This is a genomic window from Pseudomonas salmasensis (assembly GCF_014268375.2).
Taxonomy (GTDB): Bacteria; Pseudomonadota; Gammaproteobacteria; order Pseudomonadales; family Pseudomonadaceae; genus Aquipseudomonas; species Aquipseudomonas salmasensis.
In genome coordinates, this window is record NZ_CP077083.1 from 3,728,132 (window position 1) to 3,785,802 (window position 57,671).

The window sequence follows — 57,671 nt, forward strand, 5'->3', positions numbered from 1 at the left end:
ATGGCTGCGTGAAACCATGCGCGAAAGCTGTCATGCCACCTGGCTGGAAGCGCAGCCCACCTGAAATCTGTAGGAGCGAGCTTGCTCGCGAAAAACGTCAACGATAACGCGTGCTTCCTGGATAAATGCGGCGCCTATGGGTTTTTCGCGAGCAAGCTCGCTCCTACAAGGGGACAAGCCCTTTCCATAATTTTGAGCCTTGAGCTGTTATGAATTGCGTCTGACGCACTTATAACCTGCCAACAAGTAACTTTTTGTCATGAGAGTGCCTGATTAAACTGCTCGGGTATTTCTCATTCCGAGTTACCTGTTCATGACGTCCCTCGCTGCCCCCGCTATCCAGGCCGCAGCCAAACCTACGGCCCTGAGCCCACCCGTGTTCGGCCCGCGCATTATCATCGGCTTGCTCGGCGTGTTGCTGGCGGTGCTGGTCTCTGGCCTCAACGAGATGGTCACCAAGGTCGCCCTCGCCGATATCCGCGGTGCGCTGTACATCGGCTTTGATGAAGGCACGTGGTTGGTCGCCGCCTACACCGCCACGTCCGTGGCGGCCATGGCCTTCGCGCCGTGGTGTTCGGTGACGTTTTCCCTGCGTCGCTTCACCCTGTGCGCTATCGGCCTGTTCACCGTGCTGGGCATCCTCTGCCCGTTTGCGCCGAACTACGAAAGCCTGTTGCTGCTGCGCACCGTGCAAGGCCTGGCCGGTGGCGCGCTGCCGCCGATGCTGATGACCGTGGCGCTGCGTTTCTTGCCAGCCAACGTCAAGTTGTACGGCTTGGCCGGTTACGCACTCACCGCCACCTTCGGCCCCAGCCTGGGCACGCCGCTGGCGGCGTTGTGGACTGAATACGTCGGCTGGCAGTGGGCGTTCTGGCAGATCGTCGCGCCATGCCTGCTGGCCATGGCGGCCGTGGCCTACGGCTTGCCACAAGACCCGTTGCGCCTGGAGCGCTTCAAGCAGTTCAACTGGCGTGGTTTGCTGTTGGGCTTCCCGGCGTTCTGCATGCTGGTGATCGGCCTGCTGCAAGGCAATCGCCTGGACTGGTTCGAGTCGGGTCTGATTACCTTCCTGCTGAGTGGCGGCACGCTGTTGCTGGTGCTGTTCATGCTCAACGAATGGTCGCAGCCGCTGCCCTTCTTCAATTTGCAGATGCTCGGCCTGCGCAACCTGGCGTTTGCTCTGATCGTGCTGGCCGGCGTGCTGATGGTGCTGACCTCGGTGATCATCATCCCGTCCAGCTTCCTCGCCCAGGTCCAGGGCTACCGGCCGCTGCAGACCGCACCGGTGATGCTGCTGATGGCGTTGCCGCAGTTGATCGCGCTGCCGCTGGTGGCGGCGCTGTGCAACCTGCGCTGGGTCGATTGCCGCTGGGTGCTGGGCATTGGCCTGAGTATGTTGGTGCTGTGCTGCCTCGGCAGTTCACACCTGACCTCGGCGTGGATTCGCGACGACTTTTATGGCTGGTACCTGCTGCAGATTTTCGGCCAGCCGATGGCCGTGTTGCCGCTGCTGATGCTGTCCACCGGCAGTATCCAGCCTATCGAAGGGCCGTTCGCCTCGGCCTGGTTCAACACCGTCAAGGGCCTGGCTGCTGTGATCGCCACTGCGGTGCTGGATACATTGACCACCCAGCGCGGGCATTTCCATTCAACCATGTTGGTGGACCGCCTGGGCAATTCGCCCCTTGCCGACGCTGATGCGCCGGGCCTCGCCCACCGCTTGCACGAGCAGACCGTGGTGCTGACCTCTTCGGATCTTTACGTCGTCATGGCCGGTGTCGCGGTGGCGTTGATCCTGCTGATTTTCTGGATGCCCACGCGGATCTATCCGCCTCGCGCTCCGGCCTGACCACAAGGACTTTCCATGAAACGCAAAGACAAAATTGCCGTCTCCGTTATCGCCGTATTTGCCGTCGGTGTGCTGGTTTACCTGGTTGCGCCGGGCGTACTGGGCAGCAAGCACCAGACCACCAACGACGCCTTCGTCGCGGCGGATTTCACCCTGGTCGCTCCCCGCGTTGCAGGCTTCATCAAGGAGGTGCTGGTAGAAGACAACCAGCGTGTCAAAGCCGGGCAACTGCTGGCGTTGATCGACGACCGCGATTTTCGCGCCGCCGCCCAGGCCGCCGATGCCGACACCCTGGTCGCCCAGGCCGAGCTGAAAAACGCCAGCGCGACCCTGGAGCGCCAAAGCTCGGTGATCGCCCAGGCCCAGGCCACCGTCGCAGCAGATCGCGCCGAAGTGGCGTTTGCCGAACACGAACTGAACCGCTACAACCACCTCGCCGGCGTCGGTGCGGGCACCGTGCAGAACGCCCAGCAAGCCAAGACGCGCATCGACCAGGCCACTGCGCGCCTGGCTAAATCCACCGCCGTGCTGGCCGCCGAACGCAAGCAGGTGGAGATCCTCACCGCCCAGCGTGACGCCGCCGGAGGTGGGCTAAAACGCGCCCAGGCGGCGCTGGAAATGGCCAGTTATCAGCTGTCTTACACGCGCATTGTCGCACCGGTAGATGGCATGGTCGGTGAGCGTGCGGTGCGGGTCGGCGCTTACGTGACACCGGGTAGCAAGATCCTTGCGGTGGTGCCGCTTTCTGAAGCCTATGTGGTGGCCAATTTCCAGGAGACCCAACTGTCGCATATGCACGCGGGGCAAGCGGTGCAAGTCAGCGTCGACAGCCTTGACGGCGAACTGCTCAAAGGCCACCTGGAAAGCCTGGCACCGGCCACTGGTGTGACCTTCGCCTCGGTCAAACCCGACAACGCCACCGGCAACTTCACCAAGGTGGTGCAGCGTATTCCAGTGAAGATCGTGCTTGAGCCGAACCAGCCACTGACCGAGCGCCTGCGCGTGGGCATGTCGGTAGAAGCCAGCGTCGATACCCGCCCCGTCGAGCAGCAGCGTGAGGTGGCCCAGCAATGAGACACCTCGCCTGGCTCACCCTGAGCCTTATCAGCCTGAGCGCCTGCACGGTCGGCCCGGATTTCCAACGGCCCGATGCCTCGCGCGTCGGCCAGTGGAGCGAACCCCAGGGCCGCCAGGCCGCCAGCCATGCCGTCAGCGATCCCTTGCAGGAGCGCTGGTGGGACGTGTTCCACGATGAGCAGCTCTCGGCCCTTACGCGTCGCGCCCTCAGCGATAACCTCGACCTGAAACTGGCCAGCAGCCGCCTGCAACAAAGCCGCGCCATCCGCCAGGTGACCACGGCTGAACGCTACCCCAACGTCGATGCCGGCGGCGCCTACCAGCGCAAGCGCAACAGCGGAAAAGGCTTGAACGACCCCTCCGGCGAGAACGGCCGCTCGGCCTTCAACCAATGGGACATGGGCTTCTCGGCCTCTTGGGAGTTGGACTTCTGGGGCCGGGTCAAGCGCGAGACCGAGGCCGCCGACGCCACGTTGGAAGTTGCCGAAAATGACCGCCGCGCCGTGTTGTTATCGGTGTTGGCCGAGACCGCCCAGGACTACATCCAACTGCGCGGCGTCCAAAACACCCGTGCCGTCACCGAGCAAAACCTCGACGTTGCGCGCCACAGCCTCAAGCTCTCGCAATTGCGGTTGGCCGACGGCGTGGCCACCGACCTGGATGTGGCCGAAGCCGCCGCCCAGGTCGCGGCTATCGAAGCGCGCCTGCCGGATCTACAGCAGCGCCAGGACCAGTTGATCAACGCCCTGAGCCTGCTGATGGGCGAGCCGCCTCAGGCCTTGCACGCGCAGTTGTCCAAAGACGCCCCTGTGCCGCAAACCCAACGCCAGGTCGCGATCGGCCTGCCATCGGAACTCGCCGAGCGCCGCCCCGACATCCGCCAGGCTGAAGCCCGCCTGCACGCCGCCACGGCCAGCATCGGCGTGGCCAAGGGCGACTTTTACCCACGCATCACCCTGTCCGGCAGCCTGGGCTCCCAAGCCATGCAACTCTCGGATTTCGGCTCCTGGGGTTCCCGTGCCTTTGCCTTCGGCCCACAGTTGAGCCTGCCGCTGTTCAACGGCGGACGCCTGCAAGGCATGGTGGATCTACGGGAAGCCCAGCAACAGGAAGCGGCCCTGGCCTACCAGCAAACCGTGCTGCGTGCCTGGCATGAAATCGACGACCAACTGACCCGCTACAACGCCAGCCAACTGCGCCGCGACAGCCTGGCTGAAGCCGTGCGCCAGAATCAAATTGCGCTCACCACCGCCCAACACCAGTACGTCGAAGGCGTGGCGGATTTCGTCAACGTACTCACCGTGCAGAGTGCGTTGTTGGCGACTCAGGAACAGTGGGTGGAGAGCTCCACCGGCGTGTCATTGGCCATGGTCGGGCTGTACAAAGCGCTGGGAGGAGGGTGGGAGTCGGTGTACCCGTTGCAGACCGCTGGGCGCTGAGCGAGAAAGAGTTTTTGTCAGTCGCCAAATAAGATGTAATGATAATTGCTCTCAATAACACTTCTGAGCTTTTCATGGGCATCGCGACTGACGGCCAGCAACAGCTTCACATCCTGTACCGCGACCATCACGGCTGGCTGCAAGGCTGGTTGCGCAAGCGCCTGGGCGACCGCGAACAGGCCGCCGATGTGGCGCAGGACACCTTCCTGCGCCTGCTGGTGGCCGGGCGCTTCCCGGGTGACAAGGAAAGCCGCAGCTACTTGGCGCAGATCGCCCGCAACCTGGTGATCGATCAATGGCGCCGCCTGCGCATCGAGCGTGCGTACCTGGAAAGCATCGCGCACCTGCCCGAGCCCGAGTCGCCGTCCCTGGAAACCCGCGCGCTGATCCTCGAAACCCTGATGCAGATCGACGCCATGCTCGATCGCATGCCCGACAATGTGCGCCGTGCGTTTTTGCTGTCGCAGTTCGAAGGCTTGAGCTATGCGCAAATCGCCGAGCGCCTGGGCGTCACCGTCAGCTCGGTGCAAAAGTACATGACCCGGGCCATCGTCGCCTGCTACCAGGTGGTGTACGAAGAATGAAACACGACGCGCCCATCGCCCCCGCGATTGTCGAGCAAGCCAGCGTGTGGTTGATGCTGCAATGGGGCGGCGAACTCAAGGGCGAGCAGCGCCAGGCGTTTGCCCGCTGGCAGGCCGCTGACCCGGAGCATCGTCGCGCCTGGCAGCGCTTGCAGCAGCTGCAACACACCCTGGGCGGCGTACCTGCCGACAGCGCTCGCGCAGTATTGCGCGACACCCCGGACACCCAGCGCCGTGCCGCGCTCAAACTGCTCGGCCTGTTGTTGGTGGCCGGTGGCAGCGGCTACCTGGTGCAACGCAGCGAACCCTGGCAAGCGGCCTTTGCAGAGCTGCATACCGCCACGGGCGAAATTCGCCATATGACCTTGAGCGACGGCACGCAACTGGACCTCAACAGTGACAGCGCTGTAGACCTGCGTTTCAGCGCTACCGAACGACGTATTCGGCTGATCCGAGGCGAGGTCTTGCTGACCAGCGGCCACGACGCCTCGCGCCCGCTGATCGTCGAAACGCCAGCCGGTGATGTGCAGGCGTTGGGCACGCGCTTTGCGGTGCGTGAACTGCCCGACGGCAGCCGCGTGGATCTGTACGAAGGTCGCCTGCGGGTCACGCCGTTGCAGGGCACGCCGGTGCATATGCAGGCAGGGGACAGCCTGTGGTTCAACGCACGCCAAAGCACCGCGTTGCCAGCGGTGAGTGCCAATGCCAGCAGTTGGACCGAGCACCGTCTGGTTGCCGAGCGCCAGCCGTTGGGTGAGTTCGTGGCGCAGCTGAGTCGCTACCGTCCGGGCCTGTTGCGCTGTGATCAGGCGGTGTCGAACCTGCTGTTGACCGGCGTGTTCCCGCTGAACGACACCGACGCGATCCTGGCCGCCTTGGAGCGTTCATTGCCCGTGCACGTGCAGGCGGTGACCCGTTATTGGGTAACGATCAAGGCGCGGGTCTGAAAATACTTTGTACAGGGCTTGTCGGTTTCTGCGGCCCGTTCGGGATACCTCTTGAAAGCCAATCAAGAAGCGTTCTCACGGGGAGTCCTGCCATGTCGCACCACCCAATCCAACCCTTGGCCCGCGCGCTGCGTCGTGGCCTGTTTGCCGGCCTGCTGGCAACGGCGCCGGTACTGCCGAGCATGGTTCAAGCCGAAGAAAGCACTGAAGCGCTGCGCAGCTATGACATTCCCGCGGGCAGCCTCGACCAGGCGTTGAACCGTTTCGCCAGTGCCTCAGGCATCTTGCTGTCGGTTGACGCTTCGCTCACCGACGGCAAGCGCAGCGCCGGCTTGAAAGGGCGTTACGGCGTAGGTTCGGGGTTGCAGCGCTTGTTGGCGGGCAGCGGTTTGGCGGCGGTGCAATCCCAGGGCGGTTGGTCGTTGCAGGCCCTTTCCGGCGACGCAGCCTTGCAGTTGGGCGCGACCCAGATCAGCGGCCGGCAAGAGCAGGAAAGCGCCTGGGGCCCGGTGGATGGCATTGTCGCCAAGCGCAGCGCCTCGGGCAGCAAGACCGACTCGGCGCTGGTGGAAATCCCCCAGACCATCAACGTGATCACCGCCGCCGAGATCAAGGCACGCGGCGCCCAGAGTGTCACCCAGGCGCTGCTCTATACCCCCGGCATGACGGCCGGCGGCTTCGCCGACCGGGTCAAGTTATTCGACGAGCCGACTTCACGCGGGTTCTCGCCTACGCCGTTGTACCTGGATGGCCTGCACCTGCCTTATGGCGGCGGCAGCACAGGCGGCGCGTTGCAGATCGAACCGTATTCCCTGGAGCGCATCGAAGTGCTCAAGGGCCCGGCGTCCGTGCTTTACGGCCAGAACCAGCCGGGCGGTATCGTCAATATGGTCAGCAAGCGCCCCAGCGAAACGCCGATACACCAAGTGGTGCTGGAAGCCGGCACCTACGAACACAAAAGCGCGGCCATCGACCTGAGCGGCCCGCTGGACGAGGAGGGGCAGTTTCTCTACCGCCTGACCGGCCTGGCAAATGACGCGCAAGACGAAATCAACTACGTCGAAAACAAGCGCCAGTTCATTGCCCCCAGCCTCACCTGGCGCCCCAACGACGACACCAGCCTGACCCTGTTCGCCCAGTACCAGAAAGATAAAGGCGTGCCTGAAGCCCAAGGCCTGCCGGCGTCCGGCACGCTGTGGGACAACCCCAACGGCAAGATCAAGCGCGATGTTTTTATCGGCGAGCCGGGCGTCAACCAGTACAACCGTGAGCAATACGTGCTTGGCTATGAGGTTTCCCATCGCCTCAACGACATCTGGACCCTCAAGCAAAACGCCCGTTACGCCGAGGTCGACGACCGCTACACCGCGCCATTGCACGGCTACCGCTTCGTCGCCAACCCCAACACCGGCGTGCAGGACCAGCGCTACCTGCAACGCTTCGGCGTGGACTGGTCGCAGACCAACAAAGTGTTCGGCGTGGACAGCATCGCCCAGGCCGAATTCGACACGGGCGCACTGTCCCACACCTTCATCGTTGGCCTGGACTACTACCATTCCAACTCGCAGTTCCACGGCCTGTACGACCGCAACCCGCCGATCATCGACCTGTTCAAACCGGTGTACGGCCAGCCCCTGAACTTCGGCCAGCCGTACCGCTGGGACCGCACCATCACCCAGACCGGCCTTTACCTGCAGGACCAGATCAAGCTGGATAAATGGGTGCTGGTACTCGGTGGCCGCTACGACTGGGCGAATGTGGTGAACAAGGAGCCGATACAGGACACCCGCTTTGCCAGCAAAGACCAGGCATTCACCGGCCGTGCGGGCCTGGTGTACCTGTTCGATAACGGCGTGTCGCCCTTCGTCAGCTATTCGGAATCCTTCCTACCGCTGGCCGGCACCGACGCGAACCGAAAACCCTTCGAACCGTCCACCGGCAAACAGTACGAAGTCGGCGTGAAGTTCCAGCCACCGGGCCAGAAGAGCTTCATCCAGGCCTCTGTGTACCAACTGGACCAGGAAAACGTGCTGACCACCAACCCGGTAGACACCACCTTCAGCACCCAAAGCGGCGCCCTGCGCTCGCGAGGTGTTGAACTGGAAGCCAAGGCCGTCTTGAGCGATGCCTGGGACGTGGTCGCCTCGGCTGCGCGCAATGACGTCAAATACACCAAGGACAACGATGGCCGCCAAGGTCGCCACCCGGCCGGCATCTCCCCACTCACCGCCTCGATGTGGGTCAACTACACCGTGCTCGGCGACACGCCCTTGGCAGGGTTGGGCGCGGGCCTGGGCGTGCGTTATGCCCGTCAAAGCCTGGGCGACGACTACGAAGGCGCTTTTAATGTGCCGTCCTACAGCGTCTACGATGCGAGCTTGAGCTACGACCTGGGCGCCTCGCCGCTCAAGCTCAAGGGCGTGAAGCTGGCGATGAACGTGCAGAATCTCAGCAACAAGACCTACGTCTCGCAGTGCACCAGTGATCTGGATTGCTACTACGGGGAAGGACGCACGGTAGTGTCGAGCCTGACGTACGATTGGTAATTAAGTACGTGTTATCTGCTGCGGCGCGCACCCTTCAAGGGTGCGCTCTGTTGCCGCTCTACACGAGGTCCGCTGCAAATCGTGTACACACATTGGAAAGCATGCGCACCTCGGCACCGCTGCAGCCTGCCGCTTCGAAAAAACCGGAGGCTTCTCGCACGACGGCATACATATCCGTGACGATGGACCTTGCTTCATCGACCCCCAACCCAAAGCGTTCAGGCGTACTCAGCAAATTACTGACAGACGATACTCGGCCTTCATTGCCGATGATCAGCGCCTGCAAGCCTAGTTGGGTAGGGTGGGGCAACACGTCAAATACTGGCGCAAGGGAATAGCCCGAGGCGCTGGTCAGCAGCAGCCCGGTTTGTTTCAGGTGGTCGTCGCTATTGCCGATGAGCACATTGAAAGCCATACGCTTGTAAAGCTCACGCATATCCAACGTTGCATCATCGCTGACCTTCTTCAAAACGTCGGCGATTCTGGAATATGAAACGGCACCGTCAGCCGCATCAACCCGCATTCTTGGCTTCTCCGTGCTTACCAAAGAGTTGCAGCTGACATAGTGCTCGCGGCCAGCGCCTTTATGTCGGTCAAAACGCTCGACCATCAACACCGGTTTGCCGGCGACCTCTACCAACTTGTGCCCGGCTGCGGGTAGACCTGCTGCATCCGCCATTTGAAGGCTGGCGAATTCCGCCCGTGGCTGGTCGAACACATCGTCGCTACGGCCGAGTTTAGCAATCCATTCCTTGCCTTCATGGGTCACGGTGACCTTCGGCCTGGCGCCGCCCATGGAACTGCCGAACTCAAATAGCCGTGCGATTTCCGCGGGCAGGTCGACGTCACCCTTCTCGACTCGATCAAGGCCCAGCATGATTTTCTCAAGGTCTTCAAATTGCGGGGGCTGGTGCAGGGTTGGCAGCTGACTTCGTGACGCACTGAACAGCAGGCAACCCACTCCTGCTCCCCGCGAGGCAAGTAGCCATTCAACTTCGTTTTGTGGATGCTGTTTGTGGGTCGCCAGCAGCACACGCCGGCCCCAATTGTCGGGCGTTGCATCGTCGAGCACACCAAACATGCGCGTCGAGGAATACTGGTTAGGGGTCAGTGGCAAACTCAGCGGGTCAATCGCAAATGCGTCGGGCCGCGCGAGCCAACTGTTGGCGTAGCGAAAAACGAATCCATTCCCACGCATGGCCACTTCGCCAACAGGGACCGGGTCACCGACGCAGCGAGCTGAAAAAACAAAGGCATTACCAATCGGCTTCCAGGACATCGGGTTCTCCTTCAGTACGAATTCGCTCAGGCTCACGGGCGAGGCTCATGGTAATCCCAACCTGGTCAAGCTCTGGTGACGCGATGCTCGCCATACCTTCTTCCAGGTCCATCGCGCTCAGCACGTTCATCAGCACGCCGAGGGATACGCCGGCCTCGCCCTTCCTGAGCCGCTGATACGTCTGCCGTGTAATGCCCGCCCGGCTGCATAGGGTGGAGATTTTCAACCGACGACGAATGCGGGCTATTTCGATACCGTTGCCGATACCTCTCATCAGTTCAGCGCTTCTCTCTGAGATGTACCCTTTGTGGGGGTAGGGCTTCGCTGTCTCTTGCATGATATATCACTCGTTAAAGCAGTAAAGGTAACTTATATCATCCAAAACTCTAGAGCTACCTGCAAAAAACCGGCTCGATCCCTAATGGCTTTTTGTAGGAGCGAGCTTGCTCGCGAAAAACTCACAGGCGCCGCGTTCAATCAGGAAACACGCGTTATCGTTGACGTTTTTCGCGAGCAAGCTCGCTCCTACAGGTGTTAGCAAACTTCAAAGATTCTGCAAAAACACCACATACCCCCGAAACCACTCATTGCCCCGCAGATAACCCGGCTCTTGCCACTCTCCGCCCTGAATCAAGCCAATCTTGAACGGTACGCCCAGCCGATTCATCCGCGGCAAATACGCGGCGTAATCGGGGATGCTGTGACGGCCCTGATAGGTCTGCACCACCACCTCATCCACCACGCCCTTGAGCTGGGCGATGGCGGCCGGGTCGGCGTTGCTGCTCCAGTCCATCAGGCCGGTGATGCTCAGGCGCAGGTCGGCGGGCAGGCGTTGGCGCAGGTCGCGCAGGAAGTCGGCGTATTCATGCAGGTATTGGGTGCGGGCGTCGAAGTCGATCTGGATACCGATCACCGGGTTGCCGGCGTCACGCCAGCGTTGCACCTGGCCCAGCACCTGGGTGTAGACCCGTTCCGGCCAGCGCAGGGTGTGGGCGCGGTACACCACCCAGACGTGGCCTTGAGTAATGCGCGGCACGCTCATGCCCTGGGCGATCAGTTGTACGCCGCGCTGGGGCGCGCGGCGGGTGGCGTTGATCTGGCCCTGCAGGATGTACAGGGTTTGAGCCTGCTTGATCACCGGCTGAGGCGTGACGCCGCTCCACAGCCAGAAGGCGTCGTAGTCGCCCGCGTTAACGGCGCCAAAAGCCGGGCTTGCCAGCAACAGCAAGCCTAGCCACAGCGGCTTCACCAGTAGTACTGCAGCGATTTGCCCCACTGGGTATCGGCAAAACCGCTCTTGAGTTGGCGGAACCAGGCTTTGCGCACTGCCGGCGCAACGTCTTCGCCACCGCAGCTGTTGTAGCCGGCCGGCGCGTAGCAGTTGATGGCGCGGAACAGCGCATAAGCCTTGTCGGTTTTCGGCGCCTTGGCGTTGGCGATCACCTGTTTGTAGCCGTCCAGGCGCGAGAAGGTTTCCCCCTTGAAGTCCGAGGCAGTACTGCCCAGGCTGCCGGCGGCGCGGGGTTGTTCCAGGGGCATGCCGTCCAGGCCGTTGCGCAGGATGAACTCACCGAAGCAGTTCAAGGCGTGCGGGTTTTTGGCCTCGTCCTGCAAGGTCGCGGCGGTTTGCGCGATGCTTGGGCAGGCGTAGCCTGATTCGGCCTTGTCGCCGTTCCACTGGAACAGCTTCAAAGTCTGGCCGCTGGTATAGGTGTAGCCCAGGCTGGTGCCGAGTTTGTCGTCAGAGAGCGAGGCCTGCTTGAGGTCATCGGCGAAGGTGGCGTATTGGCCGCGCAGCAGGTCTTTGTAGAGCAGCACAAATTGCGCACTCTGGCGCTCAATCGGGTCGCTGGCGTTGGCGATCTGCTGGCGCAGCAGGTCGGGGCCGGCGACGTTGCGCAGCAGGATGTAGCGCACTTGCTTGGCGCTGATCGGCGAGTCGGCGGCGAACACCTTGGCCAATTGGCCGCTGCGCTCGTAATTCATGGCCAGGGCCAGTTCCAGTTGGTCGCGTTGCAGCGGTTGCTTGGCCAATGGCAGCAGTTGCAGCCACAGGGCTTCGGCGGCCTTCCAGTCTTGCTTGGCTTCCAGGGCCAGGGCGCGCAGGGTCTGTTGGCTGAAGGCGAAGTAATCCAGGCTCGACGGCACATCCGCCGGCAGGTGCTTCAAGGCCGCGTCGGGTTGGTGTTCGACGTACAGGGCGTAGCTGGCTTGCAGGAAGTCAAACAGCGCTGGCTCATTGGCGAAGGTACCCTTTTGCTTATCCAGGTCTTCGCGGCTCAACAGCGGCGGGGTGTGGGCGCGCATCGCCATCAGGTCGCTGACCACTTGCAGCATCGGGCTGTTCGCCGCTTTGTTGCCGACCATCAGCAACTTGAGGTCGGCCTCTTCCACCAGTTCGTCCACGCTCACATTGCGCTGGGCCTCAGTGGCCTCGGTGAACTGCCAAGTGAAGTCTTCGGCAAGCTTGGCGTCGTCGTTCGCCAGCCAGTGCACACGGCGCAACAGGCCACGGGCCGACGCAACGTAATCGCCCTGTGGATAATGTTTCAGGTAACTGAGAAAACCTTCTTCGGCATCGCTCAAGGCCGACTTATCCACATGCTCGCGTTGCGGCATGCCGTATTCGTCGAAGGCTTCGGCCTGGGCCTGATTCAGCGACGTACGCGCAGTCATGTACAGCGCCGTTTCCTTCAGCCATGGCACATCGCTGGTGGAGGCAGCGGCGAACCCGCGCTCGGCGTAATCGAAACGCCCGCTGTAGAAATCGCCGGCGGCCTGCAAATAGGTACGAAACAACTGAGCATTGGCCGACGGGGTCAGCTGCGCGTCCACCACCTGGCGGCTCCAGTCACAGGTGGTCAGCAACTGCAGGCGTGCTTTGACCAACACATCGCGCTCGGCGGGCGGCATCTGGGCGTTGATCACCTGGCTGATAAACGCCGTGGCGCTGTCATCGTCATTGCTGCGGCAACGGCTGCCTTCGCCATTCAGGAAGGCCTGGCCTGCGGTCTTGTACTCCTCGCGCTTGATACCCAGGGGCTGGAGCAAAGTGTCGAGTTCGGCTGTGCGTGAATCGTCAGCCTTGTTATCCGGCTCCTCAGCCGTGGCCGGAACCGGCACCAGGCGATACACCGGAAACGGCACCGGGCCGAAGCCTTGGGCCAAATCGTCTTCGCCCAAGGCATTGGGGGCCAGGGGCGCGGCTTTTTTGTCGGCCAGCAACAGGCGCAGGTTCACCCGGCTGTCGTTGCCAGGGCTGAGAAACGGCTGGTTGCTGCACGGCTCGTAGCTGTCACGCGATACCCGCCAATCGGGGTAGCACGAGTCGTCAGAACTGGCCTGGGCCGGTAGGGAAAAACCGGCCAGCAGTGCCAGGGCCAGAGGTGACAGCAAACCGATACGCATAACGTTTCCTTGATCCTGAGTCCTTGGAGAAGGGGCAATAATAGCCTGATCCGACGCATGCTTCGGTGAAGGCCTACACAAATTGCTGATTTGTCCGATTCCAGCGGCGAGGCCAGGGCTTTTGGCCTAGAGTGGCGGTGTTTGCGCATGCGCAGTATTGTCCTGCAAGAGGGCAGTAGTAGCGGAGTCGATATGCGTCGGTCTGTGGTAGAGCAAAACGGAAAAGTCGAGGCATTGCCCGTCTTCCATCCCTTGAGCTGGGAGGGTGCCGGTTGGCTCAGCCGCCTGTGGTGGGTGCCGATCCTGGCGCTGGCCATGGCCCTGCGGTTTTACCACCTCACCTCGGCGGCGATCTGGGGCGACGAAGGCTCCAGCCTGTTGCTCAGCGAATACGCCCTGGCCGACCTGTGGTTTCACGCGGCCCATGATGTGCACCCGCCGCTGTATTTCTTCCTGCTGCGCGGTTGGATCGAGGTGTTCGGCGACAGCATCGGCTCGATTCGCAGCCTGAGTGCGATCCCCGGCGTGGCCGTCGTGGGCCTGGGCATCTGGCTGACACGGCAACTGTCCACCCGACGCGCGGCCGTGCTGGCGGGGATCCTGTTGGCGCTGCTGCCGACCGCAGTGCGCTACAGCCAGGAAGTGCGCATGTATTCGCTGCTGGGCGTGTGGCTGCTGGGCGCCACGCTGGCGCTGGTGTACTGGGCGAGGCAGCCCGAACGCACGCGCTATGGGGCTGTGTATGTGCTGTTGATGAGCGCCGGGTTCTATACCCACTACTTCACCGCGCTGTGCGTGCTGGTGCATTGGGCGTACCTGGGGTTGCAGGCGCCAGGTCAGCGCTTGATCACGCGACCTGCCTGGTGGGTCGCCAACGTGGCGATAGTGTTGCTGTATCTACCCTGGCTGCCCAACCTGCTGGACCTGGTGCAGCACGTCGAACAGCTCAAAGTCGGCGGCGACATTGGTTGGGAAGAACCGGTCAATCTGCTGTCACTGCCGTCGATGGTCTGGCAGTTCCTGCTGCAGGATGACGGTCTCGGCCTGTGGCCGCCGCTGTTCTGGCTGTTACCCCTGCTGCTGGCCGTGGTGGTTGTATCGACAGCCTGGCGCAATAACGCGGCGCGCCTGCCAGCACTGTTTTGTCTGCTACCGCTGCTGCTGGTCTATGGCGTGTCCTTTATCTCGCCCGTGTTTATCGAGCGCTACCTCACGGTGTATGCGTTAGGCCTGCCGATAGTCCTGGCGCTTGCCATCGACCGTTTGCCGTCCCGTTTGTCCTGGCTGGGCGTGGCGCTGTTCGCGCTGTTTGTGGGCGTAGAACTACTGGGGTTGAAGAACAATTTTGAGGTGGATGAACACGACCAGTTCAACGTGCCGGTGGAGTTCGTCAATCGCAACTACCAGGAAGGCGACCGCATCGTCCTCAGCGACATGATGTGGTACCTCAGCTACGTGTATTACGACCAGACCGCCGCCCAACTGCAGCTCTTCACGCCGCCCAAACCCGACGGCACCGCGACCCGCCCGAATGCTTATGGCTTCGGCACACTGGTGGACCAGGACGGTGGCCGCATCTACCTGGACCGCCTCTCAGCACTGCCAGCTCAAACGCGGCGGGTATGGTTGATCAGCAGCAACGAAGCCCCAGATGAATTCGCGCCACTGCCCAACGGCTGGCGCGAACTCAGTCGCCAGGACGGCGGTGGCGCCAGGGCGCGGTTGTTCGTGCTATGCAACGCACCGGCGCCGCAACCCGATGGCTGCCGCTAGACTCACTTCAACCTACTGATGAGGAGCCTTTTATGGAATCGCCACTGCACAGCTTGCCGGCTTTGTTCAAACAGCTTGGCCTGCCGGACGACCCGGTCAGTATTGAGCAATTTGTCGCCTCTCATTCGCCGCTCAAGCCGGAGTTGAAACTGGCGGAGGCGTTTTTTTGGAGCGACGCCCAGAAGGCATTTTTGCGTGAAGAGATTCTGGAGGATGCGGATTGGGCGGTGGTGGTGGATGAGTTGAATCTGATGTTGCGGGGTGGGCGAGGGGTGTAAAAAACTGAGCAGAAAGGCCAAAACTTGAAAAAAATTGATGAGGCTTGAAAAAATCTAGGCTTTAATCGCGCAAGTGAACTTTTTCTGAGGTTGCGCGATGTCTTTGGTCGGCTATGCCCATCTTCACCAACTCCTCGGGTTGAAAGCCATTGCGCCTGCTCGTTCAGCGATGGTCAAGCCCGTCACTCGCATCTCGTTGATTGGCGATTGCCTTGCTGTTCCCCAAACGGTTGCGCCCGCAGCCGATTCGGTGCTCGACCATATTCTTTTTGCCCTCAAGCACGAAGGCATAAATCTCGCCATTCTCGCTCAGGCACTTGACGCGGTCAGCGCAGATCAATTGCTGCAAGAGCTGGATAAAGCCCCTAACGGCGTATTCATCCGCAAGGCCTGCTATTTATGGGAGGGCCTGACGCTGCAACGGCTCGATTACAGCAAGCCTATCAATAGCCGAGTTTCCCCCCTGTTTGATCCGCAGCGCTACGTAACGGGGCCGTCTACACGCAATTCCCGTTGGCGTATCGACTTCAACGGTTTGGGCTCATTGGCCTATTGCGCGACAGTCGAGCGTACGTCTGAAATTGACGCCTTACTGAGTCTAGACATACTGGGCCGCGCCAAATCCTTCATGGCCACCCTCCCACCCGAAATGATGGACCGCGCCATCCAATGGGCGTACCTGCACGAAACCCGCGATTCATTTGCCATTGAAAAAGAACAACCCAGCGAAGAAAAATCCCGTCGCTTCGTTCAACTTCTGCGCCAGGCTCACGAAGGCCGTTTGCTCACCGAGGACTACTTGGTCGAGCTGCAAAACAGCACGGTCTCCAACCCCTTCGACAAAGCCGTCGCGTTTCGCCACGAACAGAACCATCTGCACAACGGGCTGCGCGGCGCAGCCGGTGTGAGCTACGTACCGCCAGCCCCCGCGCTTTGCCAGGAATTGATGGAAGAGCTGATGGCCTTCGCCAACCAGCCCGTGCGAGACGTCGATCCTTTAGTGGCGGCCGCGGTCACCGCTTTTGGTTTCGTCTTCCTGCACCCGTTCATGGACGGTAATGGGCGCCTGTCTCGCTTCCTGATTCACCAGACGCTCTGCCACTACGGCGCACTGGAAAATGGCTTGCTGCTACCGGTCTCCGTCGCCATGAAGCACGAGGAACAGGCCTATCTGGAGGCACTCAAGACCTTCTCCCAACCGACTCGGGAATTCTGGAACGTCACCTGGCTGGACGCCGACCACATGGCGTTCGACTTCGTCGGCCACCCCTCGATCTATCGCTACTGGGATGCGACCCGCTGCGTCGAATTCACCCTGCAAATGGCCCGCCGCGCACTGGAAGTGGAACTGCGCGAAGAGACCGAATTCCTCGACCGCTACGACCGTGTGATCAAAGCGGTGAACCAACGCTACGACGTGCGCGGCAGCGATCTGTCGAAGCTGGTGATGATGTGCCTGGATAACGGTGGGAAGCTTTCCAAGCATCGGCGTAAGCAGTTTCAGTACAGCGTGGCGGAGGAGGTGTTTGGGTTTATTGAGGACGAGAGCCTGAGGTTGATGGGCGAGTAAGAGGTCATCCAGTCACGCCAGATGAGGCGTATGAAAAAAAGGAGGGTGCAAAATGAGCCGTCGCAGAATTTGGCTGTTTTGGGGAGCGATGGATGCGATTTATCTCATTTGGTATGCGTCCAATAGTTTTTTTAACAATAGAATTCCGTATCTAAGTGATGTGATAAGCGCTTCAAATGTTTTGCGAGCGCACAGTGACGTGCAAATAGTTATGTTTGTGGGTGCGTTGGTTTTACAGGCCTCAATTTTTGCATCCTGCGCCATGTTTTTTCTTCAGAAAAAATCAGTCGTGTGGCTTGTCTTTTTTCAAATCCCCTTACGACTTGTGCTCGTTATCCCCTCCGTTTCGCTCCTGTTGATTGGCGCTCGAGTTTTGCCGCAGTACAACGTGCTGGCAATGGCTGGATTGATCGGTGCGTCGGAGATTTTAAAAGTCTGGAGCGTGTGGCGATGGAGCAAAAAATGCTGACGCTGACCTAATGTGGGAGCGGGCTTGCCCGCGAAGGCGGCGTGTCAGTCACTGAATACTCAACTAAACCACCGCTTTCGCAGGCAAGCCCACATTTTGTTTGTCGTATGGCGAATATCGCGATTTGCTGATGCCCACCCTCAAACCGGCTTTACCCAGCGCGCATCCCACCACTCATCCGCGAAATTGTTTCAAAACTTGACGGCAAACCCTTCCTCCACCATATTGATAGTTAGCAAACTAACTGTATGCGAACTATCCAGTGCCTCAATCCCTTGAACAACTCCAGATGAGCCTCAGCAGCAGCATGGTGGTGGGCGCCCGTAATTGGCGCAAAATCTGCCAGACCACGCTGGTGAGCTATGGCATCTCCGAAGCCTGCGCCGTGCCGTTGTTGATGATCGGTCGCTTGGGCGACGGTGTGCATCAAGTCAAAGTCGCCCAGGCTTCCGGCATGGAGAGCCCGTCACTGGTGCGCCTGCTCGACCGGCTGTGCGGCGATGGCTACGTCTGCCGCACCGAAGACATCCACGACCGCCGCGCCAAGGCCTTGAGCCTCACCGAACGTGGCCGTGAGTTGGTGCAGGCGGTGGAGGCGCAACTGGTGCGTCTGCGCAAGGATGTGTTGGCGGATATCGCTCCCGACGATCTGCAAGCCGCACTGCGCGTACTGCGCGCCTTCGAAGCGGCCGAGGCTGTGTCGTCTTGAACGGATTTTTTACCGGCTTCCCGCCTGCCCGCGACTGGTTCTACGGGGTGCGTACCTTCGCCGCGTCGATGATCGCGCTGTATATCGCCATGCTCATGCAAATGCCGCGTCCGTACTGGGCGATGGCCACGGTGTATATCGTCTCCAGCCCGTTTGTCGGCCCTACCAGTTCCAAAGCCCTGTACCGCGCCATCGGCACCTTGATGGGCGCGGCGGCGGCGGTGCTGTTTGTGCCGATGTTCGTGCAGTCACCCTACATTCTGGTGGTGGTGATTGCGTTGTGGACCGGCACCTTGCTGTTTCTGTCCATGCACCTGCGCACCGCGAATAACTACGCCCTGATGCTGGCCGGCTACACCTTGCCGCTGATTGCCTTGCCGGTGGTGGATAACCCCTTGGCGGTCTGGGATGTGGCGGAGGCGCGTACCGAAGAAATCTTCCTCGGCATTGCGGTCGCGGCGGTGGTGGGCGCGATGTTCTGGCCTCGGCGCCTGATGCCGGTGTTCGATGGCTCGGTGGCCAAGTGGTTCAGCGACGCACAGGTCTACAGCCAGCGCTTTCTCAGCCGCAAGGTCGACCCGGAAGAAGTCAGCAACCTGCGCGGCGGCATGGTCGCCACCTTCAACACCCTTGAGTTGATGATCGGCCAACTGCCCCACGAAGGCGCGCGCCCGCAGACGGTACGCAACACCAAGGAACTGCGCGGGCGCATGATTCACCTGCTGCCGGTGATCGACGCATTGGATGATGCGGTGTACGCCATTGAGCACCGTGCGCCAGAGTTTCTCGATCAGCTCACGCCGCTGTTGGAAGAGGCCAATGCCTGGCTGCAAAACACCACCGAACAGGCACCGCTGGAGCTTTGGCGCGTGCTGCGTGACAAGATAGACGCCGCCCAACCCCAAGGCGAAGCGCTGGATGACCGTCACACCTTGCTGTTCTCCAACGCCCTGTACCGCCTGGGCGAATGGGTCGACCTGTGGCAAGACTGCCGCAGCCTGCAAGCCGCCATCCAATGCGAAAGCCAGGACACCTGGCGCGCCGTCTACCGCCACTGGCGCCTGGGCCGGCTCACGCCGTTCCTCGACCGTGGGCTGATGTTTTACTCGGCTTTTTCCACCGTCACCGCAATCATCGTCGCCTCGGTATTGTGGATTCTGCTGGGCTGGACCGATGGCGGCAGTGCCGTCATCCTCGCCGCCGTGGCGTGCAGCTTTTTCGCCTCGATGGACGACCCCGCACCGCAGATCTATCGGTTCTTTTTCTGGACCGCCATGTCGGTGCTGTTCGCCAGCCTGTATCTGTTTCTGGTGCTGCCCAACCTGCATGACTTCCCCATGCTGGTGCTGGCCTTCGCCGTGCCGTTTATCTGCATCGGCACCCTCACTGTGCAGCCACGCTTCTACCTGGGCATGTTGCTGACGCTGGTCAATACCTCGTCCTTCATCAGCATCCAGGGCGCCTATGACGCGGACTTTCTCAACTTCGCCAACGTCAACCTGGCCGGGCCCGTGGGCCTGCTGTTCGCCTTTGTGTGGACGCTGATCGCCCGACCCTTCGGCGCCGAACTGGCGGCCAAGCGCCTCACCCGTTTCAGCTGGCGCGACATCGTCAGCCTCACCGAGCCCGCCACCCTGGCCGAGCATCGGCACATGGCCGCACAAATGCTCGACCGCCTGATGCAACACCTGCCGCGCCTGGCCCTCACCGGCCAGGACACCGGCATCGCCCTGCGCGACCTGCGCGTGGCGCTGAACCTGCTCGACCTGCTGGCCTACTCGCCACGCATCCTCGGTGTGCCACGGGTGTTGCTCAACCAGGTGGTGGAAGGCGTGGGCGGTTACTTCAAGGCGTGCCTGAAGGCGGGTGAACGCTTGCCCGCGCCCAGCGGTCTGCTGATGACCCTGGACCGCACGCGCCGCGCCCTCAACGGCCAGGGCCTGCAAGACGAAGACGACACGCGCCTGCATCTGCTGCACGCCTTGGCCGGCCTGCGCCTGGCGCTGTTGCCCGGTGTGGAGTTCATTGGCGGTACAGAGATGCAAGCGCCGTTACCTGATGGAGCGCCTTTATGATCGGTGACCTGGATATCAGCGGGGTGTTCCTGCCCACGCTGCTGGTGCTGATGGGCATTACTTATGTGTTGTTTCTGGTGGTGCACGGGTTGTTGACGCGCATGCACTTCTATCGCCTGGTCTGGCACCGGGCATTGTTCAATGTGGGGCTCTACGCGCTGTTGCTGGGCGCGGTGGACTCACTCAGTCGATATCTGATGACATGAAAAAACCTTTTTTGACTATCGGCCGTGTCGTCCTGACGTTGTTGGTCGTGAGTTTCGCGGTCGTCGTTGTGTGGCGCATGGTCATGTACTACATGTTTGCGCCCTGGACCCGTGACGGCCATATCCGTGCCGACATCGTGCAGATCGCTCCGGACGTGTCCGGGCTGATCCAGCGCGTGGACGTGCGCGACAACCAGTTGGTGACCAAGGGCCAGGTGCTCTTCGCCGTTGACCAGGACCGCTTCAAGCTGGCCCTGCGCCAAGCCCAGGCCGCCGTGGCCGACCGCCAGGAAACCCTGGCCCAGGCCCAGCGCGAGTACAAGCGTAACCGTGGCCTGGGCAACCTGGTGCCCAGCGAGCAATTGGAAGAGAGCCAGTCCCGCGTCGCCCGCGCCCAATCGGCCCTGGCCGAAGCGCAAGTGACGGTGGACTCCGCCCAACTCAACCTCGACCGCTCGGTGATCCGCAGCCCCGTGGACGGCTACGTCAACGACCGCGCACCGCGTACCCAGGAATTCGTCACCGCCGGGCGCCCGGTGCTGTCGGTGGTGGACAGCAACTCGTTCCATATCGACGGTTACTTCGAAGAGACCAAACTCGACGGCATCCACGTCGGCATGGGCGTGGACATACGGGTGATCGGCGACAATGCGCGCCTGCATGGCCACGTGCAGAGCATCGTCGCCGGTATCGAAGACCGCGACCGCAGCAGCGGCTCCAACCTGCTGCCCAACGTCAACCCGGCGTTCAGCTGGGTGCGCCTGGCCCAGCGGATCCCGGTGCGTATCGCCTTTGATGACGTGCCGGCGGACTTTCGCATGATCGCCGGGCGCACCGCGACGGTGTCGATTATCGACGACAAGGTTAAAGACGGGGGCAAACCATGAAGCGGCTTCTGGCAACCGCTTCCCTGGGGTTGTTGCTGTCGGCCTGCCAAGTGGTGGGGCCCGATTACAAACTGCCGGAACAGGCCGCCGTCAACCGTGGCGACCTGCAAGGGCCGATCATGGGCGAGGGCAGCAACGTCGTCTCGGCACCGGTGCCGGCCGATTGGTGGAAGCTGTACAAAGACCCGCGCCTGGACGAACTTGTACGTCAGGCCATGGCCTCCAACACCGACCTGCGCGTAGCCGCCGCCAACCTGCAGCGCTCGCGTTACCAGGTGCAGCAGGCTGAATCCGCTGGCGGCTGGAGTGCCGGCGTCAAGGCCGAGGCCCAGCGTTTGCAAGAGTCTGGCGAGGCCTTCCTGCTGCCGGACAAAGTCCCGGTCGGCAATATCGGTAGCGTCGGGATTACCACGTCTTATCAATTCGACCTGTTCGGCACCCTGCAGCGTGGCATCGAAAGCGCCCAGGCCAGCGCCGACGCCACCCAGGCTGCGGCAGATATCGCCCGCATTACGCTGGTGGCCGATGTGGTGCGTTCCTATACCCAGGTGTGCGCGGCCAACGAAGAACTGGCGATTGCCAACGAGTCCCTCGACCTGCAAGCCCAGAGCACCAAACTGACCCAGCGCCTGCGCGATGCCGGGCGTGGCGATGAGACCCAGGTGACTCGCTCGCAAACCCAATACAAATCCCTGCGCGCCGACATACCGCGCTATGAAGCCTCGCGTCAGGCGGCGCTGTTCCGGCTGTCGATGTTGCTGGCCAAACCGGTCGACCAACTGCCCGCCGGCACCGGCACCTGCGCCGAGCTGCCGCATATCGCCCAACTGCTGCCGGTGGGCGACGGCGCCACGCTGCTCAAGCGCCGCCCCGACGTGCGCCAGGCCGAACGCCAACTGGCCGCCGCCACGGCGCGTATCGGCGTAGCGACCGGCGCGTTGTACCCGGATATCAGCGTCGGCGCCACGGTCGGCACCGTCGGCTTGCTGGAAAACCTCGGCACGCCTGCCACCAACCGCTGGGGCTTTGGCCCAATGATCAGCTGGACCGTGCCAACCAACGGCGCCCGCGCCCGCGTGCATGAAGCCGAAGCGGCAACTCAGGGCGCGCTGGCCCACTTCGACGGTGTGGTGCTTAACGCCATCCGCGAAACCCAGACCGGCCTGGCCCAATACACCGCCGTGTTGCAACGCCGCGACGCCCTGGCCGATGCTGAACAGTCAGCCCGAGAAGCGGCAGGCCAGACCCACCGCTTCTTCCAGGCCGGCCGCGAATCCTTCCTGGCCGACCTGCAGGCCACCCGCACCTACACCGATATGCGTGCGCAACTGGCGGCCGCCAACACCCAGGTTGCCATGAGCCAGATCGACCTGTTCCTGGCCCTGGGCGGCGGTTGGGAAAGCGGACGAACGCAAGGGCAAAAACCCGGCAAACCGTGAGGTGATTGCTATGCTTTCTTGGGTGAGGCCCGCTGACGCCTCGCCCGACAAAGCTCGCGTTTGCTCATGGGGATTCCAAGAATGAAAAACCCTTATGCTCCCGCTTTCTGGTGCGTGCTCTTTGCACTGGTGTTGTTATCGGCCGCGTATTTTTATGGCGTCATGCTCGCCCATCAACTCGACAAGGCCATGGTGTTCCTCGACAGTGCCTGCCTGGTGATCGGCACCTTGTCCATCGGCGTGGTGGCCTGGGCGTCGTATCAAAACCAGCGAGTGAAGAAAAAACTCCTCGAACAGGGCAAGACTCGCGTGGCGATCTGGGACACCAAGGTTGCCCTGCGCCGCGTCGAAACCGTATTCGACCGCTATTTCTGGGGCAGTTACTGGCAGCCGGGGCGCACGTTCCAGGAAGTCATGGGCGACCTCACCGGCACGCCGCTGGAAAAAAGCCTCGAAGTCCTGAAAAAACAATGCGTGCTGCTGGATCGGCAGGTTGCCGACGGTAGGCATTGGCTGGATAACGCGCGGGAATTGTCCGACGTGGCCACGCAAATGGCCCGCGAGCGCTACCAGCTGGATTTTTGCGACCCCAAGGCCGACACCCCCGGCAATGCCGTGATACACCGCGAGTTTGAGGTGCTGGTGTACACCTGGACCGCACGCTTGAAGAGTTTTGATCACCAATTGGATGAAGTCGAACAAGAGTACTCCTGAACTCCTGCTGAACTGATCCCTCTGAAAGGCTGGGCCGTTTACGCCCGCCAGTGCTAATCTTCCCCAGCCTTTGGCCTCTCGGGCCACGACTGTAGGAGCGAGCTTGCTCGCGAAAGACGCCAACGATAACGCGTGCATCCTGGATGAACGCGGTGCCCCTGCGTTGTTCGCGAGCAAGCTCGCTCCTACAGGAACCCCTCTAGGGTTCAAGGAAGACAGCCCACTTCTCACAGGATTTGATCAGGTCACTTCATGAATAAGCCAGCCGTTGTTTTCTTGGGTTTTGTTGTCGCCGTCGGCGCCGTCAGTGCGGGCGGTGCCTGGTACACCGGTAAACAACTGGAGCCGGTCCTGCAAACCGCTATCCAGAGCGCCAATAAAGAACTGCAGACCTCCATGGCCGGCGTCGATGGCAGCGTGACCCTGGAGCTGGTGTCCCTGGACCGTGGCGTGTTCAGCAGCACCGCGCACTATCGCCTCAAAGGCCAAGGCAGCGTGTTCGGCGAAGATAACCCGAACCCTGAATTGCTGTTCGTCGACCATATCGAACACGGCCCGCTGCCGTTCTCGCGCCTGGTGACCCTCAAGTGGTTGCCGGTCATGGCCACCAGTCACTACGAACTGGAAAAGAACCCCACCACCGAAAAATGGTTCGCCGCCAGCAAAGACGTGTCGCCGCTCAAAGGCGTGGCGAATATCGGCTATAGCCGTTCGGTCAGCGGCAACATCGAATTGCTGCCCCTGGAATTCAAAGAGGCCACCTCCTCGGTGAGCTTCTCCGGCGCCAACCTCAACTTCGACAGCAGCGCCGAAGGCCAGAAGGTCAAGGCCGAAGGCTTCATGAACAGCCTCAAGGTCGCCGCAGTGGACGCCGAAGGCGCACCGTTCGAAGCGGAACTGGCCGGCTTGACCGTGGCCAGCAACCTGGAAAAAACCACCTTCGGTTTCTACACCGGCCAGAACACCGTGGAGCTGACCGACACCAAGGTCACCTTCGGCCCGCAGAAAGCCGTGCTGACCCTCAAGGGTTTCGAGCAGAAAGACTCCAGCGAGACCAAAGACAACAACCTGGCTGGCCGTGTCGACTACAAGATCGACGAGATCGGTTACCAGGGTAAAGCAGTCGGTTCGGCCGCCATGGCCGTGAGCATGAAGAACGTCGACATTCCGGCGATGCTGGTGCTGACCAAGCTCTACCAGGACAAAATGCAACCGGTGCAAGCCGCCGCCGCTGCCGGCCAGCCGGTGCCGGAGCTGCAAATGACCGAAGCCGAGCAAGCCCTGGCCGAAGCCAACGTCAACCAGGTGTTGGCCGCCAAGCCGCAACTGGCCGTCGAAAACCTCTCGCTCAAAACCACCCGTGGCGAAAGCAAGTTCAACCTGGTGGTGGACCTGACCAAGCCAACGTCCATGGAGCTGCCACCGGTTGAACTGGGCAAGCAAATGGTCTCGCTGCTGGATGCCAACCTCACCCTGTCCAAGCCGATGATCAGTGACGTGGCGGCCCTGCAAGCCCAGGTGGGCGGCGTGACCGACCCGCAAGCCATCGAACAGCAATCGCAGATGGCGGCCGAGATGGTCAGCAGCATGGCGGTTGGCACCCAAATGGCGACCCTGGTGGGCACCGATGTAGTTTCCAAGCTGCACTACGCCAACAACGAAGTGACCTTCAACGGCCAGAAGATGACCGTTGAGCAGTTCCTCAGCTTTGTGATGTCCAAAGCCGGTGCGGTCAGCGGCGCCCAATAAACCTGAAATGCGATAAAAAAATGTGGGAGCTGGCTTGTGTGGGAGCTGGCTTGCCTGCGATAGCATCGCCTCGGTCTGGCTGAATAACCGAGGTGTCTGCATCGCGGGCAAGCCCGGCTCCCACACAAACCCTGCTCCCATATTTGTTTCTGCGCATGGCAAAAAATCGCGTTCGTACAATTCTGAACAATTGTTCGAAATTGTGCTTCCCCCTACTTCCCTAAGAGATAGTTCCTCCAGGAAAGCTAGGTCGGGTCCCGAGACGCCGACACCCTGATGCGTTTCGCTCAGGATCACCTATCGTTAAGGCTTTCCGTGTGTAAGGAAGCTCACGATATGCTGCGAAACCACCCCTACAGTGCCTCCGGCCGGTTGCGTCTGCTTATCGGGGCCGCCCTGTGCAGCCAATTGCTGGTCCCAGGCCTTGCGTTTGCCGACCCAGCCTACGATGCCCTGATCATCCAGGCCCGCAACGGCCACTTCACGCCAGCGCTGACCCAACTGCGCCAACTCTCCGCCGAACGCCAGACCCCAGGCCAGGTCAGCGACCACCTGGTGATCGCCGGCTGGGCCGGGCAAGACGCAGAAGTGCTCAAGGTGTACGAAGCGCAAGGCAAGCATCGCAACCTCACCACCCAGGCACTCGCCACGGTGGCGCGCACTTATCGCAATCAAAAGCAGTGGGCTCAGGCCGAAGCGGTCTATCGCCAGGCGTTGCTGCGTGAACCCAATAACGTCGACCTGCAACTGGGCCAGGCCCTCACCCAGGCCGATGGCGGCAAAGCCAACGAGGCGGTGCAACGCCTGCGCACGCTGGTGGCGGCCCAACCCAATGACCCCAACCGCCGCATGGCCCTGGGGTATGCGCTGACACGCGCCGGTTTGAACTACGACGCACTGTTCGAGTTCGACCAAGCCTTTATCCGTGCGGGCGATAAACCCGAAGTGGCCCGCGAATACATCGTCGCCCTGCAAAAGGCGCGGCTGCCGGAGCCGGCACTGCGCCTCTCAGCCAAGCGCCCGGGGTTGGTGGACGCCGTCACCCAGCGCCGCCTCGAAGGTGACCTTGCCGCCGAGCGTGTGCGCATGGCCGAGTTCGCCACGCGCAGCGAAAAGGAACGCTACGTCATTGCTGACCGTGCTCTGCAGGACTACGACAAACTGATCAGCCGCTGGGCCCCCGACGCCACAGCCAAGGACGATGTCATCCGCTGGCGCATCGACCGCCTGGGCGCGCTCAAGGCGCGAGCACGGCATGCCGAGGTGATCCGCGATTACCAAACCCTCACCAGCGAAGGCGTGCAACTGCCCACCTACGCGTTGCGTTGGGTCGCCGGCTCTTACCTGGAACAGCGCCAGCCGGAAAAAGCCGAGCCGCTGTACCGCCAGGTACTGACCGCCCCAGACACCGACGCCAGCTATCGGGTCGATGACAGCACCGCGCTGTTCTACGCCCTGTTGGAAAGCGACAAGGTCGACGAGGCTCGCCAGGTCGCCAACAACCTGGCCAAGGAGCAAAAACCCCGCGTTGAACTCAAGGGCTTGCCCATTGGCAACCCCAATGACAACTGGATGGACGCCCAACAATTATCCGCCCAGGCCGGTACCTATGGCGGTGACCTGCCTGGCAGCGAAGCCAGCCTGGAAGCGCTGGTGGCCAAGGCCCCCGGCAACGTTGGCCTGCGCCTGGCCCAGGCCGACATGTACCGTGCCCGTGACTGGCCGCGCCGCGCCGAAGGCACGCTCAAGGAAACCGAAACCCAGGCCCCCCGCGACATCGGCCTGGAAGTCTCCCAAGCCTATACCGCCATGGACTTGCAAGAATGGCGGCAGATGGACGCGCTCACCGACGACGTGCTCGCCCGCAACCCCGACAACCGTCAGGTGCAACGCTTGAGCCGCCTGCGCGATGTGCACGACATGGCCGAGCTGCGTGTCGAGGCCTACACCGGCAAAAGCTACGGTGGCGGCAATAACAACGACGCCGGCGCCGTCTCCGGCAGCCGAGACTGGGGCATCGAAAGCGTGATCTACACGCCGCCCATCGACGAAGACTGGCGCCTGTTCGCCGGTGCCGGCTATGCCACCGCCGACTTCGAGGAAGGCACCGGCCAACATCGCTGGCAGCGTGTGGGCGTGGAGCGTCGCACCCGTGACATGACCATCGAAGCCGAAGTGTCCAACCACTCCTATGGCGACGGTTCCAAGCAAGGCGCCAGCGTGTCGATTGCCCGCGACATCAACGACCACTGGCAATACGGCGGCAGCCTCGGCTATTTGCTCAGCACCACGCCGTTGCGGGCCCTGAATGACGGCGTCACAGCCAACGGCGGCAGCGGTTTTATCCGCTGGCGCGCCAACGAAAGCCGCGAGTGGAAGCTGACCCTCAGCCCGTCCCATTTCAGCGATGGCAACGACCGCTTCGAAGCTTTGCTCACCGGTCGCGAAGGCCTCTACAGCTCGCCCCATGTGCAAGTGGACCTGGGCCTGGAAGTGGGCGCCAGCCGCAACAGCAAAGAAGACACCGTGTACTTCAACCCGAAGTCGGACTTCACGGTGTTGCCCATGATCAACGTCAATCACGTGCTCTATCACCGCTACGAAACCCAGTGGAGTCAGCAGTTCCAAATCGGCGCGGGTACCTACAGCCAGCGTGACTATTCCACCGGCGGTATCGGCCTGATTGGCTACGGCCAACGCTATCGCTGGAACGACGTACTGGAAATGGGCGCCAACCTCAGCCTGATCAGCCGACCTTATGACGGTGATCGCGAACGCGATTTGCGCCTGCTCGTCGACCTCACTTACCGTTTCTAAAAGAGCCTGACCATGACCGTCCTCAGCCGTTGCTTGTTGGTCCTTGGTGTAATGCTGGCCGCCGCCTGCGCCCAACAACCTGCGCCCTACACTCCACCCGCCGAACGGCCGATAGCGCCCAACGAAGCGCCGTGGCCGAAGAACCACTTTTTGGGCATTGCCTATCACGACGTGGAAGATCGCGACCCTGATCAAGCCGTGGTGGCGGTGCGCACCGAGCGTTTGATCGAGCAGCTGGCGTGGCTGCGGGAGAATGGCTACCAGGCGGTCAGCGTCGATCAGATTCTGGCGGCCCGGCGGGGCGGCCCGGCATTGCCACCCAAGGCGGTGATGCTCAGCTTCGATGACGGTTATTCCAGCTTCTACACCCGGGTGATGCCGATTCTGCGTGCCTATCACTGGCCGGCTCTGTTGGCTCCGGTGGGCTCCTGGATCGACACGCCGTTGAACCAACCGGTGGATTTTGCCGGTACACCACGACCACGCGGAGAATTCCTGACGTGGCAGCAGATTCGTGAAGTGTCCCAGTCTGGCCTGGTGGAAATCGCCGCCCACACCGATGCCAATCACAAGGGCATCCTGGCCAACCCCCAGGGCAACCTGGAACCGGCCGCCACCACGCGAAGCTTTGACCCCAAGACCAACGGCTACGAAAGCGAAGCGCAGTTCCAGGCGCGTATGCGGGCTGACGTCGCCGCGATTTCGAACAAAATCCGTACCGTCACCGGCAAGGCGCCGCGTGTATGGGTGTGGCCGTACGGGGCAGCCGATGGCACCTCGTTGGCGGTAGTCGGCGAGCACGGCTATGAGATGGCGCTGACCCTGGAGGACGGGCTCGACGACCTCGGCAACCTGATGAACAGCCCACGCTTTCTGGTGGCCTCCGACCCGGACGGCGAGCATTTTGCCAACAGCATGGTGGCTGTGCAGGCCAAGGCGCCGATGCGCGTGCTGCACGTAGACCTGGACAACGTGTACGACCCCGACCCGGCCCAACAGGCGCGCAACCTCGACGTTTTGGTTCAGCGCGTGGTGGACATGGGCGCCGGCACCGTCTTCCTGCAAGCCTTTGCCGACCCCAAGGGCGACGGCCTGGTGCATTCGCTGTACTTCCCCAACCGCCATCTGCCGATGCGTGCCGACCTGTTCAACCGGGTTGCCTGGCAGTTGCACACCCGCGCCCATGCCAGTGTGTACGCCTGGATGCCGGTGCTGAGTTTCGCCCTCGACCCCAATTTGCCGCGTGTCACCCGCTGGGACCCGCAAACCGGCCAGGTCGGCCCCGACCCGGATCAATACAAGCGCCTGTCGCCGTTTGATCCCAAGGTGCGGCAGATCATCGGTGAGATCTACCAAGACCTGGCGCGTGTAGGGCCGATTGACGGCATCCTTTACCACGATGACGCGGTGTTCAACGACTTCGAAGACGCCAGCCCCGCAGCGCTCAAGGCCTACGCCGCCCAAGGCTTGCCGGACAGCATCGCCGCCCTGCGGGCCGACCCTGCCGTGATGCAGCGCTGGACCCGTTTCAAAAGCCGCTACCTGATCGACTTCACCCATGAGCTCACCGCCAAGGTCCGCGCCATCCGTGGCCCGCAGGTGCTGACCGCGCGCAATATTTTCGCCGAGCCCATGCTCAACCCTGGCAGCGAAACCTGGTTCGCGCAGAACCTCGATGACTTCCTCCAGGCCTACGACTGGACCGCGCCGATGGCGATGCCGTTGATGGAAGGCCAGGAAGTGAAGACCTCCAACGCCTGGCTGGAAAAACTCATCGCCACGGTCAAGGCGCGCCCCGGCGCGATGCAAAAAACCATCTTCGAATTGCAAGCCAAAGACTGGCGCACCCCAGCCGCACCGGATATCAGCGCTGAGCAATTGGCAGAGTGGATGGGTGTACTCAAACGCCAGGGCGTCACCAGTTTCGGCTACTACCCGGACAACTTCCTGGAAAACTCCCCGGACTTGAAGACCATTCGTCCGGCCCTCTCCAACCAATGGAACCCTTGATCATGGTTGACAGAATCCTGGCTCTATTCGTGTTGGCACTGGTACTGGGCTTGCCCCTGGGCCTGATCTTCCTGGTGACCGGGCAGTTCCTGATGGACTTCGTGTTCTTCTACCCGTTGTTCATGTCGGCGCTGTGGATCGCCGGTGGCCTTTACTTCTGGCTGCATTGGGAACGCCACTGGCCGTGGAAAGAAGACACGCCGGCGCCGACCCTGGCCGGCGAGCCGCTGATCTCGATCATCATCCCTTGCTACAACGAGGGCGATAACGTCGCCGACACCATTGATGCAGCCCTCGGCCAGGTGTACCCGAACATCGAAGTGATCGCGGTCAACGACGGCTCCAGCGACAACACCGCCGCAGTACTCGATGCCCTGGCGTTGCAACACCCGCGCTTGCGCGTTCTGCACCTGGCGCAGAACCAGGGCAAAGCCGTGGCCCTGCGCATGGGCGCCGTGGCTGCCCGCAGCGAATACCTGGTGTGCATCGACGGCGATGCTTTGCTGGATAAAAACGCGGCGGCCTATATGGTCGCACCGATGCTCGACAACCCACGCCTGGGCGCCGTGACCGGCAACCCGCGCATTCGTACGCGTTCGACCCTGATCGGCCGGGTGCAAGTGGGCGAGTTCTCCTCGATCATCGGTTTGATCAAGCGTACCCAGCGGGTATTCGGTCGGATCTTCACGGTCTCCGGTGTGGTGGTGGCGTTTCGCAAGAAAGCCCTGGACCGCATCGACTACTGGAGCACCGACATGATCACCGAGGACATCGATGTCAGTTGGAAGCTGCAACTCGATCACTGGGCGATCTTCTACGAGCCGCGCGCGCTGTGCTGGATCCTCATGCCCGAAACCGTCGGCGGCCTGTGGAAGCAACGCCTGCGTTGGGCCCAGGGCGGCGCCGAAGTGCTGTTCAAGAACATCCGTGGCATCTGGCAATGGCGCCACCGCTACCTGTGGCCGCTGTTGTTCGAATACTGCCTGTCCACCGGTTGGGCCTTCACCTTCCTGCTGTCGGTGATCTTCTGGGCCGTGGGTAAATTCGTCACGCTGCCGGCGGCGATCACCGTGAGCTCATTGGTGCCGCCCGCGTTCACCGGCCTGGTGCTGGCGATGGTGTGCCTGCTGCAGTTTGCGGTGAGCATCCTGATCGACCGGCGCTACGAAAAAGACCTGTGGAAAACCCTGTTCTGGACCGTTTGGTACCCGATGGTGTTCTGGCTGGTGAGCCTGCTCACCACCCTGGTCAGCTTTCCCAAGGTGTTGTTCAACCAGCATCAGAAACGCGCCCGCTGGGTCAGCCCGGACCGCGGTATCAAACCTGCACAAGAGGAGGCGTGAGCATGAAACTGGTCAGAACTCGCCAAAACACACTGATGTGGATCGTCGATGTGCTGCTGACCCTGCTGGCCTGGGGTGGGTTGGTTTGGCTGCTGGCGCGAGGCATCAGCGCCATGCTTGAAACCCATGGCGGCCCACGCATCGAGGCGCCGATCTTTGCGGCGCTCAACACCCTGCAGGTTTACCTGTGGATCGCGCTGTTCAATGCGGTAATCCTGATCAGCTGGGCGCGCTATCAGCAGCATCGCGGGCGCAAATTCGCCCAGCGCCGCGCCGAGGCCAATGCGCTGAGCGACCAGCACCTGAGTGAAAGTTTCAACTTGGGCGATGGCGACCTCGAACAACTGCGCCGCCCTGGCGTGCTGGTGATCCACAACGATGAAGAGGGCGGCGTCGAAGAAGTGAAATCCCACGTCTCCCGCGACGTCGAACGCCCCGGCTTGACCCTGGTACCCGACAAAGACAAAGGCATCGGCTAAACCTTTGTAGGAGCGAGCTTGCTCGCGAGAAACCCGTAGGCGCCGCGTTTTTTAAGAAGTACGCGTTATCGTTGACGTTTTTCGCGAGCAAGCTCGCTCCTACAGAGGGAAAGGCCATCAGCCCATCGATGGCAGTGGTTCAACACGTTTACTGGAATTCCGATAAATGGGATCCAATTCACAAAACCCCCGCGAACTTTTCCCCCTTCTCCGGTACTAACCTAACTCGACGAACACATGATGGCTAAGTAATGGCAGTCAGAAAGTCATTCGTCGAATCGCCATCAAAACAGTTGCCGCTTGTCGGAATAATCACTGCAAGTGTCCGACTTAAACTCTTTTGATGAAAAATTATTATTAATAATCAACAGGTTAGAAAACTAATCAGTCGAGCGGCCCCACTTCGCCCGTTTCTAGGCGAGCTGGAAGTTCGATGTTAGTTTCGCGGCCCTTGATTTTCGATGGATCGAACATGTCTTCGTTATTGCCATGGACACGGTTATTGCTCTGCACCTTCCTGCTCACTTGCATGGGCCTGAACAGTGCATCCGCCGCCCCCACGCCTGGCGATCAGGACTTGATCCGCGACCGGCAGAACCGCCTGCTTGAAGAGCAACAGCGGCGCCTGCAGGAACTCCAAGACTTGCCCGGCAAAGCGGACAAGCCCCAAGCCCCGGCAGCCCCGGCCGACACCCGTTGCTTCCCGATCAAAACCATCGAACTCAAAGGCGCCGACAGCCTGCCGGCGCCCGACCGCGAGCGCTTGCTCAAGCCCTACATCGGCCAGTGCCTGGGCGTGTCCCAGCTGAACGACCTGCTCAAAACCATCACCGACTACTACCTCGGCAAAGGCCGCGTCACCAGCCGTGCCTACCTGCCGCAGCAAGACCTCTCCACCGGCCATCTGCAAGTGCTGGTGGTGGAAGGCAAGCTCGAAGCCCTGCGCAGCGCCGAAGGCAGCACGGTGACCGACCGCGAACTGGCCATGGCCTTTCCCGGCAAAGTCGGCGAAGCGCTGAACCTGCGTGAAATCGAGCAACTGGTGGACCAGCTCAACCGCCTGCCGTCCAAACAGGCGCAGATGGAACTCACCCCCGGCCAGCAAGTGGGCGGCAGCGACGTGGTGGTCAAGAACACCGCGCAAAAGCCCTGGCGCGCCAGCCTGTCGCGCAACAACGACGGGCAAAAAAGCACTGGCGAACAGCAATGGGGCGCGGGTCTGGAGTGGGACAGCCCACTCGGCCTGGGCGACCAACTGATGCTGCGTGGCGGCCACGACGCCATCAGTGACCACCAGAAAACTTCGAAAAACACCATGCTCTACTACAACCTGCCCTGGGGCTGGTGGAACTTCAGCTACACCTACAGCGAAAGCGACTACCGCACCTACGGCGTCACCGACGGCTTCAAATACAAGCAGGACGGCGACAACCAGAACCACCAACTGCGCGCCGAGCGGGTGATCCACCGCGATGACGTCAGCAAGACCTCGGTCAACGTCGGCCTGGCGCACCTGCGCACCAACAACTACATCCTCGACGTGCGCACCGCGCCCAGCAGCAACCGCCTCAGCGAACTGCAACTGGGCGTCAACCACGGTCGGCGCATCGGCAGCGCCTTCGTCAACCTGGACCTGGGCATGCAAAGCGGCATCGGCCTGCTCGACGCCCAGGCCCAAGACGAGCGTGACCCAGCAGGCCGTCGCCAGCCGAACGCGCGCTACCGCAAATACACCGCCACCGTCAGCTACCTGCAACCCTTCAGCCTGTGGGGTGAGTCGTTCAGCTTCAGCAGTTTGGCCACCGGCCAACGCAGCGAAGACCCGCTGTTTTCGCCGCAGCGCATGAGCCTCGGCGGCTCGGCCTCGGTGCGCGGTTTCAAGGACCAATTGCTCACCGGCGACAGCGGCGGCTACTGGCGCAACGAAGTGCGCTGGGCGCGCCCGGTGACCCTGGACTGGATGCGCCCGGCCTTTGCCGAGTACGGCGCCAGTGTCGGCTACGACCAGGGCGTGATCCGCAACGACCGCTACAACGGCAACGTTCATGGCCGGGTGTCCAGCAACTCCCTGGAGCTGTTCGCCCGTGGCAAACACGTCAGCACCAGCATGACCTTTGCCCATTCGTTAGAAAGACCCGGTGTGGTTACCGAGCGCGAAGCGCCGATCTACTTTCGCATGGATTTCTTCCTGTAATTCAACGCCCCGCTGCATGAGAGCCTGACAATGGATGTTCGCCAATTCGCCTTCCTGGCCCGCCAACCTTCTGCCGCCCTGAAGCGCCGGGACGCGTTCTTCGGCCTGCCCAAGCGCGGGCTGGCGTTGATCCTTGCCAACGCACTGTTCTGGCAGCCGCTGCTGGCCCAGGCCGAGGGCATTGTGGTCAGTGCGCCGGGCACCACCGTGGGCGCGGCGGGCAATGGCGTGCCGGTGGTAAACATCGCTACCCCCAATGGCGCGGGCCTGTCCCATAACCAGTTCAAGGACTACAACGTCGGCCCCAACGGCGTGATTCTCAACAATGGCAACGGCGCCATGGTCAACACCCAACTGGGCGGGATCATTGTCGGCAACCCCAACCTCAAGGGCGGCGCGGCGAACGTCATCCTCAACGAAGTCAACGGCGGCAGCCCCAGCCAGTTGCGTGGCTATACCGAAGTGGCGGGGCAGTCGGCCAAGGTCATCGTGGCCAACCCGTACGGCGTGACGTGCAGCGGTTGCGGCTTTATCAACACCCCCAACGTCACCCTCACCACCGGCAAACCGGTACTCGACGCCAGCGGTCAGTTGCAGCGTTATGAAGTGGATGGCGGCGCCGTGACCATCGACGGCGAAGGCTTGAACGCCAGTAACGTCGAACGTTTCGACATCATCACCCGCTCGGCCAAGATCAACGCACAAATCAACGCCCGCGAACTCAACGTGATCGCCGGGCGCAACGATGTCGACGCACAAAGCCTGAAAACCACCGCCCGCGCCGATGACGGCAGCGCCAAGCCCGAGCTGGCGATCGACTCCTCGGCCCTGGGCGGCATGTATGCCGGCGCAATCAAGCTGGTGGGCACCGAAGCCGGTGTGGGCGTGAAGCTCGACGGCACCCTGGCCGCCAGTGGCGGTGATATTCAGCTCGACGCCAACGGGCGCCTGAGCATGGCGCAGGCGGCGGCCACCGGTAACGTCAAGGTCACCGCGCAAAACGTCGACCTCACCGACAAGGTCTACGCCAACGGCAGCGTGCAGGTCACCAGCGCCCAGGCCCTGGTCAACCGCAAGAGCATTGCCGCTGGCCAGCGCATCGAGATCAATGCGGCCAGCGTGAACAACCCCGGCATCATCGAAGCCGGCGTCGCCGCCGATAACAGCCGCAACACCACGGGCGATCTGGTGGTAAACGCGCAAACCGTCACCACCAACGGTAACCTGTTGGCCAGCCGCGCCCTGGCGATCACTGCCGCACAAGCGCTGACCAACCAGGGCGCGATCATCCAGGCCAAGGCCGTCGAGGTCAGCAGCGCCAAACTCACTAACCAGGGCGCCAGCGCTCGCCTGTTTGGCGAGCAGAGCCTGGCGATCAACTCGCCGGCCATCGTCAACCTCGGCGGCTTGATCCGCTTCGGCGAAGGCCAGGCCGCCACGCTCAACAGCGCCTCCCTGGACAACCGCCAAGGCCGTATCGAAATGGCCGGTGGCAGCCTGGTGCTCACCAGTGCCGACCTGAACAACAGCGGCGGGCAAGTCATCGCCAACGACCTGACCGTCAACGCCGGCAACCTGAACAACCAGAACGGCGTGCTGGTGGCCAAGACCGCGACCGTCACTGCCAGCAACCTTGACAACAGCCTCAAGGGTTTGATCCAGGCTGACGGTGGCGCGCTCAACCTCGCCGTAACCAACACCTTCAATAACAATCAGGGGTTCGCCCAGGCCAGCACCGACCTGAACGTCACTGCCGGCACCCTCAGCAGCAACGCAGGCGGCGTACTGAGCGCCGACACCGGCAAGCTCACCCTCACCGCCGCACAACAGCTCAACAACGCCCAGGGCCGCTTGCAGGCCGGGCAGGGCGATATCGAACTGCACGCCGCCAACCTGGATAACCAGGGCGGCACGATCGTTGGCAAGCAACTGCTGCTCGACGTGGCTGGCGGCGATATCGACAACCGCGCCGGGCGCGTGTTGGGCGACCACCTTGACGTACGCGCCTCGGGCCTCGACAACCGCAACGCCGGCCTGCTGGCCGGTGGCGCCCAGGGCGTAAGCCTACTGCTCAAAGGCCCGGGCCAGTTGCTCAACGCCCAGGGCCGTATCCAGAGCGAGGGCCTGCTGCAATTGCAAGGCGAGCGCTTGGACAACAGCGCTGGCATCCTGCTGGGCCAGACCGTCGACGTCACCGCGCAGACTTTCACCAACAGCAACAAAGGCGCGCTGGTCAGCGATGGCGGCGACGTGGTGCTCAAGGTCAGCGACCTGCTCACCAACGTCGGCGGCCAGATCGACGCAGGCGAACGCAGCGTGCTGGTCAAGCAACTCACCACCCTCAACAACGACGGCGGCACCCTGCGCGGCAAGCGCCTGGACATCGCCGCCCAGCACCTGAACAACGACAACGGCCAACTGCTGGCCGGCGCCGAAGGCCTGAGCTACAGCGGCCAGGATGTGAGCAACCGCAAGGGCCTGATCCTCAGCGGCGGCGCCCTCACCGAACTGAACACCACCCGCCTGGATAACCAGGGCGGCACCGTGCAGGGCGACAGCCTGAGCGTCACCGCCAACAGCGTCGACAACGCCAGCGGCGGCCTGATGGCCAGCCTGGTCGGCAACCTGCAACTCACCGTAGAAGCCCTGGCCAACCGTGGCGGCAAGCTGTTCGGCAAAGAACAAGTGACCGTCAGCGGCGCCAGCCTCGACAACAGCGCGGGCGGCCAGGTCAGCGGCAATCAGATCAACCTGACCTCCCGCGACACCCTCACCAACCAGGGCGGCCTGATCGAAGCCAACCAGGGCCTGACCCTCACCGGCGGCAACCTGGACAACAGCGCCAACGGCCAACTGCGTGCCCTGGGCGGCGCCAGCAGCAAGCTCAACCTCAGCGGCGCGTTGAACAACCAGAACGGCACCCTCGAATTCGGCAGCCAGGCCTTCAGCCTTGACGCCGCCAGCCTCAACAACCAGAACGGCATGCTGCAACACGCCGGCACCGGCCTGTTCCACCTCAACACCGCCAGCCTCGAAGGCAGCCAGGGCAATATCCAGGGCATGGGCAGCGCCGACTGGGCATTCGGCAAGGTCGACGGACTGGGCCGCGTGCAACTTAACGACGTGCTTACCTACAAGAGCGACCAAGGGCTGGCCCTCAAGGCCGGTGACCGCATGGCCAGCGCCAAGGGCTTGACCCTCAACGTGGCCAGCCTGGACAACGGCGGCGAACTGCTCAGCGACGGTGACATCAGCATCACCACCGGCGATATCACCAACAGCGGCCGCGTCTCGGCCCTGCAAACACTCACCGTCGCCGCCAACAACCTTAGCCAGAACGGCGGCCGCCTGGCAGCCACCAATACGCGCCTGACCCTGGGCGGCACCCTGGACAACCTCGGGTTCCTCACCGCCCGCCAGCAACTGGACATCGCCGCCGCACAAATCAACAACCGTGGCACCCTCGGTGCCCAGGGTGCAGTGAACCTCACCGCAGTCAACGGCATCACCAATGCCGCCAACACGCTGCTGTTCAGCGGCGGCGACATGACCTTGCGCAGCAATGGCTTCAGCAACAGCTATGGCGATGTCTACAGCAAAGGCAACCTGAGCTTCGCCGCCCGCGATGGCGGGCGTGCCGTGCTGTTCAGCAACCGCTCCGGCACCGTGGAAAGCGAAGGCTCAATTGGCATCAATGCAGGCTTTATCGAAAACGCCAAAGACGCATTCGAACTCGGGCAAACGCTGACCACCGGCAGCTTGAGTTGGATCTGTGGCCAGCACTGCGGCGAAAGCGACAACTGGGAACGTGGCGAGATCACCATCTACGAGACGTACCTTGAGGCGGCCACCAAGGACTCGGTAGCGGCGCGCCTGGTGGCGGGCAAAAACATGCTGCTGCAAGGCGACACTGTGCAGAACCGCTACAGCCTGATGGCCGCCAATGGCGACCTGAGCATCACTGCCGGTGACCTGCTCAACCAGGGCGCCGCCACGCGCACGGGCCAGCGCAAGCTTGTCATCGGCACGCCAGGTCACGTCTCCGACGATTTGTTTGAACGCATGCAATATGTCGATGTGCCCGCGTTCAATGCGGCCACGGCGGCCGGGAATTTCGACAAGGCGCGCTTCGAAGAACTCAAAAGCCGCTCACCCAATAGCCTGCCGTTCGCCTACGCAAGTGACGTCACCACCTGGACCAACAACAGCGGCCCTGGCTACGACGCCACCCTGCAAGCGGGCGGCACGGTCAACCTCAACGTCGCCCGCACCCTGCAAAACGGCACGCTGCACAACAACACCTTGGCCCAGTTGACCGGCACCCTCGGCGACGACCAGACCGGCATCCCCGTCGGCGGCATCAACATCAACCTGAGCAAACACACCAACGACCCAAGCGCCCAGGTGCCCGGCAGCGTCTTGCCCGTGGTAGGCGTGGCCCCAGGTGGCGGCTTCGTGCCCGTGGACTACACCGGCACCGCCTTCGCCCCGGTCGACCCCACCACTTCGCCCACCTTCCAACTGCCCAAGGGCGAGTACGGCCTGTTCGTCAAAAACGCCGACCCCACCAGCCACTACCTGATCGAGACCAACCCCGAGTTCACCTCGGTGTCGGGCTTCTTCAGCTCCGACTACATGCTCGGCAAACTCGGCTTCACCGCCGACAACGCCTGGCGCCGCCTCGGTGACGGCCAGTACGAAACCCGCCTGATCCGCGACGCCGTCCTCGCGCAAACCGGCCAGCGCTTCCTCGCCGGCGGCCTGTACAGCGACGCCGACCAGTTCCGCTACCTGATGGACAACGGCCTTGCCAGCAAAGACGCCCTGCGCCTGAGCCTGGGCGTGGCCCTCACCGACCAGCAAGTCGGCGCCCTGACCCACGACATCGTGTGGATGGAAAACCGCGTCATCGACGGCCAGACCGTCCTCGTGCCGGTGCTGTACCTGGCCCAGGCCGACTCGCGCAACGTGCGCGGCAACAGCCTCATCCAGGGCCGCGACCTCAACCTGGTCACCGGCGGCGACCTGATCAACGTCGGCACCCTGCGCGCCAGCAACAACCTCTCCGCCATCAGCAGCGGCAGTATCTACACCGGCGGCCTGGTCGAAGCCGGCAACAACCTCAACCTGCTGGCCCAAGACAGCATCCGCAACGCCATGGCCGGCGAAATCCGCGGCAAACAAGTCAGCCTCACGGCGCTCAAAGGCGACATCACCAACGAAACCACCGCCATCCAGGTACGTGACGGCGCCGGCATGCGCACCCTCACCGACACCAGCGCCGGCACCATCGTCGCCCGCGAAAACCTCGCCATCGACGCCGGCCGCGACCTCACCAACCGAGGCGCACTGGCAGCGGGCAACGACGCCAACCTCACCGCCGGCCGCGACCTCAACCTCATCGCCGCCAGCGACACCAGCGTCAAACACGAGACCCGCGACGGCGGCGAGAAATCCAGCATCACCACCGACGTCAAAAACCTCGCCGCCAGCGTCACGGCAGGCGGCAACCTCAACATGCAGGCCGGGCAAGACGTCAACATCATTGGCAGCAATGCCACCGCCGGCAAAGACCTCACCATCGCCGCCGGCCGCGACCTCAACGTCGCGTCGGTCAGCGACATGCACAACGTTGAGGGCAAGGAAAAGGACGGCAAAAAACGCATCAAGACCTCGGACGACCAGACCACTCAAGTGGCGAGCGTACTGACGGCGGGTGGGGATTTTGTCAGCCAGGCTGGGCGTGATACCACGATTGTGGCGAGCAGGATCAGCGCGGGGAATGAGGCTTATCTGTATAGCGGGGATAAGTTGAACCTGCTGGCGGCGCAGAACAGCACTTACAGCCTTTACGACATGAAGGAGAAGGGGGGCTGGGGCGCGAAGAAGACCAAACGTGATGAGGTGACCCACGTCACGAATGTGGGGACTGAGATCAAGACTGGTGGTGATCTTTCGCTGGTCAGTGGCGGTGATCAGTTGTATCAGCGGGCCAAGCTTGAGAGTGGTAAGGGCCTGGCCATCACCAGTGGCGGCGCAGTGACCTTCGAGGCGGTCAAAGACCTGCACCAGGAGAGCCACGAGAAGAGCAAGGGTGACCTGGCTTGGACCAGCGCCAAGGGCAAGGGTAATACCGACGAGACGTTGCGTCAGAGTGAGTTGGTGGCGCAGGGCGAGCTGGCAATCAAGGCCGTGGACGGCTTGAAGATTGATGTAAGGCAGGTTAACCAGAATACGGTAAGCCAGACCATCGACGCGATGGTCCAGGCGGACCCAAGCCTCGCCTGGATCAAGCAAATGGAGCAGCGTGGCGATGTTGACTGGCGCGAGGTCAAAGAGCTGCACGACAGCTTCAAATACAGTAATTCCGGCCTGGGCGCTGGCGCGCAAATTGTCATAGCGATCATTGTTACCTACTTCACGATGGGGGCAGCAAGCGGCGCAATCGCCGCCGCTGGGGCGGGCACGTCGATGGCTGGTGCGACGGCTGCTGCCACTACCGTATCTGCCGCAGGCTGGGCCAATGCTGCGGGCAGCGTTGTGCTTGCCGGTATGGCGAGTAATGGCGCTATCAGCACGATCAATAATCGTGGCAATTTAGGCGCAGTGGTCAAGGACGTAACCTCCAGCGATGCGATGCGGGGCTATGTTGTCTCGGGTGTTACTGCGGGGCTGACCGCAGGGTTCTACGACGACTGGACCAGCACGCAGACAGGCACTACTACTGCGCTGCCTAACTCGGGAGCAGTGACATCCGCGAGCCCATTGAGTACCTGGCAAGGTGTTGGTCAATTTACTGCGAATCAGGTTCTGCAAAACGGCACATCGGCCATCCTGACTAAAGCGCTGGGAGGAGAAGCCAGCCTCGGGGATGCATTGCAAAGCAGCCTTGCCAATGCATTTGCTGCCTATGGCTTCAACATGATTGGTGATGTCTCCAAGAATCGGTTCGCCGACGGCGGTATCACCAAGATTGGGCTGCATGCGTTGATGGGCGGGCTGGCAGCTGAAGCCGCTGGCGGCGATTTCCGTACTGGTGCGTTGGCAGCAGGTGTGAACGAAGCCCTGGTAGACAGCCTCGACAAACAGTACGCCAGCATGCCGGAGGATAAGAGAAAGAGCTTGCTGGTGATGAGCTCGCAGTTGATTGGTGTGCTTGCGGCGTCGGTGGACAGTGATGCTGACGGTGAGAGTTTGCAAACTGGAGCATGGGTGGCGGGCAGTTCGACACAGTACAACTACCTCAACCATGAAGAAAACCAAGAGCGCTGGGCTGCCAAGAAGAAATGCCAGGGAGGAGATAGTGCTGCGTGTGGGCGTGCTGACGCTCTGGATGCTCTAGATAAAAGTCGAGATTTGGCGCTAACCACAGCCTGCAGTGCGAATGGTGCAGGTGCTACCTGTCGTTCTTTACGGCGAGAAGCTTCGGAGGCTGCTCGAAGCCTTGTGGTTGCGAGATTTGGCCCTGAGGCTAAAGAGCAGGCTAAGCAAGTTGAGCAGAATAAAGAGCTTGCGGCGTATTCCATTGAGGCGGAGCTTCGAAGCATTAAGCAAGTAGATAGCCCGATTGCGCTTGCTCAGACAAAGCGCCTGGCTGAGCAGCTCGCTGAATTTGGTTCAGACTTCATTCCGGTTTACGGCGATGCAAAGGGCTTCTATGAGGCTGAGGATCCGTTTGACTATGCCATGGCGAGTATTGGACTCATCCCGGGCGCTGGGGATGCGGCACAAAAAGTTTTAGGTAAGGCTAAAAAGCTGTATTTGGAAGGAAAGGTTGCTGAGTCTGCGGATTTGGTAGAAGAGCTAGCAAAGAGCTTACCTTCAGGAGCAGGTCCTAAAAATCCACTTCTTGGTGATTCGCTACCCCGAAGCGGTGATCGTTTAGTTGTGAATCAAGGGCCCGTACCTACATGTGGTCACAACTCATGTGGCATGGTTTTGGATACCATGGGACATAAAGTAGACATAGGAAATCTGATTGAAAAGCTTCCACCCGGAAAAGACGGGATTTTCCCTCAGGACGTTGCGAATTTGATGAAGTCTGAGGGCGTCAACACGGCAGTTTATGCAAGCCGTAACGTTGCTGATTTGGCAAGATACACAGCAAACGGAACGCCTGTTATTGTCCAAGTGGTGGATAAAGCAGCGGGTACCGGATTTTCCCATTTTGTTGTGGTCGACGGCATTACTACCAGAAATGGCATTTCTGTCGTAGCAATTCGTGATCCTCATGGTAAGCAGTATTTTAGCCCCGCGACTACTTTTGAAAAGAATTTTTCAGGTTATGTTGTTGTTCCAAAGGATGCTCTGAAATGAAATTAAGCATTAAGTTTCCCGAGAATTTGTTAACCCACAGCCTGCTCGAGCAAAGGCTGATTCCTTGCATTTGCAAAATTGCAACGGAGTTTGAAATTGAATTTTTGGACCCTTTGCCAGAAGCTGCAGGAACCGTTCTGGAGTGGGATCGTGCAGAACTTGAAAAAAGAGCGATAGGTGGGGTAGGTGGGCAATACTCTCACTATGCACACGGTCGGGTGACGTTAAAAAAAGTTGATATTGATATCTACCAAATATTGGATCTTGAAATGTTTTATAGGCTTTTTGGATGGTGCAGCATCTTGGAAGATGGCAACTATGCGCCGCCGGGGCAGTTTTGGGATGATGAATAAGTTGAAAAGGAAAGGGGACAGATTTATTTAAATTAAAACTTGAAGGTGCACTAAATATATCGCCCTCCTTTTGTTAATAGATATACTTAATGAGCCAAATATCAGAAATATTTCTGTAAGGGTGGCACGGTGATTACCACATATAAACTCGAATTTCGACATAGGCCTAGTGTTTCAGAGTCTATCGAAGAGAGGCATAAAGATTTTTTGAGAGCTATAGGCGATTTGGGCGTTCCGTGGAATTTGAACGATGCCTTTGAAGTCCCCCCTATTGGAAGCGAGTTGGTGACCTCGGTGTCATTGGATAAGCTACTTCCAGTCGGCGTTAAAGGTCGAATTTCATATGCTCTGCGAGATCAGAAGTATCTCCAGGATGATGCGCAGTTTGATGATGCGCTATTTATTGAATTCACAGCCTCCAAAGTCGACTATTCATATTTGTTGAAGATTGTTTTTCCTGTTTATATAAAGGCGTTTGGCTCCTATCGCTCAGCTTTACATGATTGGAATGTTACGAGGAGCGATTGGCCTTTAGTGTTGGAAGCTTGTGATGCTACAAAAAAAGACGTTAACGGTAGGGATGGCGTTTTCCGTATAAATGCGGCGAATTATTTCGATAAGGAATTGTGTTTTCGCGCCTTCGGAAAAGGGCCGCTTGAACTTGTTGATTTGTTGAATGGTTATGTAGAAGAAGTGTGTGAGTTTGAAGAGGGGGTTTTGATTGTAATTAGTTATACTCCGCTTTCTGTCGACGAACTACTCAGTGCGGGTGAGCGACTAAAGAGCTTAGTGGTTTGATTTTTTTGTCTGGTCAAATTGGTTGATATATTACAGTTTTGATTGGGCTTGGTTGAGTTGGTGTAAAGGTTCTGTTTTGGTGGTTCTTTAACAAAATGGTTTCTTGTAAGTCGGTCGGGCAGTTATGAGTTAACTGCCCAGATTCTGCTTTAGATCTTCGCGTTTAATTTTCGTCCAGTAATATCCAGCAGATCACACCCGTCCCTCAGCGGGATAGCCAAAAATAGCGCAAGAACATGCAACATAATCGCACAATTGCTGATCTTCTCCCTAAATGCCAGTTATTAAATAGAACTGTCCCCTTTTCATTCGCGATGGTGAGAAGGTCGGAATTAAGGTGGTGAACTAATGGCTAGGTTTAGAGAAATTATATATTTGTCTTATTCGCAATTTTGCGTGTTTTTGAGTTCGCTTGATCAGCCGTACAATGATTGGAGTGTTCGTAGTTATGCGCAAGGATTTGCGTGGAGGTTAGGGAGTGTCTCTTTTAGAGCTTTGGTTGACGAAGGGTACCATATAATTAGCCTTTTCATTAACGAACAAGTGCCCGCTATAAGCGCAGACGTGGTTCGGGCCTTTAAAGTTCCCTTCTCGGTAATAGATAGAAATATTGAGGTTGGTAGTATTTCGAGTACGGTTCCTCTAGAACTGCCTGAAGGAGATTATTCTCTTCAGGTCGAATTTATAAGACCCTCCTCAAGTGGAGCGTATGAAATAAATGTCCATTTGAATTTAGGGGGCTGCGATTTTGAGGTGTTGAGAGCAGACGCCGAAATTGACGCGCAAGGTGAGTTTGATATCGGTGCGGTTCCTGCGGGATAAACATTCGGCGAAATGGGGCGGATTTATTTTAATTCAAGATCGCGGTAGAAAGCCTATTAAATAAACAAAATTTGTCCCCTTTATATCGAATAAGGTTATCTGAGGAGAACGAATTAGCATGGTTTCCAATATCGGTGAACTGCAGCAAACAGTGAATTTGATAGGCGATAAGTTGGGAGCGCCTAAGTCTATGCTGTTGGTCAGAGTGAGCTCACCCGAGGATGGAACTCCTCACGTGGAGTTCAAAAGTGGTGGTTTTGAATATGTTTCCTCAGAAAGGAGTTATGAGATTTTCAGAAAATACACGCGTTCGCTGGATGAACTTCTCTTTTGGATAATCAGTCGTGTAGCTTTCAATATGGCGGTAGATTACGAGCTCTCCCATCGTGTTGCCGGAAAAGACTCCAGAAGAATGATTTTTGAAAAGTACCTCTCGGAACTTAGTAGGATTAATAAGGAGTGGGGAAAAAAAGCGTCTGATGAAATCGAGGCTATACTGATCACCGCTCCATTTGTAGATAGTTGAGATCTAAGGGAATGATCAGGAAAGAGAAAAGGGGGTCCAGGGTCGGCTCTCCCCGCATGCCCTCCAAAAAAAGGAGCTGAATAATGCATTCCGTACCCCTAGAGCATGAGAAGCGAAAGTTGATTTTCTACGTGGCTCAAGACTTAGATCAGTCTATTAGATCTAATGTGCAGCAGCTCGTGAATGAGCTCGCTGCGTCAAGAATATGGAGCATTGCCCCGCCAACCTTACTGACGCGATAGACGAAGGGGGCGCGGAAGTGGTGGGTGGAATGTTGGAAATTTATTCAGCACTGCAACCGAATATACTGTCTGTTGATATGGATTCAAAAAATCTAGATGAAGTAGAAGAAATAGTCTGTGCCGTTAAAAAGTTATCGGAAAAGGAAAATATTTCCTTTGAATTTCTGTTGGATACAACTTTTGTCGGCGCCATTGATGATGGTATTGTTGATCGAGTCTTGTTGGAGGGACTGCTCGTGCCGTGGCGAAATCATATAAATGGAAAAAGTTGAGTTGGTGCCAGAGCGGAGAAGAATAAAAAAGTGAGAAAAGGGAAAGGTTTATTTAGAATTAGAGTTGAAAAACATATTAAATAAATCTGTCCCGTTTTTCACATTTTCACGGAGAGAAAACGTGAAAAAAATTAGCGTAATGGTAGTTGTATTTCTGATTGCGGGTTGCGTGCCGTCACGGTCTGCGTGGGTATCCAGTAAAGATGGATGGATAGGTACCACCTTTGAATCTCACGTATACAGCATTTGCTCGCGCACGCCCGATACATGTACTGAGCCATTTTGGTCCCCCGCTAACAAAGAAAAAACGTTCAATAGGGTAGTAAAAGAAAGCAGCGGGACGCGTTACTACATAACCTGGATTAGGAGTTGCCGCTATTCGGTGCTTGTGTCTCCGGAAAGTAGGATAGTTTCATGGGAGTATGAGACTAATAATTTAGAAAGTTGCTATTTATTTTAGGTTGATATATATAAAGAAAAGGGCGAATTTATTTAGGCTGGAGTTGGAATGCGTATTAAATAAATCTGTCCCCTTTTGTTAATCGCCTCTCTTGCTGCCCAAGCCGGGATATACCTCTGTGCCGGTAAGTGGCATTGGGGCAGGTGCAGCATTTAAAACGGATACTGGGCAAATGGGGACGAAGTTAGGTAAACATGTCAAAGACTTCGGAGGGGACCCATCCAGTGCCGCAGATCGTAAATTTGTTACAGATTTGATTAACGATATTGGGAATAACGCCACAAAGGTTATCCCTGGTACCTTCGCGGGACAGGGAGCTAATGGTGCGCTAGGCAATGTCTATTTTAGAATTAAGGGCAATGATGTCGTGGTGACCAAGCCGAATGGTACGTTTGTGACGATTTTGAAAGATGGCGTCAACCAAAATCCATCAGTAAAAAGTGCGCTGGAAGGGAAGGTTAGATGATGAAAGAGTCTTCGTTGAAGGCGTGGTTTATACTTGCCATTGGCAAAAAGCTTTTGTCGGTGGACGCACTGATTCATAAGTTAGGCTCGGTGGCGCATGGTTTTCCGCAAGAGATTAGTTTCCATTTTGAAGGAAGCATTCCTGGTCGTTTATTTTGCGATAGTGATGGGGCTTCGATAGGACTGTCCGTTGAGCCATTAACCGAATGCGATATGCAAGAGTATGGCGCGCAAGTAATTGCGTCGATGTCCGACGATGCATGCTTTAGTAATGTTATAAACAAAACGCTGTCTTCAGCTGTTCTGGTGAAATCCTCAGTGGAGGATAGGGTTGTGGGTGTTGGTTTTTCATTTGATTGTGAAGAGCGTCTTTTTATTTTGAATTTGGGAGATGAGATTTTTGTTTACAGGTCTATCCCCTCGGATGTTGTTGAGAGTGAATTTCTTGTTTTTATAGCCGTGGAGGGGGAGGACTGAAAGGTCTGGCTAATAAATATGAAAAATTTAATAATTTATTATTTTGGTTTGTTTGTGTTAAGTGGCTGTGTAACCAAAGATCTGAGCGTTGAAAACCGCCAGCAAATCAAAACTGTCAGTGTGTTGCTTGCCTCATTCCCGGAGCAGCAGTTCAAGTACACCAGCATGGATCAAGCCTGGGGGGCCGGCTTAGGTGCCGGTGCCGGGGCGGCGGTGGGAATGGCATCGGATTCGTCCAAAGTCGCTACCAGTGCTATGGCTGGCGTGGGTGTGGTAGCGGGCGCGAAAGTGGCTGATGGTGGAGCTTCAAGTCCACGGCAGGCAATTTTGTTGAACTTGCAGCGTAACGAAATAGATCCAGGGCAGTTGTTCAAACAACTGTTGGAGGCACGGATCAGTGCTGAGCATTTATTCAAAGTTGAACCGGAGGGCGGCCGGGCCGATGCGCATATAGAATTCGTCGTGTCCGAATGGGGCTTTGCCTTGAAAAACTACAGTGCACAGCTTTATCCCACAGTGGGCATTGTAGCGACCATGAAGCTCGGCGACGCAGTAGTTTGGAGGAATTTCGAAACTGTAACAGCGTTCAGTGAGGGAAATGTCCAGGCGTATACACCTCAGGAGTACGCAACAAACCCTGAAGCTCTCCGTAGCGCTTTGCAGAATGCTTTCGAGTTAGTGATAGATAAACTAATAGCTGACTTAAACCAATAGGCGTTATAAGGGATAGAGAGAAAATGGCACAGATTTATTTAAATTTTAGCTGGGAAAGTGTATCAGATAAATCTGTCCTGTTTTGTTGTGCTTAATTGCATAGGGCGGGGCGAGTTATGTCGGATAAACAAGTATGTGAGCTGACGATTGATGATCTTGGTAGTTATAGCGCTTGGTTCTTTCCGATGGACGACACCGTGGAGGACGAATTAACTGTGCGCCCCCTCGCCGAACAGGAAACGTGCTCAGACTTTCAGATTATCGTTCGAGCTGATTTTTTTGGTGAAAATGGCTCTGTGTATTGCGGTTATTTGTATTGGGGCTCCAATGTTGCAGTTGAATACTTGAGGCCTGTTGTATTGTCTGGAGCGGGGGAGGCCGTAAATTTTTGGAACGGTATAGTAACTCCCGCGTGGGAAAGTTCGGAGTTCGTCGGTTTGATTAGATCCGAGTTGCCTATTTCTTATACCTCAGAACCGATTTTTGGTCTTCCTTCCATTTGCGGAAAACTGGAGGGACTTTATTATCTTTCTGATGATCAAGTTTGCTGCGTGAAATGACGAAAAGAGTGGACCGGTTTTTTGGTTGGATTGCTCACGCACAAAGCGGGCGACACTAAGGCCGCCCTATTTCCACTCAGGACGGATCGGCATTCAGCCTGCGACTGATGACATCCAGCAAATCACACCCGTCGCGCAGCGGAATGGCCAGCAAGTGGGCGAAGTCTGAAAGCACTACGGCATCGCTGCTGAGTTGTTCGCGGAAGGCCAGGTTTTCCAGCAGTTGGGTGACGGCCCGAATGCGGTGCACGGCGGCGTCGTGGAGGACGTCGAGAGGTGCCTGGGTGTCGATGATCAGGGCTGGGACGGTGCAGTCGTGGCCGGTTAGGGGAATGTATCGATTCATCATTAAGCTCTCTGGATTATTGAGGGCTCGTTCTTCGGGTCGCCAAACCCGGTCACCTTTTGAGCGACGACCGGACTATAAGCGCCTCAGCTAAAACCGCGCAAGGCGTCACACTGATGGCACACATTGCTCATGTCACGCCATCCATTGCCGACACAACGGCGATGACCAGCGCATCAAAAAATGAGATCCCGCCATCATCGGCACTCTCAAACCCGCTCCACCGTTACCCACAAGGAAGAAATACATGATCAAGTTGTTCTGCAAAGCTGCTGTTGTTCTGTCCCTTGCCACGCTGTTTGGCTGTTCCTCTACGCCGTCGGTGGAGAAGATGCAGGCTGACGTGGCGAACTATTCGCTGCCCAAGGCTGCCGTGGCTGATAAAGGCCTGGTGTACGTCGTGCGCCCGAGCAACGTAGGGATGTTGGTTCGGTTCAACGTGTTCCTGGATGACAAGGAAGCCGACTCGGAGATGGGTTACAACCGTGGTAACCAGTACATCTATTTTTTCGTGACGCCGGGCAAACACGTGATCAGCTCCAAGGCTGAAAACTGGGCGGATATGCCGATTGATGTAAAGGCGGGCGAGGTGGTTTACCTCAAGCAGGAGGTCGAAATGGGCTTCGCCGTGGCGCGTAACAGCCTCAAAGCGCTGAGCGAAGTCGAAGGCCGTTATCTGGTCAAGGATGCGTCCTTGGGCACCATTGCCAAAGAAAGCAAATGAGTTGAGCCAGTGTGTCGGCAGGGTCCAGGCCCTGCCGACTTCTCGTATTCACTGCAAACATTAAAGGACTGATGTGAAAAACCTCCTTTTCATTCTCCTCACCACCCTCATCCTCGGCGGCTGCGTCAGCCACCCCCTCACCCCCGAAAACCGTGCGCAGATCAAGACCGTCAAAGTCCTGCCCGTGAAGTGGGAAAAGAACATGGTGTACTTCGGCCGCGAACAGGCCTGGGGCGCCGCCCTGGGTGCCGGGGTTGGTGCGGGTGTTGGCATGGCCAGCGGGGCGTCCAAGCTGGGTACTGCGGCGTTGAGTGGCGCCGGGTTTGCCGGCGGCATGAAGCTTGGGCAGTTGGCCGAGATGCCGACGCCGGTGGCTATTTTGACGGTGATGGAGGCGGAAAAACTCGATGTAGGCGTGTTGCTCAAACAGGGCTTTGTCGATGAGTTGGGTAAGACTTCGACGCTCAAGGTGGTTGGCGATGATGAGCCGGCTGATGCGCAGATTCAGCTGACCGTGTCCGAGTGGGGCTTTCGCCTGACCCAGGGTTTCAGCAGTGTGATTTACCCCACCCTTAACGTGTTAGCGCAGATGGATCGCGGCGATGAGATGATCTGGCGCACCTTTGAAGCGGTCACGCCGTTTAATGGTCAGAATGTCTATGGCTACACGCCGCTCACTTATCGCACCGATCCTGAAGCCTTGCGCCGGGCATTGACCGGGATTACGCAGATTTCTGCGCAGTATCTGGTGAAGGAGCTCAAGTAGGGATGTGCGAAGGCTGGCTGCTGTTGGTGTAATGCCAGTCAGTTAAGGATTTTTTTGTAGGAGCGAGCTTGCTCGCGAAAAACCTACAGGCGCCGCGTTCATTCAGAAAGCACGCGTTATCGTTGACGCTTTTCGCGAGCAAGCTCGCTCCTACAGTAGACGTGTGCTTATGAAGGCCGTGAGCTTGGTGCTGTACTGGCGCTTTCGCAGGCAAGCCAGCTCCCACATTTGAGCTTTGTTGCTTCGAGTATTGCGGTCGGCAGTAGGGTAAGCCTCCCACCTATGGCCGAAACACCTTGAGAACCGCTCTCAACCCCGTAAAATGCCGCAGCCGTTGCATCACCGTCTTTCAGGGAAGAATTCAGGCCAGTGCGTTTTCAGGCTGCCTTTCTCCTTGGAAAACCCAGCAACGCTGATTTCCTCACTCAAGGAGCACCCTGTGAAGACACTGTCCAAAATCCTGCTGTCGGGCCTTACCGCCGCGGCGCTGTTGACCGTGGCCGGTTGTGCCACCGAGAGCAACCGCGCGATGCCGGTGGAGCAAGTCGCCAGCGCCCACGTGGCCTATTCCGGCGTGCGTGTGCCGATTGCCGTGGGTAAGTTCGATAACCGCTCCAGCTACATGCGCGGCATCTTCTCCGATGGCGTTGACCGTCTCGGCGGCCAGGCCAAGACCATCCTCATCACCCACTTGCAGCAGACCAACCGCTTCAGCGTGCTGGACCGTGACAACATGGGCGAAATCTCCCAGGAAGCCAAAATCAAAGGCACCGTGCAGAAGCTCAAGGGCGCTGACTACGTAGTGACTGGCGATGTAACCGAGTTCGGCCGCAAAGAAACCGGCGACCGCCAGTTGTTCGGCATTCTCGGCCGTGGCAAGACCCAAGTGGCCTACGCCAAAGTCGCGTTGAATATCGTCAACATCAACACCTCCGAAGTGGTGTATTCCACCCAGGGTGCCGGTGAGTACGCGCTGTCCAACCGTGAAGTGATCGGCTTCGGCGGCACCGCCAGCTATGACTCCACCCTCAATGGCAAGGTGCTGGACCTGGCCATGCGCGAAGCGATCAACCGCCTGGTCGACGGCATCAACGCCGGCGCCTGGAACCCGCGTAACTGATCAGTCACACCACAAGGAGCAGTACACGGATGAGCAAGGCAGTGAAGTTAGCGCTGACGCTGGCAGCAGTCGCGACGGTAGCCGGGTGCCAGACGGCGCCCCAGCCCCTGTATCAATGGGAGAGCTACCAGCCGCAGGTTTACGAGTACTTCAAGGGCGAGCCCAAGGAAGCGCAGGTGGAAGCACTGGAGCGCGATCTGCAGAAGATCAACGCCAGCGGCCGCAAGGCGCCGCCGGGTTACCACGCGCACCTGGGCATGCTGTACATGAACATGGGCAAGGATGACCAGATGGTGCAGGAGTTTCGCACCGAGAAGGCGCTGTTCCCTGAGTCTGCTGCGTACATGGACTTTCTGTTGAAAAACGCCAAAGCCGGAGTCGCCACTAAATGAGCCTGTTAAAACTCACCGGCGCCTTGCTGGCCCTGGCCTTGCTCGGCGGTTGCGCCGCGCCCAAGACGGTTGACTATTCGGCGTACAAACAGGCGCGGCCCAAGTCGATCCTGGTACTGCCGCCGATCAATGAATCGCCGGAAGTGCAGGCGTCCTACAGCCTGGTGTCGCAAGTCACCTACCCGCTGGCCGAAGCCGGCTACTACGTGTTGCCGATTGCCCTGGTGGACGAAACCTTCCGCCAGAACGGCCTCACCACCGCCAACGATATCCAGGCCGTACAACCGGCCAAGCTGCATGACATCTTTGGTGCGGACGCGGCGCTGTACATCACCATCAGCGAGTACGGTACTCAGTACATGCTGATCTCCAGCGACACCTCGGTGACGGCCTCGGCCAAACTGGTGGACCTGCGCACCGGCACCACCCTGTGGACCGGTTCGGCGCGGGCGTCGAGCGAGGAGGGCAACAACAACGGTGGCGGCCTGGTGGGCATGCTGATCACGGCGGCGGTCAAGCAGGTGATCAACAGCTCTACCGATGCGGCGCACCCGATTGCCGGTATCACCAGCGCGCGGTTGCTGTCGGCAGGGCAACGCACCGGCATCTTGTACGGCCCGCGTAACCCCAAGTACGGCACGGACTGAAAGATCAACTGTAGGAGCGAGCTTGCTCGCGAAAAACGTCAACGATAACGCGTGCTTCCTGAGTGAACGCGGCGTCTGTGAGGTTTTCGCGAGCAAGCTCGCTCCTACAAGGTGAATTTCAAGGGTTTAACCCGAACCCGACCTATGTCGCGTCTGACCTTGTGAACGGCTCATTCATTCACGAGGTTCAGCCCCATGTCCCGCCCTCTGCTTTACCTGCGTCCCGCTGCCCAAGGCTTCACCGTCACCCTGCTGGTAGCGCTGGCCGGGTGTGGGCTGTCTTCCTCGCCCGAGGTGGCCAAACCGGCACCGCCCGTCGCCGAGTTGCACAGCGCGCCGGTTGAGGGCGCGATGGCCAAACGCATGGCCATGCCGGCACCCATGAGGGTGCGGGAAATGGCGAAGATGAATGAGCGCAGCGAACCCCGCGAGCAATACGCCAACCTGCCCGACAACCCCGTGCATCGCGTCGCCGAAACTCCGGTCTCCACCTTCAGCGTGGATGTCGACACGGGCAGCTACGCCAACGTACGGCGCTTCCTCAACCAAGGCCGCCTGCCGCCCGAAGGCGCGGTGCGATTGGAGGAAATGGTCAACTACTTCCCCTACAATTACGCACTGCCCACCGATGGTTCGCCCTTTGGCGTCACCACCGAAGTCGCCACCACGCCGTGGAACCCGCGCACCAAACTGCTGCGCATCGGCATCAAGGCTTCCGATAAAACCGTGGCCGATCTGGCGCCCGCCAACCTGGTGTTCCTGGTGGACGTGTCCGGCTCCATGGACCGCCGCGAAGGTTTGCCGCTGGTCAAAAGCACGCTGAAGTTACTGGTGGATCAACTGCGTGATCAGGACCGCGTGTCACTGGTGGTCTACGCCGGTGAATCCCGCGTGGTGCTCAAGCCCACCTCGGGCAGTGAAAAAGCCAAGATCCGCAACGCCATCGACCAACTCACCGCCGGCGGTTCCACGGCGGGCGCGTCCGGCATCGAACTGGCCTACCAGATGGCCCGCGAAGGCTTTATCGGCAACGGCATCAACCGCATCCTGCTGGCCACCGACGGCGACTTCAACGTGGGCATCCGCGATTTCGACAGCCTCAAGCAAATGGCCGTGGCCCAGCGCAAAAGCGGCGTATCCCTGACCACCCTCGGCTTTGGTGTGGACAACTACAACGAACACCTGATGGAGCAGCTCGCCGACGCGGGCGACGGTAACTACGCCTACATCGACAACCTGCGCGAAGCGCGCAAAGTGCTGGTAGAGCAACTCAGTTCCACCCTGGCCGTGGTGGCGCGGGATGTGAAACTGCAGGTGGAATTCAACCCCGCCCAGGTCAGCGAATACCGCCTGCTGGGCTATGAGAACCGCGCCCTGAAGCGTGAGGATTTCAACAACGACAAGGTCGATGCCGGCGAGATTGGCGCAGGGCACACGGTGACCGCGCTGTATGAAATCGTGCCCAAGGGCGAGAAGGGCTGGTTGGAACCTCTGCGTTACGCTGACGCGCGTGCGACCGAAGGCAAGTCCGATGAGCTGGCGATGCTGCGGGTGCGCTACAAGCCCGCTGCGGGCGGTAACAGCCAGTTGATCGAACGCCCCATCGCCAACCAGGCTGCCCCGGCCAGCGACGACCTGCGCTTCTCGTCTGCCGTCGCCGCCTTCGCCCAACAGCTCAAGGGCGATGGCCGCTACACTGGCAGCATGAGTTTGCAGGACACCGCCAAGCTTGCCCGCTCGGCCCGCGGCGATGACCCCTTCGGGCTGCGCAACGAATTCGTGCAACTGGTGGAGTTGGCCCAAAGCCTCAAACCCTGATCTCGCTCACAACCAAAATCAAATGTGGAAGGTGGCTTGCTGCTAAAGCTTTTTGTAGGAGCGAGCTTGCTCGCGAAAAACTCACAGGCACCGCGTTTATCCAGCAAGCACGCGTTATCGTTGACGTTCTTCGCGAGCAAGCTCGCTCCTACAGTAATCCTGTTTCGGCTGACCAAAAGGAGTTCGCCCACTATATGGCCGTTCCAGATGACTCACCCAGCGACGAATCGCTGCTGGCCCGCTACCGAACCGGTGACGCTGCCGCCTTCGAAGCCTTGTACACGCGCCATCGCCAGGGCCTGTACCGCTTCCTCGTGTCCCTGTGCAACAAAGCCGAACTGGCCGAAGAAATCTACCAGGACACCTGGCTCAGCCTGATCCGCAGCACCACCCAGCCACAAGGCCGGGCGAGTTTTCGCACCTGGTTGTTCCAGATCGCCCGCAACCGCCTGATCGACCACTGGCGCAAGCACGGCATCCACAACCCCTTGCACGACAGCTACGATGAACAGCTGCACGCCCAGCCCGACCACAGCGCCGGCCCCGAGCAACAGCTGAGCCTGAGCCGCGACCAGGCCCGCCTCGACGCCGCCCTGCAAGAGCTGCCCGCAGACCAGCGTGAAGTCTTCCTGCTACGCCTGCACGGCGAACTCGAAGTACCGCAAATCGCCACCCTCACCGGCGCCCCGCTGGAAACCGTAAAAAGCCGCCTGCGTTACGCCCAGCAGAAACTACGCCGCCTGCTGGCCGAGGAGATACTCGCATGAACGACTCCCGACACACCCCTGACGACGAGATGCTCCAGCACTTTCGTCAACACAGTACGGGCGAGCCGCCCGCGTCCCTCGACGCCTTCATTCTCAACGCGGCCCGTCGCGAAGCCCCGCAGCCGCAACCCAGCTTGTGGCAACGCTGGCTGCAAGCCTGCCAACGCCCGCGCTGGCAAATGGCATTTGCCACCGTCACCGGGTTGGCGCTGATGATCGGCGTGGTCATGCGCTCCCCCGTGCCGCAACCCGAAATCTCCACTGCGACATTTTCTGCGCTGCACCACGAAGAAGCCGCCCACCCAGCGCCACAGGCATTTTCCGCACCCGCGCCCATGGCCCGCATGGCCGCAGCGCCCAGGGCTGAAAGCGCGCCGGTTCAAGCCGAAAGCGCAGTGGCAGATCAGCCAGCGGCAAAACTCAGCAAACGGGCGCTGCCTACGTTGGAAGAAGGCCTGCAGGAGATTGTGAACCTGCGTCGAGCGGGGGAAACCAAGGCGGCGGACGAGAAACTGCTGGCGCTGTACCAACGCTTCCCCCAGGAGGACTTGCCGGCACGCTTAGAAGCACTGCAAACGCGTTAAACCTTCCGCCACAAAAAAGCCCCAGGCCTGTCGACCTGGGGCTTTTTATTACAACGCGCCGTAGGCTCGGGACCAGCCCACCGTGTCCGCTAGGGTCTGCTCCAACACGCGAAAACTCAGCCCCAGTTCCTCTTCACTTTTGCGGTGGTCAAAGCGGGTACGGTGCTCCTCGCGTATCAACAGCCGCAACGTCGCCATGCTCAGCAAAATGGGCTTTCCAGTCAGGTACGCGTAGGCCTCTTGCACCGCTGCCAACAGGTACAGCGCGGGCAGCGGCAGTTGGCGCGAGGGCACCTTGACCCCGGCAATACGCCCCAGCACCGGCATCAGCTGGCGCATGGTCAAGTTGCGACCGGCCGCGAGATAACGCTCGCCCCGTCGCCCGCTCTGGGCGGCAGCAATGTGCGCCCAGGCCACATCGCGGGCATCGACCAGAGAAAAGGTGCCAGGAATCAGCCCCGGCAACTTGCCGTTGATCACGTCCCTCACCAACTGCCCCGAAGACGTCGGCCCACGGTCACCCGGCCCCCACATCCAACCGGGCAAGACCATGCAAGCGTGCATCTGCGGATGGCTTTCAAGAAACCTCAACACCTCCCGCTCAGCCAGGATCTTGCTGCGGTAGTAGTCATCCGCATCGGCTTCGGCCCGCAGGCACGTCTCGTCGATCGGTGTACCGGGGGCACCGTCGAGCACGGCAATCGACGAGGTATGCACAAACCGTCGCACACCGGCGTCATACGCCTGTTGCAGCAGGGCTCGCGTACCGACGACATTGATCTTTTCCAGTTCCTCCCAATGGCTACCGCCCTTGTAGTTATCGCGAAAAAACGCCGCGCAGTGAAACACCGTATCGCAGCCTTGCAACGCCGCCGCGAAGGCATCCACATCGGCCATGTCTCCCACCACCTGCTCCACACCCGGCACATCGCCGAACTGCTGCGCGCCCTTGGCCGCCGAACGGACCAGCGCCTTCACCGCATAACCCCGTGCGACCAGCTCCCGTACCAGGTTGTTGCCCAGCAAACCGGTGGCACCGGTCACAAAGGTGCTGTGCAAGCGGTTGGGGATCGTTTTCATACAAGCCATTCCATTTGTTGAGAAGGCCAGTAGATATACCCGCGAGCCCGCGCCGTAAAAACAGCGCCTGCGGCATAATGGCTTTGCACATCTGCACACCAGGGAAGCGCGGAGATATGGCATTGCAGGCAAATTGGGATGATCTTCGACTGCTGCTGGCAGTCTCACGGCGCGGCAGCTTTTTACAGGCCGGCCAGTTACTCGGTATCGCGGCGTCTACCGTCTCCCGCCGCCTCACCCAACTGGAAACCGCCCTGGGCGAGCCACTGGTGGAACGCGGCGTGGAAGGCTGCCGGCTCACCTCCCGAGGCCAAGCCCTGGTAGACGTCGCCCTGGCAGCCGAATCCGGCCTGCGACGCCAGGCGCCCGTCGACGGCACGCCGACAACCCTCAGCGGCACCGTGCTGGTGAGCGCTGGCGAAGGCTTCTCTGCCAGCGTGCTCAAGGCCGCCAGCCGCTTCACAGCACAGCACCCAGGCTGCTCCGTAGAGCTACAGGTCACCACCGACTTTCACAAAATCGTACGAGGCGTAGCCGACATCGCCATACGTACCGCACACCTGGGCGAACCCTCTTTGATCTACCGAGGGCTCGGCAAACTCGCTTACGGCGTGTTCGCCACCGCCGAATACCTGCAACGGTTTCCTGCGCTAACGCCAGCCACTGCCGCCAGTATTGCCTTGCTGCCGCCGCTGGATCTGCTACCGCAAATGCGCGCCGCGAAAGCTGCGGGGCTGGACCATGCGCCGATCAGGGTGAGTTCGTTTGCGGTGCAGCTTGAATCGGTGAGGCGAGGGATGGGGGTGGCGGTGTTGCCGCGTATTTTGGCGACGGGGTTGAGTGAAGTTTTCCAGGAGATAGAACTGCCGGCGATGGAGGTTTATCTGGTGACGCGGCCACAGGCGTTGAAGCAGGGGCATATCCAGGGGTTTTTTGGGGTGTTGGAGGGGGTGTTGCGCGGTGAAATTTCAAGCCTGGAAAAGCAGCATTCCGGGAATTCATCAAGGCCTTCGTAATCCTCAACCCATCGGGATGTAGGCGCTTAGCCACTCGTAGCAACATCGAGTTGCGCGTGCAAGTGGCTCACAAAAAAGCCCCGGGTCTTAAGACCTCGGGTGTTTCATTCATGTCTGGCTCCACACTTCTGCGGCGATGGTGCTGGCGTCCTTTGACATTTCCAACACACCAATGCGTTCTTGCCATTCCTCGAATTTGACAGGTAGAAAGGACGCATTTGTAATGCGCAACGCAGCTTCGGTGATAGACCTCTACGGCATCAGCTGCATCTGCGACAAGCCGTATTCCCCCAACGAATACAGCAACGTCCCATACCCCAGCTGGACGTAGCCGACCCTGTCAGCACCATAATCCCCGCCACCACCTTCCACTTGGACGTTATTTGCCATGGCCTGCACATTCGGTGCGCTGAGGCCCTTTCGCACGGCGTAGTGGTTGTAGAGCAGTTCCCATATCGGACGGGTTTCGCCGCGATGATCGGCCGAGATGACGGTCTGTTTGAAGCTGCTGTTGGGGATGGGGGTAAACGGCACCTCCTGGCCAAGGTTGTACTTGGCCACATAC

Annotated in this window: 49 protein-coding genes (2 of these 49 running past the window's edge); 42 read left to right on the top strand and 7 right to left on the bottom strand. The window is 59.7% G+C overall.

Features of this window, described 5'->3' with window-relative positions; translation table 11 throughout:
* The 7 genes from HU731_RS16740 to HU731_RS16770 all read left to right on the top strand — a co-directional run.
* Positions 1 to 64, top strand: the final stretch of a protein-coding gene (locus tag HU731_RS16740) for a LysR family transcriptional regulator (protein WP_186607929.1). Its footprint begins 857 nt before the window's first position; only the last 64 of its 921 coding nucleotides appear in the window; its start codon lies beyond the left edge, outside the window; it ends in the stop codon at positions 62 to 64.
* A gap of 249 nt (positions 65 to 313) precedes the next feature.
* Positions 314 to 1,849, top strand: coding sequence for an MFS transporter (locus HU731_RS16745; RefSeq protein ID WP_186607930.1), 1,536 nt, complete (start codon positions 314 to 316; stop codon positions 1,847 to 1,849).
* 15 nt (positions 1,850 to 1,864) lie between these two features.
* Positions 1,865 to 2,923: an HlyD family secretion protein gene (locus HU731_RS16750; protein ID WP_186607931.1), complete on the top strand. Its 1,059-nt coding sequence runs from the start codon at positions 1,865 to 1,867 to the stop codon at positions 2,921 to 2,923.
* Positions 2,920 to 4,365, top strand: a complete 1,446-nt coding sequence (locus HU731_RS16755) for an efflux transporter outer membrane subunit (protein ID WP_186607932.1) — start codon at positions 2,920 to 2,922, stop codon at positions 4,363 to 4,365. Before HU731_RS16750 ends, HU731_RS16755 begins: the two co-directional genes overlap by 4 nt.
* A 74-nt stretch (positions 4,366 to 4,439) precedes the next feature.
* Positions 4,440 to 4,949 (top strand): sigma-70 family RNA polymerase sigma factor, encoded by a 510-nt coding sequence (locus HU731_RS16760; protein ID WP_019819531.1) that lies wholly within the window; start codon positions 4,440 to 4,442, stop codon positions 4,947 to 4,949.
* Positions 4,946 to 5,896: a FecR domain-containing protein gene (locus HU731_RS16765; RefSeq protein ID WP_186607933.1), complete on the top strand. Its 951-nt coding sequence runs from the start codon at positions 4,946 to 4,948 to the stop codon at positions 5,894 to 5,896. Before HU731_RS16760 ends, HU731_RS16765 begins: the two co-directional genes overlap by 4 nt.
* A 92-nt stretch (positions 5,897 to 5,988) precedes the next feature.
* Positions 5,989 to 8,442, top strand: a complete 2,454-nt coding sequence (locus tag HU731_RS16770) for a TonB-dependent siderophore receptor (protein ID WP_186607934.1) — start codon at positions 5,989 to 5,991, stop codon at positions 8,440 to 8,442.
* Positions 8,443 to 8,500: 58 nt separating this feature from the next.
* On the opposite strand, the gene HU731_RS16775 is transcribed toward HU731_RS16770, so the two are convergent.
* The 4 genes from HU731_RS16775 to HU731_RS16790 all read right to left on the bottom strand — a co-directional run bounded on the left by HU731_RS16775 (position 8,501) and on the right by HU731_RS16790 (position 13,129).
* Positions 8,501 to 9,721: a type II toxin-antitoxin system HipA family toxin gene (locus HU731_RS16775; protein WP_186607935.1), complete on the bottom strand. Its 1,221-nt coding sequence runs from the start codon at positions 9,719 to 9,721 to the stop codon at positions 8,501 to 8,503.
* Positions 9,699 to 10,058, bottom strand: coding sequence for a helix-turn-helix domain-containing protein (locus HU731_RS16780; protein ID WP_186607936.1), 360 nt, complete (start codon positions 10,056 to 10,058; stop codon positions 9,699 to 9,701). The genes HU731_RS16775 and HU731_RS16780 overlap by 23 nt, the downstream gene beginning before the upstream one ends.
* Positions 10,059 to 10,265: 207 nt before the next feature.
* Entirely contained in the window at positions 10,266 to 10,970 is a 705-nt protein-coding gene (locus HU731_RS16785; protein WP_186607937.1) for a DUF3142 domain-containing protein, read from the bottom strand.
* Positions 10,967 to 13,129, bottom strand: coding sequence for a PA5441 family protein (locus HU731_RS16790; RefSeq protein ID WP_186607938.1), 2,163 nt, complete (start codon positions 13,127 to 13,129; stop codon positions 10,967 to 10,969). Before HU731_RS16790 ends, HU731_RS16785 begins: the two co-directional genes overlap by 4 nt.
* A 192-nt stretch (positions 13,130 to 13,321) precedes the next feature.
* Between HU731_RS16790 and HU731_RS16795 the strand changes: the two genes are divergently transcribed.
* The 26 genes from HU731_RS16795 (at position 13,322) to HU731_RS16920 (ending at position 47,846) form a co-directional block, all read left to right on the top strand.
* A complete protein-coding gene (locus tag HU731_RS16795; protein ID WP_186607939.1) occupies positions 13,322 to 14,902 on the top strand; it encodes a glycosyltransferase family 39 protein in 1,581 nt (526 codons plus the stop codon).
* A gap of 32 nt (positions 14,903 to 14,934) precedes the next feature.
* Positions 14,935 to 15,180 (top strand): DUF2789 domain-containing protein, encoded by a 246-nt coding sequence (locus HU731_RS16800; RefSeq protein ID WP_186607940.1) that lies wholly within the window; start codon positions 14,935 to 14,937, stop codon positions 15,178 to 15,180.
* A 97-nt stretch (positions 15,181 to 15,277) separates the two neighbouring features.
* Entirely contained in the window at positions 15,278 to 16,750 is a 1,473-nt protein-coding gene (locus HU731_RS16805; RefSeq protein WP_186607941.1) for a Fic family protein, read from the top strand.
* 52 nt (positions 16,751 to 16,802) lie between these two features.
* Positions 16,803 to 17,219 carry a hypothetical protein gene (locus HU731_RS16810; protein ID WP_186607942.1) on the top strand — a complete coding sequence of 139 codons (417 nt, stop codon included), beginning with the start codon at positions 16,803 to 16,805 and terminating at the stop codon, positions 17,217 to 17,219.
* Positions 17,220 to 17,508: 289 nt separating this feature from the next.
* Positions 17,509 to 17,928 carry a MarR family winged helix-turn-helix transcriptional regulator gene (locus HU731_RS16815; RefSeq protein ID WP_003187465.1) on the top strand — a complete coding sequence of 140 codons (420 nt, stop codon included), beginning with the start codon at positions 17,509 to 17,511 and terminating at the stop codon, positions 17,926 to 17,928.
* Positions 17,925 to 20,003 (top strand): FUSC family protein, encoded by a 2,079-nt coding sequence (locus HU731_RS16820; protein WP_186607943.1) that lies wholly within the window; start codon positions 17,925 to 17,927, stop codon positions 20,001 to 20,003. The genes HU731_RS16815 and HU731_RS16820 overlap by 4 nt, the downstream gene beginning before the upstream one ends.
* Positions 20,000 to 20,209, top strand: a complete 210-nt coding sequence (locus HU731_RS16825; protein WP_003187469.1) for a DUF1656 domain-containing protein — start codon at positions 20,000 to 20,002, stop codon at positions 20,207 to 20,209. The genes HU731_RS16820 and HU731_RS16825 overlap by 4 nt, the downstream gene beginning before the upstream one ends.
* Positions 20,206 to 21,096, top strand: coding sequence for an efflux RND transporter periplasmic adaptor subunit (locus HU731_RS16830; RefSeq protein WP_186607944.1), 891 nt, complete (start codon positions 20,206 to 20,208; stop codon positions 21,094 to 21,096). Before HU731_RS16825 ends, HU731_RS16830 begins: the two co-directional genes overlap by 4 nt.
* The gene (locus HU731_RS16835) at positions 21,093 to 22,535 is read left to right on the top strand and encodes an efflux transporter outer membrane subunit (protein ID WP_186607945.1); all 1,443 of its coding nucleotides are present in this window, start codon (positions 21,093 to 21,095) and stop codon (positions 22,533 to 22,535) included. The genes HU731_RS16830 and HU731_RS16835 overlap by 4 nt, the downstream gene beginning before the upstream one ends.
* Positions 22,536 to 22,616: 81 nt before the next feature.
* Complete coding sequence (locus HU731_RS16840; protein ID WP_019819550.1) at positions 22,617 to 23,249, top strand: hypothetical protein; 633 nt, start codon at positions 22,617 to 22,619, stop codon at positions 23,247 to 23,249.
* A 252-nt stretch (positions 23,250 to 23,501) separates the two neighbouring features.
* Entirely contained in the window at positions 23,502 to 24,998 is a 1,497-nt protein-coding gene (locus HU731_RS16845) for a YdgA family protein (protein WP_047712291.1), read from the top strand.
* A gap of 336 nt (positions 24,999 to 25,334) precedes the next feature.
* On the top strand, positions 25,335 to 27,815 hold the full coding sequence (gene pgaA, locus HU731_RS16850) for a poly-beta-1,6 N-acetyl-D-glucosamine export porin PgaA (protein ID WP_186607946.1): 2,481 nt from the start codon (positions 25,335 to 25,337) through the stop codon (positions 27,813 to 27,815).
* A gap of 12 nt (positions 27,816 to 27,827) precedes the next feature.
* Positions 27,828 to 29,825 (top strand): poly-beta-1,6-N-acetyl-D-glucosamine N-deacetylase PgaB, encoded by a 1,998-nt coding sequence (gene pgaB / locus HU731_RS16855; RefSeq protein WP_186607947.1) that lies wholly within the window; start codon positions 27,828 to 27,830, stop codon positions 29,823 to 29,825.
* Between the two features lie 2 nt (positions 29,826 to 29,827).
* Positions 29,828 to 31,168 (top strand): poly-beta-1,6-N-acetyl-D-glucosamine synthase, encoded by a 1,341-nt coding sequence (gene pgaC, locus HU731_RS16860; RefSeq protein ID WP_186607948.1) that lies wholly within the window; start codon positions 29,828 to 29,830, stop codon positions 31,166 to 31,168.
* Positions 31,169 to 31,170: 2 nt separating this feature from the next.
* A complete protein-coding gene (pgaD, locus tag HU731_RS16865) occupies positions 31,171 to 31,647 on the top strand; it encodes a poly-beta-1,6-N-acetyl-D-glucosamine biosynthesis protein PgaD (RefSeq protein WP_161905186.1) in 477 nt (158 codons plus the stop codon).
* Between the two features lie 472 nt (positions 31,648 to 32,119).
* Positions 32,120 to 33,841: a ShlB/FhaC/HecB family hemolysin secretion/activation protein gene (locus HU731_RS16870; protein WP_275970797.1), complete on the top strand. Its 1,722-nt coding sequence runs from the start codon at positions 32,120 to 32,122 to the stop codon at positions 33,839 to 33,841.
* A gap of 30 nt (positions 33,842 to 33,871) precedes the next feature.
* Positions 33,872 to 42,157: a two-partner secretion domain-containing protein gene (locus HU731_RS16875; RefSeq protein WP_186607949.1), complete on the top strand. Its 8,286-nt coding sequence runs from the start codon at positions 33,872 to 33,874 to the stop codon at positions 42,155 to 42,157.
* The gene (locus tag HU731_RS16880; RefSeq protein ID WP_073845478.1) at positions 42,154 to 42,510 is read left to right on the top strand and encodes a hypothetical protein; all 357 of its coding nucleotides are present in this window, start codon (positions 42,154 to 42,156) and stop codon (positions 42,508 to 42,510) included. The genes HU731_RS16875 and HU731_RS16880 overlap by 4 nt, the downstream gene beginning before the upstream one ends.
* Before the next feature lie 129 nt (positions 42,511 to 42,639).
* Positions 42,640 to 43,308, top strand: coding sequence for a hypothetical protein (locus HU731_RS16885; RefSeq protein ID WP_225931478.1), 669 nt, complete (start codon positions 42,640 to 42,642; stop codon positions 43,306 to 43,308).
* Positions 43,309 to 43,656: 348 nt separating this feature from the next.
* Entirely contained in the window at positions 43,657 to 44,130 is a 474-nt protein-coding gene (gene comJ, locus HU731_RS16890; protein ID WP_186607950.1) for a competence protein ComJ, read from the top strand.
* A gap of 118 nt (positions 44,131 to 44,248) precedes the next feature.
* A complete protein-coding gene (locus HU731_RS16895) occupies positions 44,249 to 44,656 on the top strand; it encodes an Imm63 family immunity protein (RefSeq protein ID WP_186607951.1) in 408 nt (135 codons plus the stop codon).
* A 205-nt stretch (positions 44,657 to 44,861) separates the two neighbouring features.
* Positions 44,862 to 45,170, top strand: a complete 309-nt coding sequence (locus HU731_RS16900) for a hypothetical protein (RefSeq protein ID WP_225931482.1) — start codon at positions 44,862 to 44,864, stop codon at positions 45,168 to 45,170.
* A gap of 632 nt (positions 45,171 to 45,802) precedes the next feature.
* On the top strand, positions 45,803 to 46,096 hold the full coding sequence (locus HU731_RS16905; RefSeq protein WP_186607952.1) for a hypothetical protein: 294 nt from the start codon (positions 45,803 to 45,805) through the stop codon (positions 46,094 to 46,096).
* A complete protein-coding gene (locus tag HU731_RS16910; protein WP_217894820.1) occupies positions 46,093 to 46,572 on the top strand; it encodes a hypothetical protein in 480 nt (159 codons plus the stop codon). Before HU731_RS16905 ends, HU731_RS16910 begins: the two co-directional genes overlap by 4 nt.
* 18 nt (positions 46,573 to 46,590) lie before the next feature.
* The gene (locus HU731_RS16915; RefSeq protein ID WP_186607954.1) at positions 46,591 to 47,286 is read left to right on the top strand and encodes a hypothetical protein; all 696 of its coding nucleotides are present in this window, start codon (positions 46,591 to 46,593) and stop codon (positions 47,284 to 47,286) included.
* 116 nt (positions 47,287 to 47,402) lie between these two features.
* Positions 47,403 to 47,846: a hypothetical protein gene (locus tag HU731_RS16920; protein ID WP_186607955.1), complete on the top strand. Its 444-nt coding sequence runs from the start codon at positions 47,403 to 47,405 to the stop codon at positions 47,844 to 47,846.
* A 76-nt stretch (positions 47,847 to 47,922) separates the two neighbouring features.
* Here the strand turns inward: HU731_RS16920 and HU731_RS16925 are convergent, their stop codons facing one another.
* Positions 47,923 to 48,180: a hypothetical protein gene (locus HU731_RS16925; protein ID WP_005783616.1), complete on the bottom strand. Its 258-nt coding sequence runs from the start codon at positions 48,178 to 48,180 to the stop codon at positions 47,923 to 47,925.
* Between the two features lie 343 nt (positions 48,181 to 48,523).
* Here HU731_RS16925 and HU731_RS16930 point away from each other — a divergent pair, with 343 nt between their 5' ends.
* The 8 genes from HU731_RS16930 to HU731_RS16965 all read left to right on the top strand — a co-directional run bounded on the left by HU731_RS16930 (position 48,524) and on the right by HU731_RS16965 (position 55,010).
* Positions 48,524 to 48,916 (top strand): DUF2846 domain-containing protein, encoded by a 393-nt coding sequence (locus tag HU731_RS16930; protein ID WP_169913177.1) that lies wholly within the window; start codon positions 48,524 to 48,526, stop codon positions 48,914 to 48,916.
* Positions 48,917 to 48,989: 73 nt separating this feature from the next.
* Positions 48,990 to 49,682 carry a hypothetical protein gene (locus HU731_RS16935; RefSeq protein WP_020302868.1) on the top strand — a complete coding sequence of 231 codons (693 nt, stop codon included), beginning with the start codon at positions 48,990 to 48,992 and terminating at the stop codon, positions 49,680 to 49,682.
* Between the two features lie 439 nt (positions 49,683 to 50,121).
* The gene (locus HU731_RS16940; protein ID WP_005783620.1) at positions 50,122 to 50,802 is read left to right on the top strand and encodes a CsgG/HfaB family protein; all 681 of its coding nucleotides are present in this window, start codon (positions 50,122 to 50,124) and stop codon (positions 50,800 to 50,802) included.
* Positions 50,803 to 50,831: 29 nt separating this feature from the next.
* Positions 50,832 to 51,194 (top strand): DUF4810 domain-containing protein, encoded by a 363-nt coding sequence (locus HU731_RS16945; protein WP_003187504.1) that lies wholly within the window; start codon positions 50,832 to 50,834, stop codon positions 51,192 to 51,194.
* Positions 51,191 to 51,841, top strand: a complete 651-nt coding sequence (locus tag HU731_RS16950; RefSeq protein ID WP_005783625.1) for a DUF799 domain-containing protein — start codon at positions 51,191 to 51,193, stop codon at positions 51,839 to 51,841. Before HU731_RS16945 ends, HU731_RS16950 begins: the two co-directional genes overlap by 4 nt.
* A gap of 195 nt (positions 51,842 to 52,036) precedes the next feature.
* Positions 52,037 to 53,659, top strand: coding sequence for a vWA domain-containing protein (locus HU731_RS16955; protein WP_186607956.1), 1,623 nt, complete (start codon positions 52,037 to 52,039; stop codon positions 53,657 to 53,659).
* Positions 53,660 to 53,853: 194 nt separating this feature from the next.
* Positions 53,854 to 54,426 carry an RNA polymerase sigma factor gene (locus HU731_RS16960; RefSeq protein ID WP_186607957.1) on the top strand — a complete coding sequence of 191 codons (573 nt, stop codon included), beginning with the start codon at positions 53,854 to 53,856 and terminating at the stop codon, positions 54,424 to 54,426.
* Positions 54,423 to 55,010 (top strand): hypothetical protein, encoded by a 588-nt coding sequence (locus HU731_RS16965; RefSeq protein WP_186607958.1) that lies wholly within the window; start codon positions 54,423 to 54,425, stop codon positions 55,008 to 55,010. The genes HU731_RS16960 and HU731_RS16965 overlap by 4 nt, the downstream gene beginning before the upstream one ends.
* A gap of 48 nt (positions 55,011 to 55,058) precedes the next feature.
* On the opposite strand, the gene HU731_RS16970 is transcribed toward HU731_RS16965, so the two are convergent.
* Positions 55,059 to 56,090, bottom strand: coding sequence for an SDR family oxidoreductase (locus HU731_RS16970; protein WP_186607959.1), 1,032 nt, complete (start codon positions 56,088 to 56,090; stop codon positions 55,059 to 55,061).
* A 116-nt stretch (positions 56,091 to 56,206) separates the two neighbouring features.
* Here HU731_RS16970 and HU731_RS16975 point away from each other — a divergent pair, with 116 nt between their 5' ends.
* On the top strand, positions 56,207 to 57,106 hold the full coding sequence (locus tag HU731_RS16975) for a LysR family transcriptional regulator (RefSeq protein WP_186607960.1): 900 nt from the start codon (positions 56,207 to 56,209) through the stop codon (positions 57,104 to 57,106).
* A 252-nt stretch (positions 57,107 to 57,358) separates the two neighbouring features.
* Here the strand turns inward: HU731_RS16975 and HU731_RS16980 are convergent, their stop codons facing one another.
* Positions 57,359 to 57,671: the end of an alginate lyase family protein gene (locus HU731_RS16980; protein WP_057978423.1), read on the bottom strand. Its footprint extends 908 nt past the window's final position; 313 of the gene's 1,221 nt are visible here — the last part of the coding sequence; its start codon lies off the right edge, out of view — the gene reads right to left on this strand; it ends in the stop codon at positions 57,359 to 57,361.

What these genes read in the sequence shown, in the direction of transcription:
- HU731_RS16755 (WP_186607932.1), top strand. Translation starts at nt 2,920, where the DNA reads ATGAGACACCTCGCCTGGCTCACCCTGAGCCTTATCAGCCTGAGCGCC.
- HU731_RS16910 (WP_217894820.1), top strand. Translation starts at nt 46,093, where the DNA reads ATGATGAAAGAGTCTTCGTTGAAGGCGTGGTTTATACTTGCCATTGGC.
- HU731_RS16815 (WP_003187465.1), top strand. Translation starts at nt 17,509, where the DNA reads ATGAGCCTCAGCAGCAGCATGGTGGTGGGCGCCCGTAATTGGCGCAAA.
- HU731_RS16965 (WP_186607958.1), top strand. Translation starts at nt 54,423, where the DNA reads ATGAACGACTCCCGACACACCCCTGACGACGAGATGCTCCAGCACTTT.
- pgaB (WP_186607947.1), top strand. Translation starts at nt 27,828, where the DNA reads ATGACCGTCCTCAGCCGTTGCTTGTTGGTCCTTGGTGTAATGCTGGCC.
- HU731_RS16915 (WP_186607954.1), top strand. Translation starts at nt 46,591, where the DNA reads ATGAAAAATTTAATAATTTATTATTTTGGTTTGTTTGTGTTAAGTGGC.
- HU731_RS16810 (WP_186607942.1), top strand. Translation starts at nt 16,803, where the DNA reads ATGAGCCGTCGCAGAATTTGGCTGTTTTGGGGAGCGATGGATGCGATT.
- HU731_RS16975 (WP_186607960.1), top strand. Translation starts at nt 56,207, where the DNA reads ATGGCATTGCAGGCAAATTGGGATGATCTTCGACTGCTGCTGGCAGTC.
- HU731_RS16900 (WP_225931482.1), top strand. Translation starts at nt 44,862, where the DNA reads ATGGAGCATTGCCCCGCCAACCTTACTGACGCGATAGACGAAGGGGGC.
- comJ (WP_186607950.1), top strand. Translation starts at nt 43,657, where the DNA reads ATGGCTAGGTTTAGAGAAATTATATATTTGTCTTATTCGCAATTTTGC.
- HU731_RS16830 (WP_186607944.1), top strand. Translation starts at nt 20,206, where the DNA reads ATGAAAAAACCTTTTTTGACTATCGGCCGTGTCGTCCTGACGTTGTTG.
- HU731_RS16880 (WP_073845478.1), top strand. Translation starts at nt 42,154, where the DNA reads ATGAAATTAAGCATTAAGTTTCCCGAGAATTTGTTAACCCACAGCCTG.
- HU731_RS16775 (WP_186607935.1), bottom strand. Translation starts at nt 9,721, where the DNA reads ATGTCCTGGAAGCCGATTGGTAATGCCTTTGTTTTTTCAGCTCGCTGC.
- HU731_RS16845 (WP_047712291.1), top strand. Translation starts at nt 23,502, where the DNA reads ATGAATAAGCCAGCCGTTGTTTTCTTGGGTTTTGTTGTCGCCGTCGGC.
- HU731_RS16835 (WP_186607945.1), top strand. Translation starts at nt 21,093, where the DNA reads ATGAAGCGGCTTCTGGCAACCGCTTCCCTGGGGTTGTTGCTGTCGGCC.
- HU731_RS16825 (WP_003187469.1), top strand. Translation starts at nt 20,000, where the DNA reads ATGATCGGTGACCTGGATATCAGCGGGGTGTTCCTGCCCACGCTGCTG.
- HU731_RS16750 (WP_186607931.1), top strand. Translation starts at nt 1,865, where the DNA reads ATGAAACGCAAAGACAAAATTGCCGTCTCCGTTATCGCCGTATTTGCC.
- HU731_RS16945 (WP_003187504.1), top strand. Translation starts at nt 50,832, where the DNA reads ATGAGCAAGGCAGTGAAGTTAGCGCTGACGCTGGCAGCAGTCGCGACG.
- HU731_RS16795 (WP_186607939.1), top strand. Translation starts at nt 13,322, where the DNA reads ATGCGTCGGTCTGTGGTAGAGCAAAACGGAAAAGTCGAGGCATTGCCC.
- HU731_RS16800 (WP_186607940.1), top strand. Translation starts at nt 14,935, where the DNA reads ATGGAATCGCCACTGCACAGCTTGCCGGCTTTGTTCAAACAGCTTGGC.
- HU731_RS16805 (WP_186607941.1), top strand. Translation starts at nt 15,278, where the DNA reads ATGTCTTTGGTCGGCTATGCCCATCTTCACCAACTCCTCGGGTTGAAA.
- HU731_RS16960 (WP_186607957.1), top strand. Translation starts at nt 53,854, where the DNA reads ATGGCCGTTCCAGATGACTCACCCAGCGACGAATCGCTGCTGGCCCGC.
- HU731_RS16765 (WP_186607933.1), top strand. Translation starts at nt 4,946, where the DNA reads ATGAAACACGACGCGCCCATCGCCCCCGCGATTGTCGAGCAAGCCAGC.
- HU731_RS16745 (WP_186607930.1), top strand. Translation starts at nt 314, where the DNA reads ATGACGTCCCTCGCTGCCCCCGCTATCCAGGCCGCAGCCAAACCTACG.
- HU731_RS16955 (WP_186607956.1), top strand. Translation starts at nt 52,037, where the DNA reads ATGTCCCGCCCTCTGCTTTACCTGCGTCCCGCTGCCCAAGGCTTCACC.
- pgaC (WP_186607948.1), top strand. Translation starts at nt 29,828, where the DNA reads ATGGTTGACAGAATCCTGGCTCTATTCGTGTTGGCACTGGTACTGGGC.
- HU731_RS16895 (WP_186607951.1), top strand. Translation starts at nt 44,249, where the DNA reads ATGGTTTCCAATATCGGTGAACTGCAGCAAACAGTGAATTTGATAGGC.
- pgaA (WP_186607946.1), top strand. Translation starts at nt 25,335, where the DNA reads ATGCTGCGAAACCACCCCTACAGTGCCTCCGGCCGGTTGCGTCTGCTT.
- HU731_RS16970 (WP_186607959.1), bottom strand. Translation starts at nt 56,090, where the DNA reads ATGAAAACGATCCCCAACCGCTTGCACAGCACCTTTGTGACCGGTGCC.
- HU731_RS16920 (WP_186607955.1), top strand. Translation starts at nt 47,403, where the DNA reads ATGTCGGATAAACAAGTATGTGAGCTGACGATTGATGATCTTGGTAGT.
- HU731_RS16790 (WP_186607938.1), bottom strand. Translation starts at nt 13,129, where the DNA reads ATGCGTATCGGTTTGCTGTCACCTCTGGCCCTGGCACTGCTGGCCGGT.
- HU731_RS16875 (WP_186607949.1), top strand. Translation starts at nt 33,872, where the DNA reads ATGGATGTTCGCCAATTCGCCTTCCTGGCCCGCCAACCTTCTGCCGCC.
- pgaD (WP_161905186.1), top strand. Translation starts at nt 31,171, where the DNA reads ATGAAACTGGTCAGAACTCGCCAAAACACACTGATGTGGATCGTCGAT.
- HU731_RS16840 (WP_019819550.1), top strand. Translation starts at nt 22,617, where the DNA reads ATGAAAAACCCTTATGCTCCCGCTTTCTGGTGCGTGCTCTTTGCACTG.
- HU731_RS16770 (WP_186607934.1), top strand. Translation starts at nt 5,989, where the DNA reads ATGTCGCACCACCCAATCCAACCCTTGGCCCGCGCGCTGCGTCGTGGC.
- HU731_RS16930 (WP_169913177.1), top strand. Translation starts at nt 48,524, where the DNA reads ATGCAGGCTGACGTGGCGAACTATTCGCTGCCCAAGGCTGCCGTGGCT.
- HU731_RS16760 (WP_019819531.1), top strand. Translation starts at nt 4,440, where the DNA reads ATGGGCATCGCGACTGACGGCCAGCAACAGCTTCACATCCTGTACCGC.
- HU731_RS16780 (WP_186607936.1), bottom strand. Translation starts at nt 10,058, where the DNA reads ATGCAAGAGACAGCGAAGCCCTACCCCCACAAAGGGTACATCTCAGAG.
- HU731_RS16950 (WP_005783625.1), top strand. Translation starts at nt 51,191, where the DNA reads ATGAGCCTGTTAAAACTCACCGGCGCCTTGCTGGCCCTGGCCTTGCTC.
- HU731_RS16870 (WP_275970797.1), top strand. Translation starts at nt 32,120, where the DNA reads ATGTCTTCGTTATTGCCATGGACACGGTTATTGCTCTGCACCTTCCTG.
- HU731_RS16905 (WP_186607952.1), top strand. Translation starts at nt 45,803, where the DNA reads ATGGGGACGAAGTTAGGTAAACATGTCAAAGACTTCGGAGGGGACCCA.